Annotated in this window: 57 protein-coding genes and 1 pseudogene (2 of these 58 only partly in view); 29 read left to right on the forward strand and 29 right to left on the reverse strand. The window is 70.2% G+C overall.

Translation table 11 applies throughout. The annotated features are described in order from the left end of the window. The 4 genes in view from NJE57_RS12385 to NJE57_RS12400 are tightly spaced (at most 51 nt apart) and all read right to left on the reverse strand, a layout consistent with a single transcriptional unit that may run on beyond the window. Positions 1-720, reverse strand: partial view of a PD-(D/E)XK nuclease family protein gene (locus NJE57_RS12385; RefSeq protein WP_319028740.1) — the start only. The gene continues 2,313 nt to the left of window position 1, outside the view; the window shows 720 of its 3,033 coding nt (coding positions 1-720); the start codon lies at positions 718-720; the stop codon falls past the left edge of the window. A 35-nt stretch (positions 721-755) separates the two neighbouring features. Continuing rightward, complete coding sequence (locus NJE57_RS12390; RefSeq protein ID WP_319028741.1) at positions 756-1,349, reverse strand: helix-turn-helix domain-containing protein; 594 nt, start codon at positions 1,347-1,349, stop codon at positions 756-758. A 51-nt stretch (positions 1,350-1,400) separates the two neighbouring features. Then, complete coding sequence (locus NJE57_RS12395; protein WP_319028742.1) at positions 1,401-2,213, reverse strand: Fic family protein; 813 nt, start codon at positions 2,211-2,213, stop codon at positions 1,401-1,403. Next, positions 2,210-3,121 (reverse strand): putative nucleotidyltransferase substrate binding domain-containing protein, encoded by a 912-nt coding sequence (locus NJE57_RS12400; RefSeq protein ID WP_319028743.1) that lies wholly within the window; start codon positions 3,119-3,121, stop codon positions 2,210-2,212. Before NJE57_RS12400 ends, NJE57_RS12395 begins: the two co-directional genes overlap by 4 nt. Before the next feature lie 184 nt (positions 3,122-3,305). On the opposite strand from NJE57_RS12400, the gene NJE57_RS12405 reads away from it, so the two are divergent. The 6 genes from NJE57_RS12405 to NJE57_RS12430 all read left to right on the forward strand — a co-directional run bounded on the left by NJE57_RS12405 (position 3,306) and on the right by NJE57_RS12430 (position 11,045). Then, positions 3,306-4,844 (forward strand): amino acid permease, encoded by a 1,539-nt coding sequence (locus NJE57_RS12405; protein ID WP_319028744.1) that lies wholly within the window; start codon positions 3,306-3,308, stop codon positions 4,842-4,844. A gap of 6 nt (positions 4,845-4,850) precedes the next feature. Beyond that, a complete protein-coding gene (locus NJE57_RS12410) occupies positions 4,851-5,783 on the forward strand; it encodes an urea amidolyase associated protein UAAP1 (RefSeq protein ID WP_319028745.1) in 933 nt (310 codons plus the stop codon). A 12-nt stretch (positions 5,784-5,795) separates the two neighbouring features. Next, on the forward strand, positions 5,796-6,509 hold the full coding sequence (locus tag NJE57_RS12415; protein WP_319028746.1) for an urea amidolyase associated protein UAAP2: 714 nt from the start codon (positions 5,796-5,798) through the stop codon (positions 6,507-6,509). Between the two features lie 60 nt (positions 6,510-6,569). Continuing rightward, a complete protein-coding gene (locus tag NJE57_RS12420) occupies positions 6,570-8,552 on the forward strand; it encodes a 5-oxoprolinase/urea amidolyase family protein (RefSeq protein ID WP_319028747.1) in 1,983 nt (660 codons plus the stop codon). Further along, on the forward strand, positions 8,549-10,306 hold the full coding sequence (gene atzF / locus NJE57_RS12425) for an allophanate hydrolase (RefSeq protein WP_319028748.1): 1,758 nt from the start codon (positions 8,549-8,551) through the stop codon (positions 10,304-10,306). The genes NJE57_RS12420 and atzF overlap by 4 nt, the downstream gene beginning before the upstream one ends. 103 nt (positions 10,307-10,409) lie before the next feature. After that, a complete protein-coding gene (locus NJE57_RS12430) occupies positions 10,410-11,045 on the forward strand; it encodes a hypothetical protein (protein WP_319028749.1) in 636 nt (211 codons plus the stop codon). Positions 11,046-11,063: 18 nt separating this feature from the next. Here the strand turns inward: NJE57_RS12430 and NJE57_RS12435 are convergent, their stop codons facing one another. Then, positions 11,064-11,651 (reverse strand): HD domain-containing protein, encoded by a 588-nt coding sequence (locus NJE57_RS12435; RefSeq protein ID WP_319028750.1) that lies wholly within the window; start codon positions 11,649-11,651, stop codon positions 11,064-11,066. A gap of 251 nt (positions 11,652-11,902) precedes the next feature. Between NJE57_RS12435 and NJE57_RS12440 the strand changes: the two genes are divergently transcribed. Beyond that, the gene (locus NJE57_RS12440) at positions 11,903-12,211 is read left to right on the forward strand and encodes a hypothetical protein (RefSeq protein ID WP_319028751.1); all 309 of its coding nucleotides are present in this window, start codon (positions 11,903-11,905) and stop codon (positions 12,209-12,211) included. A 38-nt stretch (positions 12,212-12,249) separates the two neighbouring features. On the opposite strand, the gene NJE57_RS12445 is transcribed toward NJE57_RS12440, so the two are convergent. From NJE57_RS12445 to NJE57_RS12460, 4 genes are all read right to left on the reverse strand, one after another. Further along, positions 12,250-13,308, reverse strand: coding sequence for an NAD(P)-dependent alcohol dehydrogenase (locus tag NJE57_RS12445; protein ID WP_319028752.1), 1,059 nt, complete (start codon positions 13,306-13,308; stop codon positions 12,250-12,252). 207 nt (positions 13,309-13,515) lie between these two features. Further along, a complete protein-coding gene (locus NJE57_RS12450) occupies positions 13,516-14,781 on the reverse strand; it encodes an ice-binding family protein (RefSeq protein WP_319028753.1) in 1,266 nt (421 codons plus the stop codon). A 615-nt stretch (positions 14,782-15,396) separates the two neighbouring features. Next, positions 15,397-16,170, reverse strand: coding sequence for an SDR family NAD(P)-dependent oxidoreductase (locus NJE57_RS12455; protein WP_319028754.1), 774 nt, complete (start codon positions 16,168-16,170; stop codon positions 15,397-15,399). Next, positions 16,167-17,675, reverse strand: a complete 1,509-nt coding sequence (locus NJE57_RS12460) for an NAD(P)/FAD-dependent oxidoreductase (protein WP_319028755.1) — start codon at positions 17,673-17,675, stop codon at positions 16,167-16,169. The genes NJE57_RS12455 and NJE57_RS12460 overlap by 4 nt, the downstream gene beginning before the upstream one ends. A gap of 90 nt (positions 17,676-17,765) precedes the next feature. Here NJE57_RS12460 and NJE57_RS12465 point away from each other — a divergent pair, with 90 nt between their 5' ends. From NJE57_RS12465 to NJE57_RS12480, 4 genes are all read left to right on the forward strand, one after another. Beyond that, on the forward strand, positions 17,766-18,812 hold the full coding sequence (locus NJE57_RS12465; RefSeq protein ID WP_319028756.1) for an AraC family transcriptional regulator: 1,047 nt from the start codon (positions 17,766-17,768) through the stop codon (positions 18,810-18,812). 62 nt (positions 18,813-18,874) lie between these two features. Further along, positions 18,875-20,491, forward strand: a complete 1,617-nt coding sequence (locus NJE57_RS12470; RefSeq protein WP_319028757.1) for an AMP-binding protein — start codon at positions 18,875-18,877, stop codon at positions 20,489-20,491. Positions 20,492-20,519: 28 nt separating this feature from the next. After that, a complete protein-coding gene (locus NJE57_RS12475; protein ID WP_319028758.1) occupies positions 20,520-21,515 on the forward strand; it encodes an LLM class flavin-dependent oxidoreductase in 996 nt (331 codons plus the stop codon). Positions 21,516-21,554: 39 nt separating this feature from the next. Continuing rightward, positions 21,555-21,935 carry a hypothetical protein gene (locus NJE57_RS12480; RefSeq protein WP_319028759.1) on the forward strand — a complete coding sequence of 127 codons (381 nt, stop codon included), beginning with the start codon at positions 21,555-21,557 and terminating at the stop codon, positions 21,933-21,935. 48 nt (positions 21,936-21,983) lie between these two features. Here the strand turns inward: NJE57_RS12480 and add are convergent, their stop codons facing one another. Continuing rightward, positions 21,984-23,003 (reverse strand): adenosine deaminase, encoded by a 1,020-nt coding sequence (gene add, locus NJE57_RS12485; protein WP_319028760.1) that lies wholly within the window; start codon positions 23,001-23,003, stop codon positions 21,984-21,986. Continuing rightward, a complete protein-coding gene (locus NJE57_RS12490; protein ID WP_319028761.1) occupies positions 23,000-24,469 on the reverse strand; it encodes an alanine/glycine:cation symporter family protein in 1,470 nt (489 codons plus the stop codon). Before NJE57_RS12490 ends, add begins: the two co-directional genes overlap by 4 nt. A gap of 55 nt (positions 24,470-24,524) precedes the next feature. Here NJE57_RS12490 and NJE57_RS12495 point away from each other — a divergent pair, with 55 nt between their 5' ends. Beyond that, positions 24,525-25,415, forward strand: a complete 891-nt coding sequence (locus NJE57_RS12495; protein ID WP_319028762.1) for a patatin family protein — start codon at positions 24,525-24,527, stop codon at positions 25,413-25,415. A gap of 100 nt (positions 25,416-25,515) precedes the next feature. On the opposite strand, the gene NJE57_RS12500 is transcribed toward NJE57_RS12495, so the two are convergent. Continuing rightward, entirely contained in the window at positions 25,516-25,668 is a 153-nt protein-coding gene (locus NJE57_RS12500) for a hypothetical protein (RefSeq protein ID WP_319028763.1), read from the reverse strand. Positions 25,669-25,931: 263 nt separating this feature from the next. Between NJE57_RS12500 and NJE57_RS12505 the strand changes: the two genes are divergently transcribed. From NJE57_RS12505 to NJE57_RS12515, 3 genes are read left to right on the forward strand one after another with little or no spacing between them, the layout of a single operon-like run. Next, positions 25,932-27,626, forward strand: a complete 1,695-nt coding sequence (locus NJE57_RS12505) for a nitrite/sulfite reductase (protein ID WP_319028764.1) — start codon at positions 25,932-25,934, stop codon at positions 27,624-27,626. Continuing rightward, positions 27,623-28,405, forward strand: a complete 783-nt coding sequence (locus NJE57_RS12510; protein ID WP_319028765.1) for a phosphoadenylyl-sulfate reductase — start codon at positions 27,623-27,625, stop codon at positions 28,403-28,405. The genes NJE57_RS12505 and NJE57_RS12510 overlap by 4 nt, the downstream gene beginning before the upstream one ends. Further along, positions 28,402-29,286 (forward strand): NAD(P)-dependent oxidoreductase, encoded by an 885-nt coding sequence (locus tag NJE57_RS12515; protein WP_319028766.1) that lies wholly within the window; start codon positions 28,402-28,404, stop codon positions 29,284-29,286. The genes NJE57_RS12510 and NJE57_RS12515 overlap by 4 nt, the downstream gene beginning before the upstream one ends. 4 nt (positions 29,287-29,290) lie before the next feature. On the opposite strand, the gene NJE57_RS12520 is transcribed toward NJE57_RS12515, so the two are convergent. Further along, positions 29,291-30,109: a lysophospholipid acyltransferase family protein gene (locus tag NJE57_RS12520; RefSeq protein ID WP_319028767.1), complete on the reverse strand. Its 819-nt coding sequence runs from the start codon at positions 30,107-30,109 to the stop codon at positions 29,291-29,293. 58 nt (positions 30,110-30,167) lie between these two features. On the opposite strand from NJE57_RS12520, the gene NJE57_RS12525 reads away from it, so the two are divergent. Both NJE57_RS12525 and NJE57_RS12530 read left to right on the forward strand, forming a co-directional pair. Next, positions 30,168-30,896, forward strand: a complete 729-nt coding sequence (locus NJE57_RS12525; RefSeq protein ID WP_319028768.1) for a sirohydrochlorin chelatase — start codon at positions 30,168-30,170, stop codon at positions 30,894-30,896. Between the two features lie 134 nt (positions 30,897-31,030). Continuing rightward, positions 31,031-31,369: an Lsr2 family protein gene (locus NJE57_RS12530; protein WP_319028769.1), complete on the forward strand. Its 339-nt coding sequence runs from the start codon at positions 31,031-31,033 to the stop codon at positions 31,367-31,369. Between the two features lie 306 nt (positions 31,370-31,675). Here NJE57_RS12530 and NJE57_RS12535 read toward each other — a convergent pair whose 3' ends face one another. Beyond that, the gene (locus tag NJE57_RS12535) at positions 31,676-32,365 is read right to left on the reverse strand and encodes an enoyl-CoA hydratase/isomerase family protein (RefSeq protein WP_319028770.1); all 690 of its coding nucleotides are present in this window, start codon (positions 32,363-32,365) and stop codon (positions 31,676-31,678) included. A 179-nt stretch (positions 32,366-32,544) separates the two neighbouring features. Between NJE57_RS12535 and NJE57_RS12540 the strand changes: the two genes are divergently transcribed. Genes NJE57_RS12540 through NJE57_RS12550 form a run of 3 tightly spaced genes read left to right on the forward strand, consistent with a single transcriptional unit; the run spans position 32,545 to position 34,917 of the window. Beyond that, positions 32,545-33,225 carry a TetR-like C-terminal domain-containing protein gene (locus tag NJE57_RS12540; RefSeq protein WP_319028771.1) on the forward strand — a complete coding sequence of 227 codons (681 nt, stop codon included), beginning with the start codon at positions 32,545-32,547 and terminating at the stop codon, positions 33,223-33,225. 4 nt (positions 33,226-33,229) lie between these two features. Further along, complete coding sequence (locus tag NJE57_RS12545; protein ID WP_319028772.1) at positions 33,230-34,096, forward strand: acyl-CoA thioesterase domain-containing protein; 867 nt, start codon at positions 33,230-33,232, stop codon at positions 34,094-34,096. Continuing rightward, the gene (locus NJE57_RS12550; protein WP_319028773.1) at positions 34,093-34,917 is read left to right on the forward strand and encodes a maleylpyruvate isomerase family mycothiol-dependent enzyme; all 825 of its coding nucleotides are present in this window, start codon (positions 34,093-34,095) and stop codon (positions 34,915-34,917) included. The genes NJE57_RS12545 and NJE57_RS12550 overlap by 4 nt, the downstream gene beginning before the upstream one ends. Positions 34,918-34,966: 49 nt before the next feature. On the opposite strand, the gene NJE57_RS12555 is transcribed toward NJE57_RS12550, so the two are convergent. The 4 genes from NJE57_RS12555 to eno are packed head-to-tail and all read right to left on the reverse strand — an operon-like array spanning position 34,967 to position 37,618. Continuing rightward, complete coding sequence (locus tag NJE57_RS12555) at positions 34,967-35,338, reverse strand: CrcB family protein (protein ID WP_319028774.1); 372 nt, start codon at positions 35,336-35,338, stop codon at positions 34,967-34,969. Then, positions 35,335-35,820, reverse strand: a complete 486-nt coding sequence (locus NJE57_RS12560; protein WP_319028775.1) for a CrcB family protein — start codon at positions 35,818-35,820, stop codon at positions 35,335-35,337. The genes NJE57_RS12555 and NJE57_RS12560 overlap by 4 nt, the downstream gene beginning before the upstream one ends. Beyond that, positions 35,817-36,344 (reverse strand): universal stress protein, encoded by a 528-nt coding sequence (locus NJE57_RS12565; protein WP_319028776.1) that lies wholly within the window; start codon positions 36,342-36,344, stop codon positions 35,817-35,819. Before NJE57_RS12565 ends, NJE57_RS12560 begins: the two co-directional genes overlap by 4 nt. Then, positions 36,341-37,618: a phosphopyruvate hydratase gene (gene eno, locus NJE57_RS12570; RefSeq protein ID WP_319028777.1), complete on the reverse strand. Its 1,278-nt coding sequence runs from the start codon at positions 37,616-37,618 to the stop codon at positions 36,341-36,343. Before eno ends, NJE57_RS12565 begins: the two co-directional genes overlap by 4 nt. Positions 37,619-38,069: 451 nt before the next feature. Between eno and thpR the strand changes: the two genes are divergently transcribed. Then, entirely contained in the window at positions 38,070-38,687 is a 618-nt protein-coding gene (thpR, locus tag NJE57_RS12575) for an RNA 2',3'-cyclic phosphodiesterase (protein WP_319028779.1), read from the forward strand. A gap of 9 nt (positions 38,688-38,696) precedes the next feature. Here the strand turns inward: thpR and NJE57_RS12580 are convergent, their stop codons facing one another. Beyond that, entirely contained in the window at positions 38,697-39,434 is a 738-nt protein-coding gene (locus NJE57_RS12580; protein WP_319028780.1) for a hypothetical protein, read from the reverse strand. A 281-nt stretch (positions 39,435-39,715) separates the two neighbouring features. On the opposite strand from NJE57_RS12580, the gene NJE57_RS12585 reads away from it, so the two are divergent. Beyond that, the gene (locus tag NJE57_RS12585; protein WP_319028781.1) at positions 39,716-40,345 is read left to right on the forward strand and encodes a nucleosidase; all 630 of its coding nucleotides are present in this window, start codon (positions 39,716-39,718) and stop codon (positions 40,343-40,345) included. Between the two features lie 187 nt (positions 40,346-40,532). Here NJE57_RS12585 and NJE57_RS12590 read toward each other — a convergent pair whose 3' ends face one another. After that, on the reverse strand, positions 40,533-41,006 hold the full coding sequence (locus tag NJE57_RS12590; RefSeq protein ID WP_319028782.1) for a molybdenum cofactor biosynthesis protein MoaE: 474 nt from the start codon (positions 41,004-41,006) through the stop codon (positions 40,533-40,535). A gap of 46 nt (positions 41,007-41,052) precedes the next feature. Then, positions 41,053-42,084, reverse strand: a complete 1,032-nt coding sequence (gene moaCB / locus NJE57_RS12595; protein WP_319028783.1) for a bifunctional molybdenum cofactor biosynthesis protein MoaC/MoaB — start codon at positions 42,082-42,084, stop codon at positions 41,053-41,055. Positions 42,085-42,181: 97 nt separating this feature from the next. On the opposite strand from moaCB, the pseudogene NJE57_RS12600 reads away from it, so the two are divergent. Beyond that, a pseudogene (locus NJE57_RS12600) lies at positions 42,182-43,266 on the forward strand (NADH:flavin oxidoreductase/NADH oxidase). Positions 43,267-43,343: 77 nt separating this feature from the next. Here the strand turns inward: NJE57_RS12600 and NJE57_RS12605 are convergent. Then, positions 43,344-45,632, reverse strand: a complete 2,289-nt coding sequence (locus tag NJE57_RS12605) for a fatty acid desaturase (protein ID WP_319028784.1) — start codon at positions 45,630-45,632, stop codon at positions 43,344-43,346. Positions 45,633-45,734: 102 nt separating this feature from the next. On the opposite strand from NJE57_RS12605, the gene NJE57_RS12610 reads away from it, so the two are divergent. The 4 genes from NJE57_RS12610 to NJE57_RS12625 all read left to right on the forward strand — a co-directional run bounded on the left by NJE57_RS12610 (position 45,735) and on the right by NJE57_RS12625 (position 48,356). After that, complete coding sequence (locus NJE57_RS12610) at positions 45,735-46,838, forward strand: AraC family transcriptional regulator ligand-binding domain-containing protein (RefSeq protein ID WP_319028785.1); 1,104 nt, start codon at positions 45,735-45,737, stop codon at positions 46,836-46,838. 14 nt (positions 46,839-46,852) lie between these two features. Beyond that, positions 46,853-47,455, forward strand: a complete 603-nt coding sequence (locus tag NJE57_RS12615; protein WP_319028786.1) for a class I SAM-dependent methyltransferase — start codon at positions 46,853-46,855, stop codon at positions 47,453-47,455. Beyond that, a complete protein-coding gene (locus NJE57_RS12620) occupies positions 47,452-48,120 on the forward strand; it encodes a TenA family protein (RefSeq protein ID WP_319028787.1) in 669 nt (222 codons plus the stop codon). The genes NJE57_RS12615 and NJE57_RS12620 overlap by 4 nt, the downstream gene beginning before the upstream one ends. 80 nt (positions 48,121-48,200) lie before the next feature. Next, on the forward strand, positions 48,201-48,356 hold the full coding sequence (locus tag NJE57_RS12625; protein WP_319028788.1) for a DUF6131 family protein: 156 nt from the start codon (positions 48,201-48,203) through the stop codon (positions 48,354-48,356). A 190-nt stretch (positions 48,357-48,546) separates the two neighbouring features. Here the strand turns inward: NJE57_RS12625 and NJE57_RS12630 are convergent, their stop codons facing one another. The 3 genes from NJE57_RS12630 to NJE57_RS12640 all read right to left on the reverse strand — a co-directional run bounded on the left by NJE57_RS12630 (position 48,547) and on the right by NJE57_RS12640 (position 50,211). Then, positions 48,547-48,900: a hypothetical protein gene (locus NJE57_RS12630; RefSeq protein ID WP_319028789.1), complete on the reverse strand. Its 354-nt coding sequence runs from the start codon at positions 48,898-48,900 to the stop codon at positions 48,547-48,549. A gap of 97 nt (positions 48,901-48,997) precedes the next feature. Continuing rightward, positions 48,998-49,945, reverse strand: coding sequence for an NAD-dependent epimerase/dehydratase family protein (locus NJE57_RS12635; protein WP_319028790.1), 948 nt, complete (start codon positions 49,943-49,945; stop codon positions 48,998-49,000). Continuing rightward, a complete protein-coding gene (locus NJE57_RS12640) occupies positions 49,942-50,211 on the reverse strand; it encodes a hypothetical protein (RefSeq protein ID WP_319028791.1) in 270 nt (89 codons plus the stop codon). Before NJE57_RS12640 ends, NJE57_RS12635 begins: the two co-directional genes overlap by 4 nt. Before the next feature lie 71 nt (positions 50,212-50,282). Here NJE57_RS12640 and NJE57_RS12645 point away from each other — a divergent pair, with 71 nt between their 5' ends. Further along, positions 50,283-50,840 (forward strand): TetR/AcrR family transcriptional regulator, encoded by a 558-nt coding sequence (locus tag NJE57_RS12645; RefSeq protein WP_319028792.1) that lies wholly within the window; start codon positions 50,283-50,285, stop codon positions 50,838-50,840. Positions 50,841-51,065: 225 nt separating this feature from the next. On the opposite strand, the gene NJE57_RS12650 is transcribed toward NJE57_RS12645, so the two are convergent. The 4 genes from NJE57_RS12650 to NJE57_RS12665 all read right to left on the reverse strand — a co-directional run bounded on the left by NJE57_RS12650 (position 51,066) and on the right by NJE57_RS12665 (position 54,551). Then, positions 51,066-52,253 carry an epoxide hydrolase gene (locus NJE57_RS12650; RefSeq protein WP_319028793.1) on the reverse strand — a complete coding sequence of 396 codons (1,188 nt, stop codon included), beginning with the start codon at positions 52,251-52,253 and terminating at the stop codon, positions 51,066-51,068. Between the two features lie 75 nt (positions 52,254-52,328). Then, a complete protein-coding gene (locus tag NJE57_RS12655) occupies positions 52,329-52,847 on the reverse strand; it encodes an AraC family transcriptional regulator (protein WP_319028794.1) in 519 nt (172 codons plus the stop codon). A gap of 164 nt (positions 52,848-53,011) precedes the next feature. Next, a complete protein-coding gene (locus tag NJE57_RS12660) occupies positions 53,012-53,860 on the reverse strand; it encodes an alpha/beta hydrolase (RefSeq protein WP_319028795.1) in 849 nt (282 codons plus the stop codon). Continuing rightward, positions 53,847-54,551, reverse strand: coding sequence for a TetR/AcrR family transcriptional regulator (locus NJE57_RS12665; protein ID WP_319028796.1), 705 nt, complete (start codon positions 54,549-54,551; stop codon positions 53,847-53,849). The genes NJE57_RS12660 and NJE57_RS12665 overlap by 14 nt, the downstream gene beginning before the upstream one ends. Before the next feature lie 233 nt (positions 54,552-54,784). On the opposite strand from NJE57_RS12665, the gene NJE57_RS12670 reads away from it, so the two are divergent. Next, positions 54,785-55,370, forward strand: the start of a protein-coding gene (locus NJE57_RS12670) for a GMC oxidoreductase (protein WP_319028797.1). It continues 1,025 nt past the right edge of the window; the window shows 586 of its 1,611 coding nt (coding positions 1-586); the start codon lies at positions 54,785-54,787; the stop codon falls past the right edge of the window.

The raw sequence follows: 55,370 nt of genomic DNA on the forward strand, positions 1-55,370 counted from the left end.
CACGTGGGTCGCCGTGACGGCGCCCGGGCCGTCCGGTTCCATCGCCGACGCCAGGTGGTCGGAGCCCGTTCCGGGGACCGGCGGGATCCCCCGCGCGTCCAGGGTCTCGCCCAGTCGTCGCTCGGCCATGGTTCCCCGCAGTGGCGCCGCACGGACGATGTGCCCGAGGTCGTCCAGTCGCGTGAGCGCGGCGTCCACCGCCTCCGCCTGGGTGTAGTAGGCGCCGCCGGTGATCGAGTGTGCCTGCCCCGCCAACCTCAGGACCTCCTCGTGTAGCGGGGTCACCGGACGGACCGAGTCGGGCGCGACCGTCCCCAACCGCAGGCAGGCCTGGGCCACCGCCTGCCCGGTCACCGGCTCGGAGGCGACCTCGCGGAGCCTCCCGGGGTCGGCGTCGAGGGCCTTCTCCACCGCGGCCTCCAGGAGGGGGAACGGCAGGGCCGCGCGGGGTGCAAGTGCCGGGCCCGCGGCCTCGGAGATCACCTGGGCGGCCGTCCGCACGGCGACGTTGACCGCGCCGCCGGACAGCGCCAACGCCCGCACGAGGTCTCTCGCCGCGCCGAACGACGCCACGATGACTGTGATGCGACCGAGGGGATCCCGCCCGCGGAGTCGACGGATCTCGGCGACGACCGGGGACCCGAGCCGGCCGCGGTCAGCGGGGGCGGCGGCGGGGCGGAGGTCGAGGTCGAGGTCGAGTGAGGCCTGGGATCCGGTCACAGCGTCATCGTGCCCCACCGGTACGACAGGGGGTCTCAATCGATGTCCACGACGCGGGTCGCGGCCCCGGCCCATCGCGCGGCGTCGATGACCACTCCCGGGTGGTCCTGCCGGTGCGGGATCACCGACTCGACGACCCGGAACGGCAGGTCCAGGGACGGCTCGTCCGGGTCGAGGTCGGGACGACAGCGGGCGACGAGCCGCCGGTAGATCCCCCTCAGTTCGGAGCGGGCGGCCCGGAACCCCTCGAAGTCCTCCCCGGCCACCTCCGGCAGCACGTACAGCATGCCGACGTTCCACCTGGAGGCCAGCAGGCCCTCGACGTCGATCGTCGCCAGGGTCAGCAGGACCTCCCGGGGGTCCCGGCTCCCGTCGTCCAGTCGGCGCGCCTGCTCGAGGGCCGGACCGACCGTCGAGTCCAGGAGGGAGACGAGGATCGCGGACTTGGTCCGGAAGTGCGTGTAGAGCGAGGCCTGACGGATCCCCACCGCGTCGGCGATGGCCCGCGTGGAGGTGGCCGTGTACCCGCGGGTGGTGAACAACTCCGCCGCGGCGTCGAGGATCTCGTCCGCCGGAGTGGCCCCGGGTCGTCTACGGTCCACGAGGCGGGGTCGTCCGGGTGCGGACACGGGTCTCCCTTCCGGCGGCGGCCCCGGGGCCGCCGTTCGTGACTGGCCGCCTCACTCGTCGTGCGTGGCGGCGGACCGGTCCATCGTGACACGGAGGAACTCGAACCGGTGCGCCGTGGGATCGACGTTTCGGCGAGGGGGCACCGGCATGGAGGAGACGGCGGCCTGTACCCACGACTCGCGATCGGTCCGGGTGAAGTCGAGATCCACTCCGTGGGCGCGCGCGGCGAGGAGTGCGGCGACGCCGGCGGCGCGGCCGTTCCCTTCGCGGAAAGGGTGCACGTAGTTGAACCGCGCATACCAGTTGGCCAGGGCGATGGCCACGGTCGTCGCCCTGGTGGCGGTATCGGATGCCGAGGCCAGGGCATCGTCGACGAGGTCCGCGGGGTTCTCGAGTGGAGCGGCCATCATGGCGACGCGAGCTGCGGGCGCGAACGCGGAGCCCTGTTTGGTGAGTCCGACGATCCGGGGCAGGCCGGCCCAGGCGTACACGTCGCCGAACAGTGAGGCGTGCACACCCGAGACCGTCGTCGGTGCGTGGGCCGGGTCCCGGAGCAGCCGCGCCCCTCCGGCCACGACCAGGAGGGCCTCCGCCCGCTCGAGGGCCCGCTCCGAGGTGATGCCGAGGGAGTTCTCCAGGACCCGTGTCCCACGGATCAGGTAGGGCGCGCGGCGGGACAGAATTCCGGGACGGGGTCGCCGCGTGGCCTCCGGCGGTAGCGCCTCCAGGACGTGGAGGCGGATCAGTCGACCGGTGGCGCCCCGGTCGATGAGATCGAGTACCTCGTCGTCGTCACCATCCGGCTCCCACCCCTCCAGCGCCGAGACGGCGAGCATCGCCCTGGTGGCGGGGTGGCGTGTCACCCCGGCTCCCGGAGCTCACCGGACGAGCGCAGGTAGTCGAGGGTGCGCTGTGCGCCGGCGATCTCCCGCGCGGCGGACCGGAGTCCGGCACGCTCGGCCGTGGTGAGAACCGACAGCGGGATCCGGTCTGTTCCGGGGCCGTCGGGGTCGTGGGATCCGGCCCGGAGTCGGACCTCCCACCGCAGGCGGGCGGTGACGCGGGCGGCCGCGCGAAGGGACTCCCACCGGTCGGCCGGCAGGACCCGGGGATCGGCGGCGAGCTCCAGTCGCGACTCGGTGGCGGTGGCGGTCACCCCGACGCGCAGGGCGGCCCACCGGGCGAGTTTGACGACCGGGGTGAGTACCGACGCCTTGAGGTCGACGACCGGGTCCGAGCGGAGGGTTCGGGTGAGACGCGAGGGCACGGAGGCCCGGGTCGAGAGCGCGTCCGCGAGGATGTCGGCGAGTACGCCCGGGTGGGCGCGCACCGCGTGGACGGCGAGGCGGGGCAGGAGTTCCGGGTCACCGTGGTCGTCGGTGAGAGGTCGGGCGTCGGCGAGCAGCCCCAGGTGCACCACCCCCAGGTCCCGGGCGGGGTCGCCGGCCCAGTCGTCGGCGGCGGACGACCATCCGGCACGGGTCCGGACCAGCCGGGGATCGGCGGCCGAGGCGGCGGAGGTCTCGGCGAACCACGGTGCGGGGGAGAGGTCGGTGGAGGCGACGGCGCGGCGCACCACCCGGCCGTCCGGGTCGTCGACGACGGCGACCGATTCCAGGTCGCTCCCGGGGACGGCCTCTCCGCGGCCCACCGAACCGGTCACCCACACCGCGGGCGCCACCTCGGGGCCCAGTCGCACGGCCAGCTCGCCGCGCACCCCGTCCGACCACGCGCGTGCGCGCTCGTCTCGGGGATCACGGGAGGGTGCCATGACGGTATTCGACCACGCGATCAGGCCACCCGGGAGCGGCGGCCAGCGGCGTGCGGGCCTGTTAATCGGATCGAAACACGGTGCAACCCGCAGGTCACACGCTCTAGGAAAACTATCGACAGACAGGAAATGACCCAACTGCACCCCGGGTCCACCGACCCCCACCCCGAGAGGAGTGCCGGATATGAGCGACCCCTCCGGTCTCACCACCCCGGTCCCCGAACGTCGGGGTGATCACGACGATCTCGCCGACCTCGGCTACGAACAACAACTCCACCGCAGCCTCGGCACGTTCGCCTCGTTCGCCGCCGGGTTCTCCTTCGTCTCCATCCTCACGACCATCTTCCAGCTGTTCGGGCTCGGATACGGGTTCGGGGGCCCGGCGTTCTTCTGGACGTGGCCGATCGTGTTCGCCGGCCAGTTCCTGGTGGCGTTGTGCTTCGCCGAACTCGCGGCCCGCTACCCGATCTCGGGAGCGATCTACCAGTGGTCCCGGCGGATGGGAGGGGAGATCGTCGGGTGGTTCGGGGGCTGGTTCATGATCCTCGCCCAGATCGTCACCGCCGCGGCGGCGGCGATCGCCCTGCAGGTCGTCCTGCCGAGCATCTGGTCCGGTTTCCAGATCATCGGCGACGACCCGGCGCTGACCTCGCCCTCCGGTTCGACGAACGCCGTACTGCTCGGATCGGTACTGCTCGTCATCACCACGGTGATCAACTCCATCGGCGTCCGGTGGATGGCCTACGTCAACAACATCGGCGTGACCTGCGAGATCGTCGGCGTCATCGCCGTGGTCCTCGCATTGTTCACCCACGCGGTCCGCGGACCGCAGGTCGTCTTCGACACCGCCGGCATGGGCGATCAACCCGGGTACATCTGGGCCTGGGTCGTCTCAGGACTGATGGCGGCCTACGTCATGGTGGGGTTCGGCTCGGCGGGCGAACTCGCCGAGGAGACCGTCAATCCGCGACGCATCGCGCCCCGGACCATCCGGATGGCACTGACCGTCTCCGCCATCGGCGGCGGCCTGATGATCCTGGGTGCGCTCATGGCCGCGCCCAGCCTCACCGACGGTCGACTGGCGACCGAGGGCCTGCCGTACGTGCTCAACTCGGTGCTCGGCAACTTCTGGGGCAAGGTGCTCCTGGCCGACGTCGTCGTCGCGATCTTCATCTGCACCCTCGCCATCCAGACCGCGGCCACCCGGCTCATGTTCTCCATGGCCCGCGACGGCAGGCTCCCGTTCTCGGCCGCGCTCTCCCGCGTCCACCCGCGGACCGGGACCCCGATCGCGCCGTCCGTACTGATCGGCCTGGCCTGCATGGCCATCCTGCTGGTCAACGTGGGCAACTCCGCGATCTTCGCCACCCTCGCCTCGGTGTGCATCATCCTCATCTACCTCGCCTACCTCTGCGTCACCGGACCGCTGCTCGTGCGTCGGCTCAAGGGGTGGCCGAACGGCCCCCGGATCACCGACGCCGAGGGCAGGCCCCTGTTCTCGCTCGGCCGCTGGGGAATCCCCGTCAACGTCCTCGCGGTGGCGTACGGCCTGCTCATGACCATCAACCTCGCCTGGCCGCGGGCGGAGATCTTCGACCCCTCCGGCGAGACGCCGTGGCTCCGGTGGGCCGGCGTCCTGACCGTCCTCGCCGTGGTGGGCTTCGGCATCCTGTGCTTCCCCCGCGGCAAGACCCACCCCAAGCCCGTCAAGATCGGAGCGTGACCTGAGATGACCAGCACCACCGAACCCGGCGCCACCACCGAACCCGGCGCCACCACCGAACCCGGCACCACCACCGAACCCGGCACCACCACCAGCACGTCCACCACCACCGATGCCCGCGAGCACGCCCGTGCCCAGGCCGGAACGATCACCGACGCGATGCCGGTCGTCCCCGCGACGGACTGGCCCCACCCTCCGGAGGACGTCCCGGTCGACCGCCTGACGTGGGCGGAGTCGATTCCCGGCGGCCGGTACACCGCGGTCACCCTGGCCCGGGGCACCCGGATCCGTCTCACCGACCGGGACGGTACGGCGAGCGCCTCCCTCATGATGTGGCGCGCGGACTCCCCCTGGGAGCGGCTCAACACCGCCGACACGGTGAAGGTCCCGTGGCAGGCCTACCTCGGAACCGGCCATCCGCTGCTGTCGGACCAGGGTCGGGTGCTCGCGACGATCGTCGCGGACACCTCCGGTCACCACGACGCGCTGTGCGGAGCCTCGACCCTGGCCGGGAACATCGCCCGGTACGGGGCCGGAGCGCCGGAATCCGGCTCACCGGCCGGGCGCGAGTTGTTGCTGCTCGCCGGGCTCAAGAACGGGTTGGGGGAACGGGATCTGCCCCACACCGTCTCGTTCTTCCACGGCGTCCGGGTCAGCGACGACGGGGCGCTCGTCTCCACCGGTAACGCCGGCGCGGGGGCGACCGTCGACCTGATCGTGCACCTTCCCGTCGTGCTCGCCGTCGCGGTCGCGGACCATCCGCTGGATCCCTCGCCGGAGTATCACGCCGGGACGGTGGAGCTCCTGGCGTGGAGCGCCCCGCAGGACCTGGACGCCCTCACCGAGGGCGCCCTCCCCGGTGTCGGAGGCGACCTCGAATACGAACGCGCCGTCGCCAACTCCGAGGCCGCCTACCGCGCCCTCACCCCGATCGACTGAGGAGAACGTCCCATGACACGCTCGACCGTCACCGCCGATCCCCGGACCGGCGCCGCCGCAGACCTTCCCCCCGCAGACCTTCCCGCCGCAGACCTCCCCGCCGCAGACCTGGCGCTCGGGGGCGGGGACGTGGTCGCCGACGAGACCGTGGCCGCCAGAGCGTCCTGGTCCCGGGTCCTGCACGCGGGCCAGACCCTGACCATCGTGGACCTCGAGGGCAACCAGGCCGTCGACACCCTGTTCTACGACGCGCACGACCCCACCCGCCGCTACAGCGGCCCCTCGACCGTCGCCGCGCAGGGATCGATCTTCCTGACCACGGGAAGCGTCCTGCGAGACGACTCCGGCGAGCCCCTCGTGACCATCACCGCCGACGAGGTGGGCAACCACGACACCCTCGGCGGCGCGTGCTCGCAGGAGTCCAACACCCTGCGGTACGGCCACCACACCAGGCATCAGCACGCCTGCGTGGAGAACTTCCTCCGGGAGGGCGCACGGCACGGGCTGGGCAAGCGGGACCTGGTCCCCAACGTCAACTTCTTCATGAACGTGCCCGTGGACGCCGACGGCACCCTCGGGATCGTCGACGGGCTCTCCGCGCCCGGCAAACGGCTGGCGCTGCGGGCCGACCGCGACGTGATCGTGCTGGTCTCCAACTGCCCGCAGATCAACAACCCGTGCAACGGTTTCGACCCGACGCCGGTGCGGATGATCGTCACCGACTGAGCCCGGCGTCCACCCCCGCGCACCCGCCACCCGCGCACCGCCACCACAGGAGAAGCCGCCATGACCCGTCTCGAGATCCTCAACCCGGGACTCATCACCACCGTCCAGGACTGGCCCGGCCGCATCGGGTACTGGGGCGTGGGTGTCCCGCCCTCCGGGGCGATGGACGACTGCTCGCTGCGGTTGGTCAACACCGCCGTGGGCAACCCGGAGGGCGCGGCCGGCCTGGAGTGCACGCGCGGGGGCCTGACGATCCGGCCGGACTCCCCGGTGACGGTGTGTGTGGGCGGCGCGCACGTGCGCCCCACCGTGGACGGTCGCCAGGTGGCCCAGTGGAAGCCGGTTCAGCTCGCCGCCGGATCCGTGCTCGACGTCCCGGTGATCGACGGTCCCGGCATGCGCGTCTACGTGGCGATCGGGGGCGGGATCGAGGTGGAGCAGTATCTCGGGTCGTCGTCGACCTTCACCCTGGGGCGGTTCGGGGGGCACGAGGGACGCAACCTGGCGGCGGGGGACTCGCTCGCCGTCGGTGAGCCCGGGCCGGGCGTGCCCCGCAGGATCCTCGCCGAGGAGGTCCCGGCCATCGGGCACCACTGGCACCTCGCCGTGGCCGAGGGGCCGCACGGCGCCCCGGAGTTCCTCACCCGCGCCGGAATGGACGAGCTGTACGCGTCCGACTACACCGTGCACTTCAACTCGGACCGCACCGGCGTGCGCCTGGAGGGGCCGCGACCGAAGTGGGCCAGGCCCGACGGCGGGGAGGCCGGCCTGCACCCGTCCAACCTGCACGACAACGCCTACTCGGTGGGGGCCCTGGACTTCACCGGGGACACTCCGATCCTGCTCGGCCCGGACGGCCCGAGCCTGGGGGGTTTCGTCTGCCCCGTCACGGTGGTCAGCGGCGACCGGTGGAAGCTGGGGCAGCTCGCCCCCGGGGACACCGTGCGGTTCGTCCGCGTCCGGGTGGACGCCGCGCCCGCCCGTGTCGGCGCCGGCGGGGCGCGGGGGGCCGGCCGCCCGTACGTGCTCGGCGACGGCGGCGACCGTGACGACGGCGTGCTGGCCCGCGGGCACACCGCCGACGGCGTGACCGAGGTGACCTACCGCCGCGGTGGGGACGACAACGTCCTGGTCGAGTACGGGCGCATGGAACTCGACCTCGAACTACGTGCCCGCGCGCACGCCCTCTACCTGCACCTGCAGGCGAACCCCGTCCCCGGTCAGCAGGACCTCACGCCCGGGATCCGGTCGCTACAGGTCAAGATCACGCCCGGCCTGAGCACCGTGGCCTCCACCCTGGACGCCCTGCGTGAGGCCGAGACCGCGATGCCCGCCGCCGAGTCCCTGGTGGTGCCGAGCAGGCGCGTCCGGCTGCCGCTGAGCTGGGACGACCCTGCCACCAAGGAGGCCATCGAGCGGTACATGTACGGAGTGCGCGACGACGCCCCGTGGTGCCCGTGGAATATCGAGTTCATCCGCCGGATGAACGGCCTGGAGACCGCCGACGACGTCTACCGCACCGTCTTCGACGCCGAGTACATGGTGCTGGGACTCGGTGACGTCTACCTGGGGGCCCCGGTGGCCACGCCCCTGGACCCGCGGCACCGCCTGGTGACGACGAAGTACAACCCCGCCCGGACGTGGACCGCCGAGAACTCGGTCGGGATCGGCGGCGCCTACCTGTGCATCTACGGGATGGAGGGACCGGGCGGCTACCAGTTCGTGGGGCGCACCACCCAGGTGTGGAACCACCGGCACCCCGAACCGGCGCCGGGCTTCGACGCCGAGCACCCGTGGCTGCTGCGACACTTCGACCGGATCTCCTGGTATCCCGTCTCCTCCGACGAACTAGCCGACCTCAGGGCCGACACCGCCGCCGGCCGGGGACTCGTCGACATCACCGACGACACGTTCTCCCTGGCCGAGCACAACGCGTTCTGCGAGGGGGAAGCCGAGTCGATCGCCTCCGCCAGACGTCGTATGGAGCACGCCCGCGCCGAGGAGTTCGCGCGCTGGGCCGCCAGTGGGGAGCTGAGCGCATGAGCCGCACCGCAACGGGCCCCGACGTGCGGGACACCGCCGAAGCGCTGGTCGACGACGTGTTGGCCCGGCTGGCGGCCGTGGACCGCCCCGAGGTGTTCCTCCACCTGCGCAGCCGCGAGGAGGTGATCGCGGACATGACGGCCTCCCTCGCCGCCGGGGGCCCGCTCGCCGGGAAGATGCTCGCCGTCAAGAACAACGTCGACGTGGCGGGGGTGGCCACGACCGCCGCGTGCCCGGGGTTCGCGTACCCGCCCGATCAGGACGCCGTGGCCGTCGCACGCCTGCGCGCGGCCGGAGCGGTGGTGCTGGGGGCGACGAACCTCGACCAGTTCGCCACCGGGCTCGTCGGCACCCGCAGCCCCTACGGCGCGGTGCGTGCCGCTCACCGCCCGGCCCACATCTCGGGTGGCTCCAGCTCAGGATCCGCAGTGGCGGTGGCACTGGGGATCTGCGACCTGGCCATCGGCACCGACACCGCCGGCTCGGGCCGGATACCCGCCGCGCTCAACGGGATCGTGGGGATCAAACCCACGCTCGGCGTCGTCTCCACCGAGGGGGTCGTCCCGGCCTGCGCGAGCTACGACTGCGTCACGATGTTCGCCCGCGACGTCCACACCGCGGCACGTGCGACAGCGGTGATGGCCGGCGGTGAGGGCACCCGGGCCTGGCCCACGGACACCCCTCTGGAGGCGGGGCCGGCGGCGACGCTGGCCGTCCCCCGCGAGCTGGTGGCGATGGCCCCGAGCTGGGCCGAGGCGTTCACCGACGCGGTCGACCGGGCCCGCGCGCTCGGGTACCGGGTGGTGGAGATCGACCTCGACCCGTTCCTCGCCGCGGCCAGACTGCTCTACGACGGCGCCCTGGTGGCCGAGCGCTACGAGGCGGTCGGTGAATTCCTCGACTCGACCCGGGACCCGGACGCCGGTGTCGATCCGATCGTCGACGGCATCATCGCCCCTGCTCGTGACATCGCGGCCGTGGACCTGCTGCGGGACCGGCGGAAGGTCGAGGCGCTGCGGCGGGAGGCGATCGCCGAGCTCGACCGGCTGGGCGCGACCGCGCTGCTCGTGCCCACCGCGCCGTTCCACCCGACGATCGCCGAGGTGGCCGCCGACCCGATCGCCCTCAACAGCCGGATGGGGACCTATACGAACTTCTGCAACCTCTTCGACATGTGCGCCGTGGCCGTGCCGACGGGCGAGGTCGACGAGGGCGACCGCGGTACCTCGGCGTTCGGGGTCACCGTGGTGGGGCGGCCGTTCCACGACGGGCCGGTGGCCGGCATCGCGGCCGACCTCGCGGTCTACCCGGCGGCCGGCCCCAGAGGGCGGGGGGACTCCGCGACGGGACCCCTCGTGCCGTGGCCGCTGCGCGCGGGAGCGCCGGCGGTCGACCTGGTGGTGTTCGGTGCCCACCGGAGAGGGGGTCCGCTCGAGCATCAACTCACCGCTCGCGGCGCGACCTGGCGTGGGCCGGTGCGCTCCAGCGCGGACTATCGGATGTACCGCCTGGACACCGAGCCACCCAAGCCCGGGGTGCTGCGTCACCCGGACGGTGCCGAGCTGCTCGGTGAGAGGTGGACGATCTCCCCGGCGGCGCTCGGCAGCTTCCTCGACGAGCTCCCCAGACCGATGCAGCTCGGCCGGGTGACCCTCGCGGACGGGACGGAGTCGGTCGGCTTCGGTTGCGAGCCCACCGCCGTCACACCGGGCGCCGACGACCTCACCGACCTCGGGGAGTGGCCGCTCGGGTGAGGACCGCCGCTGACCCGAGTACGCGTGGGCGGTGTCCCCGCGGCGGATACCCTGGGTGTCAGGTCCGCACCCGTCGCGACCTCGAGCAGTGAGGTGAGCGCCCGTGAGTCAGCTCGTGTCGTTCTACGAGACCGCGCCCGTGACCGACAAGCGCGGCCTGCTCACCGACGTGATCCAGCGCCCCATGCAGGTCCGGTCCGGGTACGACGTGGTCGAGGGCGAGGTCGTCCCGCGGGTCGTCTACGTGCAGGCGCCGATCGAGGGCCGTCCGCTGCTCGTGCCGTTCGGGCAGTACGACGCCTGGAGCCTGCGCCAGCGGTTCGAGGAGGCGCTGCGGGTGATGAACACCCTGGGGGCGTGTGAGATCGAGTGCGCGACCTACAGCGCCCGCCGCAACGCCGTCGCCGCCCGGGTGGGGGTGGGGCCGATGGCCGGGTGGGGCAAGGTGACCCGCACCCAGAGCACGGATTTCGACTACTCGTTCTCCGGCACGGGGGCGGCTCCCCGTGACCCCGGGCCGATCCGGTGGACCAACATCCCCGGCCTCGACGCCGCCAAGCAGTCGGTGCTCCTCAACGGTGGGCGCCGGGTGGAGATCACCATCGAGAGCGAATCCGAGTTCGCGGCCGATTCCGACCTGGCCCGGCGTCTGAAGTCCTCGGGCCTGGTGCTGGGTCTGGAAGGGCGGACACAGGCCAAGACCCTGTTGCGAATCAAGGCCGAGTTCCAGCCGGTCTGACGGCGTCGCCCGGCCATGTCACCGGGGCGCGAGGGCAGCGACGTCCTCGACCGCCCGGCGGAGCTCGCGCGAGGCCGCGCAGTCACCGAGACGTTCCTCGACGGTGCCGGCGATGGCCCCGTAGAACCACAACTTCTCCTCCGGCCCGGCGTTGAAGATCCCCCACATGTCGTCGCCCAGTCGCTCGTGGGCGGCGGCCATCGATCGCAGGTTGTGGATCTTGTCCGCCGCCGAGAGGAGCAGGCACTCCGGCGAGTCCTCGGCCAGACGCGCGAGGTAGCCCTCCTTGCGCACCCGCCACGGCGGGGTCTCCTCGCCGGCGGTCTTCTCCTCGGAGACACCGCGGACGAGCCCGGTCACGCGTTCGCCGAACTCGGCTGCCATGTCGTCCGCCGAGTACACGGACGGGGGGACGTCCTCGAGCACGTCGTGGAGCAGGGCGGCTACCGGCACATCCGCATCCTCGGTGAAGTCGGAGACGATCAGCGCCACCGCCACGGGGTGCGAGATGTAGGGCGTCGGATCGTCCTTGCGGGTCTGACCGGCGTGACAGCGGGCGGCGACCGCGAGTGCGCGGTCGATGGTGGGGGTCCAGGTGAGGGCCATGGTGCACTCCTGTGAGGGAGGAGTCCCGGCGCCGGGCGACGTCGCCGGGTCGTGGGAGGAAGGGCCCGGCCGGTGGTCGAGCGTCCCGGTAGTCCTGTCCTCCCACGCCCCGAGTAGACAGCACGGGTACGACACGACGGCCATTCCACGGCCCTGTTCCGGGGCCGGTGGAACCGGTCGGCGTGGTGGGGCCGTCGTACCCCATGACGGCCTCCGTGAGGTCGATGAGGCGACGACGACGAGGTGAGCAGATGCCCGACGGGACGATCAGAGCGGACGCGGACAAGATCGCCGCTGCGGTCTCGGTGTTCCGCGAGGCCGGAGCCCGCGCCTCGGAGGTGACGTTCCCGCACGTCGCTCAGGGCGTGGCGGTCGCGCTTCCCGGGGGCTCGGCGATCGCGTCCGCACTGGACCGGGCCTGTGGCGCTGCTGCGGTGTGCGCCTCGCGCGGTGCGGGCCGACTCGCCGGGCTGGCGGACTTCGCGGCCGAGGCCCACCGGTTCCTGGAGGCGTCGGACGAGGATTTCGCCGGCTTGCTCGCGCAGGTGGCGCCCGGGTGAGCAACGCGGTGAGTCAGGCCGTGAGTCGCACCGGTGAGTCAGAACGTCTTGGCGTCGATCACGAACCGGTAGCGCACGTCTGAACGGACGACGCGGTCGTAGGCCTCGTTGATCTTGTCCGCCGAGATGAGTTCGATCTCGGCGGTGATCCCGTGCTCGGCGCAGAAGTCGAGCATCTCCTGGGTCTCGGGGATGCCGCCGATCATGGACCCGGTCAGGATCTTGCGCCCGGCGGCGACGGACCCGGCCCGCACCGACATCGGCTCGGTCGGGATCCCGATGTTGACCAGCGCCCCGCGCGGCTTGAGCGTGGCGAGGAACCGGTCCAGCGGGAGGTTCGCGGACACCGTGTTGAGGATGACGTCGAAGGTGCCGCGGAGTTCACGCAGCTTCGCCTTGCCCTCGTCGCCGGCGGTCGCGTAGTGCTCGACGGCGCCGTACCGCAGTGAATCGTCCCGCTTGGAGGTGGTCTGCGACAGGACCGTCACCTCGGCGCCCATCGCCACCGCGAGCTTCACACCGACGTGCCCGAGCCCGCCCATGCCGATCACCGCGACAGAAGTGCCCGGGCCGACGTTCCACTGCCGCAGTGGAGAGAACATGGTGATCCCCGCGCACAGCAGCGGCGCCGCCGCGGCCGGGTCGAGCCCGTCCGGGACGGACACCACCATGGGCTCCTCGACCACGATGTGGGTCGAGTACCCGCCCTGGGTGACGGGCCCCTCCGGATGGTCCTCGGGCAGCGGTGAGCCGTAGGTCGCGACGGCCCCGCGCTCGCATTCCTGCTCCTGGCCCGCGGTGCAGGACGAGCACTCGTGGCAGGCTCCCACTAGGCACCCGACGCCCACGCGATCGCCGACCGCGTGCCGGGAGACCTCGGAACCGACTTCCCGGACGATGCCGACGATCTCGTGCCCGGGTGCCACGGGGTAGGCGGTCTGACCCCACTCGCCGCGCACGTGGTGGATGTCGGAATGACAGATGCCGGCGTACTCGATCTCGATGAGCACATCGGCCGGTCCGGTATCCCGACGTCGGATCGTGGTCTTCTCCAGAGGCGCGTCCGGTGCGGTGGCGGCTACGGCGGCGACGTCCATGTGATCTCCCGTGGTTCTGTTCGAGTGCAGTGTGATCGAGTGCAGTGTGAGCGTGCGTGGTTCAACAGGCTCTCGCCACAGTAGAGAAAGACGGCGACCTGCCGCCGGAGCGCGCTCGACGACCCAGGCGTGTACCCGGACGACGTGGCGGAACCGGGGGTCGAATCTGCCGACCCCCGGTTCCGCTCGCCGTGTGCCCGTGTCAGATCAACGGATGAAGGGCAACGGAGGCAGCCTGACGCCGGAGGGCAGGGGCAGCTCGAAGTCGCCCATCGAACCGGTCATGAGGACGGCGGTCCCGGCGGTGCCGGCGGCCACCGGATTGGTGACATCGCCCATGGCACCGGGCTCGCCGCCGCGGCCGTTGGGAGACTCGGGGCCCGGAGCCATCGGCGCGGGGGCGACGGGTAGCACCGGTGCCGGTCCCGGCATGGCCGACCCTGCCAGCGGCGGGAAGCCCGGAAGTTCGGGCAGCGGGAAGCCGAGATCTCCGAGGGACTGTCCGATCATCGGCCCGACTATCGGCGCCGCCGCGACCGAGCCTCCGAGCAGGATGGCCGGGATCAGGAGCGGGAAGAGGGGAATGCCGGACGAGCTGCCGGGGACGCTCGTCGGGGGAGTCGTCGGCACAGAGGTCGGAGGCACGGTGGTCGTCGGCGCAGTGGTCGTCGGCACCGAGGTCGTCGGCTCGGTCGGCTCCGTGGTCGTCGGAGTCGTCGAGTCATCGGGGTCGGTCGTCTCGGTGGTGGTGGGAGTCGTCGAGTCGTCGGGGTCAGTCGTCGGCGTGACCGGAGTCGTCGTCGGGACCGTCGGGGTACCGCAGGGCTCGATATTGATCGTGTTGTTGTCCAACGTGACCGCTCCCGCAGTCTGGGCGAGTAGGCGGCCCTGCACTGTGGCCCCGGTGTTGGCAGAGATATCCAGCGTTGTCATAACGGTGCCGACGAAGCTGGTGCCCGTACCCAGGGTCGCGGAGCTACCCACCTGCCAGAACACGTTGCACGGGTTGGCTCCGTTGATCAATTCGACCCTGCTGTTCGACCCGGTGACCAGGGTCGTCCCCGCCTGGAAGATGAAGATTCCGTCCGAACTGCCTCCCCCGTCCAGGGTCACGGTCCCGGTCAGATTCATAGAGGAAGTCGCGTTGTAGACACCACTCGTCAGGGGATTCTCGAGGTTTCCGATCTGGGAGTAGTTCGCCGGGTCGGTGGGCGGCTGGCTCGCCGCCTCGTTGTACGCGATGGTCAGGTCGGATTGCGCCTGGAGGGCGGCCGCGTTGGCGGCGTTCGTCGCCCCGTTGACCGTTGCCTCGTCCATACCGGTGATGGCGGTCCCCGGAGACACGCCGATGTCTCCGTTGATTGTGGAGGGGCCGGTGTTGGAGATCGCCGCCCCCGCGAGGATCGCGTATGACTGTGCGGTTCCGAGCCCGACCGAGGACTGGGCCGAGGCGACGGTGCCGAGCATCGTCATCGCGGTGACAGTAGTCAGTGCGACGCCCGCCACCAGCCAACGTCGCAGAGAGCGTGAGTGTGTAGGTGCGTGCACCGATATCATGTTTTCCCACTTACGTGTGGTCGTGCTGAGGGGTGTAGCGAGGGTTCTCGCGAGGGGTGGTGCCGAGGGTCGTGCAGGAGGGATCTTCAACGTTGCAAGCGTGGAGGGGCGCTCGAGCAGAATTCCTTATCCCCAGTATGCATTAAGAAAGAGGAATTGCAACGAAGCCACTGATTCTCAAAATCGGTCGAACCTGCGTAATTTCTCTTCCTTGGCAGTGTGTAGGAGTAGCTGAAAACCAAGAATTGATGCGTGATTCGACTACTCGAACAGCAGTGACCAGCACTTTTCTGACTTGTCGCCCGGAGGGTCCGCTGAAAAAAGTGCGGAGTTAATCCACCGCACTACGCGCTGAAAACTATTTCTCCGATGGCGGCGAGGCGGAAACATCAAACCCTTATGTGAGCGACATTCCAGGGCTGCCACGCCATGCATATGAAGAAGCTGTTATGTATCCACGTGGGCAAAACCCAGCGCGAGTGACTGAGAAATCACTGTCCCGCCTGTGGGCGGGTCGGTGTCGACCGTCGCTCAGCTCCGACGGTCGACCACCCGGCCGATGAGGCGGGTCCCGGCCAGGTAGGGAACCCGGCTGAATCGTTTGGAATACCACGTGAAGGTGCTCAGCGCGTCCGGGGTGATGACGAGTCGCCGAGCATTGATCCCACGGATCGACCGGGCGGCCACCTTCTCCGACGTCAGCGGCGTCTTGGCGAGCAGTGTCCGCGCCGCTTGATCGGCCTGCGGGTCGTCGCCGGAGAGCGAGTCGGCGAGGCCGGACCTGAAGAACAGCGGGCAGATGACGGACGTGGAGATCCCGCGGGGCCGCAGCTCCGCGTCGAGGGTTTCCGCCAGCGCGACCGCCGCGGCCTTGGTCGCGTTGTAGGCGCCCATGTGCGGCGCGTGCACCAGACCTGCGGCGGAGGCGGTGATGACCACCCGGCCGCCGCGCCCGAGCTTCGGGACCATCGCCTTGCACCCGCGGACCACGCCGAGCAGGTTGATGTCCACGATGCGCTTCCACGTCTCCATCGAGGTGGAGTCCAGCCGGCCGCCGACCGCGATGCCGGCGTTGTTGATGAGGATGTCGAGGGGGTCGACGACCCGCACGGCGGCGGCCCAGTCGTCGTCGTCGGTCACGTCGAGCTTCAGGTAGCTCCAGTGGCCGGTGAGGCCACTCACGGTGGGTGGGGTCTCCGCGTGGACGTCGGTGAGGATGACCTCGTCCCCGGCCGCGAGGTACTCGCGGGCGAGGGCGAGTCCCAGCCCCGACGCGGCGCCGGTGATGAGGATGCGACGGCTCATCGGACGGCCCCCAGCCTGATCTTGTCGCCGAAGGCCATGTCCCGGCGTTGGTCGCCGAAGGTCAATTCCGGCAGCTCCGTGAGGTAGTTCTGTACGTACGTCCATGGACGGTCGGTGCCCTGCCGGGGGAAGCGGTGTGCGCCCCGCCGGACGTAACCGGCATCGAGGTCCAACAGCGGTCGATTCCCCGGGGTCTCGGGCGGAATCGGCGCATAGATCCGCTCCCCGCTCTTCTCCCCGGCGCGCCAGAGTTTGACCATGTACCGCGACACCATGTCCGCGCGCAGGGTCCAGGAGGCGTTGACGTAGCCCACGGTGAAGCTGAAGTTGGGCACGCCGGCGAGCATCATGCCGCGGTAGGTGGTCTGGTCGCCGGGGGCCAGCTCCCGGCCGTCGATGCTCAGGGTGCCACCGCCGAACGCCTCGAGCTCCAGCCCGGTGGCGGTGACGATGACGTCGGCCTCGAGCTCGGCGCCCGATTCCAGCCGGATGCCGCGGTCGGTGAAGGTGTCGATGTGCCCGGTCACCACACGCGCATTGCGCTGCAGCGCCCGGAAGATGTCACCGTCAGGCGCCTTGCACACCCGCTGGTCCCAGGGCTTGTAGGTCGGTGTGAAGTGCTCGGCGATCTGGTCACTGGAGATGTAGCGGCGCTGCATGGCGCGCAACCCCTGCTTGAAGGCCCAGGGGAGACGTTGCGCGATCAGGAACTGGACCATGTCGCGGGCACCGTGGGTGAACCGGGCGGCCCGGTACGCCGGCGACGACGGGAGGACGCTCTTCCACACCGCGCTGATGATGTCCTTCTCCGGGAGCGGGGCGACATAGCTCGGGGTGCGCTGGAGCATCGTGACGTCGGCACCGAGGTGTTCCAGTGCCGGGACGAGTGTGACGGCGGTGGCACCGGACCCGATCACGATGAACCTGCGTCCCGCGTACTGGACGTCCTCCGGCCAGAGCTGGGGATGGATGATCTCGCCGGTGAACTCCTCCTCGCCGGGGAAGTCGGGCCGGAAGCCCTCCGAGTGGGAGTAGTAGCCGGAGCCGAAGTGGACGCGGCGGGTCCATACCGTGCGCTCGGTGGAGGCCCCGTTCTCGGTCCGGACGCTCGTGACCTGCCACAGGCCCTTCTCGCTGCGCCAGTCCGCGTTACTGATCCACGAACCCAGATGCAGGCGCTCCAGTGCCCCGCAGTCGCGCGCCGTGTCCCGGATGTACTCCTTGATCTCGTCGCCCTGTCCGAGGGTCGACTCGTGGGGCCAGGGGCGGAACGGGAAGCCGAATGTGGCCATGTCCGAGTCCGAGCGGATTCCCGGATACCGGAAGGTGTGCCAGGTGCCGCCCAGGTCGTCATGGGCGTCGTGGATCTCCCACGACCAGCGGGGGAACGCGTTGCGGACGTGGTGGGCCAGGTCGATACCCGAGATGCCGGCGCCGACGATCAGTAGATCCAGCGGGTTCTCGAGGGTGCCGGCCGGAGGGCGGCGGTCAGCAGAGGCTGTCATATGGGCGACGATAGTCCCGATCCCGGCCGAAAAATTGCCGGATCGCGCCAAGAGGTTGCTCTATCGCGCCATCTAGCGAAGGGTTCTGGTGTGGCTTACGTACGTTCGGCAGGTCTGCGAGGTGTCAGGGCGGTGATCGACGCGCTCGGAGGCGACGCTGACGAACTGGCACTGCGCTGTGGCCTGCCGGATGGTGCGCTCGACAGCGACGAGATCCTGGTGCAGGATCTCGCGATCGGTTTACTCCTCGAGACGACGGCCGTCGAGTTGCGCTGCCCCGATTTCGGTCTGCGGGTGGCGCTGCGGCAGGACCTGGGGCTGCTCGGCCCCGTGGCCGCGGCCATCCGGCATGCTCCCACCACCACCCGGGCGTTGGAGATGACCTCCAAGTACCTGTTCTTCCACGCCCGCTCACTCGAGATCACGGTCGTCCCTGATCCGGAGGACGACCCCGGTGTGCTGGGGGTGCGGTTCGGCTACCGTGACGACGCGGCCGCGCTGCCGCCCCAGGCTGTCGACATGGTCCTGCTCTTCCTCCACCGGTCCATGTTCACCCTCCTCGGAGGAGACTACGGACTGTTGTCGGTCGAGCTCCCGAATCCTCTGAGCACCGACCCGGGTCGCTACCGGGCGCTCTTCGGAGCTCCGGCGAGGCCGCTCGCGTCGGCGGCGATGTTGCGCGTGCCCGCCGTGCTCCTCGGCCGGGAGATCACGGGCGGTGACCTGATGGCCCATGAGCTCGCGTTGAGCTATCTGGAGCAGCACGGTCCCTCGCGGGACCAGACCTACGCCGAGAGGACCAGGGCCCTGCTCCTGCGGTCCCTCGACACCGGGACCTCGACGCTCGCCGGGGTCGCCGAACTCCTTTCGGTGTCCCCGCGCACGCTGCAGAGACAGCTGACCGCCGAGAACACGACCTTCTCCTCGATCCGGGACGAGGTGCGTCGCGACGTGGCCGCCCGACTGCTGGCCACCACAGAGATCCCCCTCTATCAGATCGCCTCGGCCCTGGCCCTGGACGATGTGACGACGTTCAGTCAGTACGCCCGCCGCTGGTGGGGGATCACTGCACGGGAATTCAGGTCCGATCGGAAGGGCTCAGCGGTCGCGGGGCGGCCGCCTCTCGAACTTTCCTGACGAGTGTCAGCCTGTCTGGTTATGATCCAGATCACACCACCCCTGCGTCCCCGAGGACCACCATGGCCGACACCGTTCGCGAACAACTCCGCCGTCACGCCGACTCCGACTCGCCGGCGATCCGCTACGACGACCTCACCGTGACCTGGCGCGAGTACGTCTCCGCCGCCGAGCGGCGCGCCGGAGCCCTCGAGGCGATGCTCGACGACTCGCTGCCGCGGCACGTGGGGACGCTCCTGGAGAACACCCCGGAGATGCTCTACGCGCTCGCCGCCGGCGCCTTCGGCGGCTTCGTCGTGGCAGGCATCAATGCCACCCGGCGAGGAGAGGGGCTGGCCCGTGACATCCGTCGCGCGGACTGCCAGGTCCTGCTCACCGACTCGCAACTCGCGCCGCTACTCGACGGGCTGGACCTGGGCGATGTCAGTGTCATCGACACGGACTCTGACGAGTGGGCGGCCACGGTCGCAGAGTCGGAGCCGCCGGCCGATCCTCCGGCGGTCGATGCCGGCGACCCGTTCATGCTCATCTTCACCTCCGGGACCTCCGGGGATCCCAAGGCCGTGCAGGTCGGCAACTTCACGGTCACCATGTCGGGCGAGGCGCTCGCGCCGTCCTTCGAGCTCACTGCCGATGACGTGCTGTACCTGTCCATGCCGCTCTTCCACTCCAACGCCATCATGAGTGGCTTCTCGCCCGCGATCGCCGTGGGCGCCACCATGGTGCTCGCCCGCCGCTTCAGTGCGACCCGCTTCGGCGACGACATCCGCAGGTACGGGGTCACGTACATGAACTACGTCGGTAAACCGCTCGCGTACATACTCGACACCCCGGCTCGCCCGGACGACGCCGAAACCACACTTCGGGCGGCCTTCGGGAACGAGGCCGCGGCCAAGGACATCCCCGCGTTCGCCGAGCGGTTCGGCTGCACCGTGCGGGACGCCTACGGCTCCACGGAACTCGCGATCATCATCGTCCGGACCGAGAACTCGCCACTCGAGTCCATCGGCGAACCGTTCCCGGGGGTCGCGGTGTACGACCCGGTGACGGTGACCGAGTGTCCCCGCGCGATATTCGACGACACCGGAGCGGTGGCCAATCTCGACGAGTGCGTGGGCGAGCTGGTCAACACCGAGGGTGCCGGCTTCTTCGCCGGCTACTACAACAACGAGCAAGCCACATCCGATCGCATGCGGGACGGAATGTACTGGTCCGGCGACCTGGCCTACCGCGACGCGGACGGAAACGTGTACATGGCCGGTCGCAGCGGGGACTGGCTGCGGGTCGACGGGGAGAACATGGCGGCCGGCATCGTCGAGGAGATCCTCCTCCGGCATCCCGCGGTCTCCCGGGTGGCGGTCTACGGACTGCCCGACCCTCGGGGCGTCGGCGACCAGCTCGCCGCGGCCGTGGTGGTCCGGCACGACAGCGAACTCGACCCCGCAGGTCTCGAGGAGTTCCTGGCCTCCCAGCCCGATCTCTCTCCCAAGGCGTGGCCGCGCTGGGTCCGGGTCTCCGAGGCGCTCCCCACCACCGCGACCAACAAGATCCTCAAGCGCGAGCTGATCAAGGACGGCGTGGGCGGCGCCCGTGGCGGCGACGACACCTGGTGGGAGCGGGACGAACGGGGCACGGCGTATTCGGTCCTGGCCGACTCCCGCGCCGGCACGGCCGTCTGATGGCGCGCTGTCTCATGGCGCGCGTCTGATGGCCTACGTCGTCACACGGTTCGACTTCCGGGCGCCCGGGGCGGACGCAGCCGAGCGGAGGGATCGCTACCGGGCGGCGCTCGAGATGGCACGGTACGCCGAGGAGACGGGTCAGGACGCCGTCAACCTCTCCGAACACCACGGTTCCGAGGACGGATATCTCCCGTCGCCGCTCATCGCGGCATCTGCTGTCGCTGCGGTGACCGAGCGGATCCAGATCGCGGTGTGGGCGCTGGTCGCACCGCTGTACGACCCGGTCCGGCTCGCCGAGGACATCGCGGTGCTCGACCACGTGGCGTCGGGGCGGGTGAGCTTCACGTTCGGGCTCGGATACCGACCGGTCGAGTACGCGATGCACTCCCGGGAGTGGCGGGGGCGCGGGATGCGGTTCGAGCGGCAACTGGAGGCGATGCTCTCGGCGTGGGCGGGGGAGCCGGTCGGCGAGGATCCGGCGGACGGTTCGAGTCGGGCATCCGTGACCCCGAGGCCGTTCTCCGATCCGTACCCGTTGGTCTTCCTCGGTGGCGGGGGAGCGGCCGCCAGGCGGGCCGGGCGCCTGGGGATGCACTTCCAGCCGCAGCTCGACGATCCGACGCTCACCGAGCTGTATCGCGCCGAGTGTCGCGCGCACGGGCACGAACCGGGCCTCGTCGTGGCCCCGGTCCCCGGCCCCGCCGCGGTGTTCTGCGCGTGGGACCCCGACGAGTTCTGGGACCGGTACGGCCGGTATCTCCTCGCCGACGCGGAGGCCTATCGTGCCTGGCAGATGGGGCCCGGCCGCAGCTCCTTCGTCCACTCCGACGCCCGATCGGTCGAGCAGTTGCGCGCGGAGGGCGTGTACGTGGTGGCGACCCCTGAGGAACTGGTCCGCCGGGTCCGTGCCGGGGAACTGGGCCTGATCGCCGGCCACCCACTGTGCGGTGGGATGCCGGTGGAGGCCGGGTGGGAGTCGCTGCGGCTTCTCGGGGAGCGGGTGCTACCGCAGATCCGGTGAGGTGCTCGCTACGGCGCGGGGGACCGTAGTCTCGGGCGAATGGGAAACGACACCGCAGAAGTAGTCCGGTACTGGTCCATGCCCGCCGCGCTGGGGGCGATGGGCGCGCTGCACTTCGTGGCGCCCCGTCCGTTCGACGGGCTGATCCCGCCGGAGCTGCCCGGCAGTGCCCGCGCGTGGACCTACGGCTCCGGAGTCGCGGAGATGGCCGTCGCGGGTCTGCTGGCGGTGCCGCGGACCCGGGCCCTCGGTGGAGCGGTGGCTGTGGCGCTGTTCGTGGGCGTCCTGCCGGGGAACCTGCAGATGGTGCGGGCCTGGCGCCGCAAGCCCGTGTGGCCGTACCAGGCGATCGCGTGGGGCCGCCTGCCGTTGCAGGTGCCGATGATCCTCGCCGCGGACAGGATCCGCCGAGGCGCCTGAGCGCGGGGGTTCAGCAGACTCGCGGGGGTTCACCCGAGTCGCTGGGGTTCAGCCGGGTACGGACCGTGCCCAGGCGTCGATCCCCGCCAGGGCGTCGCGCTTGAGTTCGGCGGGCGCGAACGAGGACTCGACCGACGTCCGTGCGACGTCGGCCAAACGCGTGTGGGTGATCCCCATGCGTTCGTGGGCCAACACGTACTCGTCCACCACGTCGACGCCGAAGAGCAGGGGGTCGTCGGCGCCGATCGAGCAGCGGACCCCGGCGTCGAGCAGGGTGGGCAGAGGATGCTCCTCGAGCGAGGGGTACACGCCCAGGATCACATTCGAGCTCGGGCAGACGTCCAGACAGGTACCGCGCTCGGCGAGTAGCCCGACGACACGTGGGTCCTCGATGGCCCGGACGCCGTGCTGGATGCGGTCGGCGCCCAGGTCGAGCGCGGACCGCACCTCCTCCGGCCCGGCCAGCTCGCCGGCGTGCGGAACCACCCCGAGACCGGCGTCGCGGGCGATCGCGAACGCCTCGGCCGCGTCGGCCACGGGATTGCCCCGCTCGTCGGCCACGAGACCCACGGCCACCACCCCGCGGTCGGCGAACCGGGCCGCCAGGCGGGCCGCCTCGATCGCGTGCCCGTGGCCGGCCCCCCGGTCGATGCTCACGATCGCACCCGTCCACACCCCGTGGCGTCGACCGGCGTCGGCGGCGGCGCGGGTGATGAACTCCAGGGCGTCCCCGGCCGTGCCGAAGGCGGCGGCCTTCTCCGGGATGGAGGCGAACTCCAGCGCCACGACTCCCTGGGCCGCGGAATCGGCCACCACCTCGTCGAGCAGCCGCTCGACCCGCTCAGGAGTGCGCAGCAGCGAGATGAGTAGGCCGTAGGCGTCGAGGAAACGGGTGAAGTCGGGGAACTCGACGAGCGGTGGGACCTCCGCTCCGTCCTCGGCGCACCACTGTCGCAGTGTCTCCTCGCGCATCGCCGCCTCGAGGTGCACGTGCAGGTGCGCCTTGGGCAGGGCGGCGAATCGTCGGTGAATCGCCGTCCCCCCGGTCGCGGGGTGCTGCGGCGTCACGCCTCGGGTTCGACGTCACGGGCCTCGTCGGCCACGTGCTGGTGGGTCATCGGGTCGGAGCCGTCCCACGAGGAGACGTTCCGCGCCTGGGGCAGGTCGTCGCGGTGGAACACCGGGTTGTGGCCCTGGGCCCGCTGCTGCAGGTAGTGCCGCAGCAGCGCCACCGCGAGTCCGCCGAGCGGGATGATCGCGATGAGGTTGATGGTGGCCATGACGCCCATGAACAGGTCGGCGAGGTTCCAGATGAGATCGACCGAACCCAGGCTGCCGCCGAGGACGGCGAGTATGACCAGCACGCGGAATGTCCGCAGCGCGGCGGGATTTCCGCGCAGGAAGGTGATGTTGGCCTCGCCGTAGTACGAGTTGCCCAGGATCGAGGAGAACGCGAGGAAGAAGATCACCACCATGAGGAAGGGCACGCCCCAGTCGCCGACCGAGGCGGCCAGCGAGTCCTGGGTGAGCGTGATGCCCTCGCGCTCGCCACCGAAGTCCGGATTGGCCAGCAGGATGATGAACGCCGTGGCCGAACACACGATGAGGGTGTCGAAGTAGACGCCGAGTGCCTGGACCAGGCCCTGCTTGACGGGGTGGGAGACCGACGCGGTGGCCGCGGCGTTGGGAACCGAGCCCATGCCGGCCTCGTTGGAGAACAATCCGCGGCGCATGCCCTGCATGATGGCCGCGCCGACGGCGGCGCCCGCGACCTCGCGCAGGCCGAGCGCGTGCCCCACGATGAGGGAGATCATCCCCGGGACCTCGGAGATGTTGAGGGCGACGACGACGAGGGCGACGAGGATGTACGCCACAGCCATCACCGGGACCAGGATCTCCGTGACCGCGGAGAGCCGCCGGATGCCGCCGAAGATGACGACGCCCACGACGAGGGCGAGCACGATCCCGATGACCAGGCCGGGGCCGAAGCCCTCGAGCGAGAACTGGTTGCGCACGGACTGCGCGATGGAGTTCGCCTGGACCGCGTTGAAGACGAATCCGTAGGTGACGGTGATGATGACGGCGAACGCGACGGCCAGCGGCTTCCAGCCCAGCCCGTCGCGGATGTAGTAGGCGGGGCCACCGACGTAGGAGTCCTTGCCCCTGACCTTGTACAGCTGCGCGAGGGTGGACTCGACGAACGCGGTGGCGCCACCGATGATCGCCAGCAGCCACATCCAGAACACCGCGCCCGGCCCGCCGACCGTGATCGCGATCGCGACGCCCGCGACGTTGCCGGTGCCCACGCGGGACGCGGCGGAGATGGTGAAGGCGCGGAAGGCGGAGATGCCCTTCTTGTCCTTCTCGATGTCCGATGGCTTCTCGAGAATGGCCCTGAACATCTCCGGGAACATCCGGATCTGGACGATCAGGGTGGTGACCGAGAAGTACAGGCCGGCGCCCACCAGGAGCGCGATCACCCCGTACCAGTAGACGTCGTTGATGGACACGATGAAGTCGGTGACGGCGCTCACCCCGGAGACGGTATCCGATCACCGTCGCCGAGGCGATGAGCCCTACCCTGGTGTCGTGACCGATCTGTCCCCCACTGCTCCGGATGTCGCCGTCCTGTTCGAGGGCGGGGGTATGCGGGCGGTGCACACGGCGGGGGTCGTGGAGACCCTGATCGATGCCGGCATCCACGCGGGGATGGCGGCGGGGATCTCGGCGGGCGCCTCTCACGTGGCCAACTACCTCTCCCGTGACGGGGTCCGGGCCCGGAAGAGCTTCGTGGAACTGGCCGCGGATCCCAACTTCGGGGACTGGCGAAGCTTCGCCCGCGGCAAGGGGCTGTTCAACGCGGAGTACATATACGAGCAGACCGGTCTACCGGATCAGGTGTTGCCGTATGACTTCGACACGTTCGCGGGCAGCGGTTCGGCCGCGAGGATCGGGACGTTCCGGTGTTCGGACGGCGCCACCGTGTTCTGGACAGAGGAGGACACCGCTGGCATGCCGGATCTCATGCGGATGGTCAGGTCGTCCTCGACCATGCCCGTGTGGATGCCGCCGGTGTTGATCGACGGCGAGTACTACGTGGACGGGGCCCTGGGCCATGACGGCGGGATCCCGCTCTCGGCGGCGCAGGAGGCCGGCTACGAGAAGTTGCTGGTGGTGCTGACCCAACCGGAGGGCTACCGGAAGATCCCGCCGCGGCGGCTGACGCCGTTCTACCGTTCGTACTTCCGGAGGTTCCCGGCGGTGGGGGAGGCGCTCCAGCACCGGTGGGCGCTCTACAACGAGACCCTCGACGAGATCGAGGCGCTGGAGGAGTCCGGCGACGCGCTGGTCTTCCGCCCGCACCGGGTGATGATCCGCAGCTACGAGCGCAGGGTGGATCGTCTCGCGGAGGCCTACGTCCTCGGGAGGGAACAGGCCCGCCGCGAGGTCGACACCTGGCTCGACTTCTGCGGGATGTGAGACCACCGGCACCCGAGCGCTGTCGCGAAGAGCGCCGTTGGGGTCTCCGTGAAATGCGAGACGCCCCGGTGGCGGACCACCGGGGCGTGCCGAGTCAGGCTCAGGAGCCGAAGAGCGCCGCGCCGCCGGCGAGGGTGCCGAGGACATAGGAGGGCAGGGCGAGGAAGCCGTCGATGGCCGCCGAGCCGGTGCCGGTGTCGGGGAGGAGTTCGGCGGAGCCGGAGGCGAGGTTGGCCCAGAATTCAGAGAACATGGTGTGTCCTTTCGTGTCGGGCACCCCACGGCGTGTGGGGCTACAAGCCCGAAGGTACGGCCGAGTCCGGTAGTGCGCTACCGCAGTGCAGCGGAGAGCGGGGCGTTAAGGGAAAATTGAGCCCGTCAGCACGCATGTCGGGCATTGGTGAAGAAACAACTATCCTCTCTCGGTCGCCGCCCTCGGGAGTCTCCGGACGTCGTGGGCGGGGTTAGGCCCCCCTTGTTAGACAGACTGGTCTGTTTTCACCTATTGTCGCCTCCATGACCGGTACTGACGCCCCCTCCCGCCCCGCCCGTCCCGCGCGCGCCCCCAAGCCGCAGGGCCAGTGGAAGGTCGACGGCAAGCTCACCCTCAACCACAATGAGGAGTTCAAGCTCACCGACGACGCGCTCAACGTGCGTCAGCGGATCCTCGACACCTATTCCAAGGAGGGTTTCGCCTCCATCCCGCCCGACGACCTGTCGGGTCGGATGCGCTGGTGGGGCCTCTACACCCAGCGAAAGCAGGGCCTGGACGGCACCCGGACCTCCAAGCTCGAGGCCGACGAGCTGCAGGACGAGTACTTCATGATGCGCGTGCGTACCGACGGCGGCGCGGTGACCACCGATCAGCTGCGCGTGCTCGCGGGCATCTCGACCGACTTCGCCCGCGGCACCGCGGACATCTCCGACCGGCAGAACATCCAGTACCACTGGATCGCCATCGAGGACGTGCCCGAGGTGTGGCAGCGGCTGGAGGATGTGGGGATCGACACCGTCGAGGCCTGCGGCGACTGCCCGCGCGTGATCCTCGGCAGCCCGGTGGCCGGCGTGGCCGAGTCGGAGATCCTCGACCCGACCCCGGTGATCGAGGAGATCAAGGCCAAGTACATCGGCACGCCGGAGTTCTCCAACCTGCCGCGCAAGTTCAAGTCCGCCATCACGGGCCACCCGAGCCTGGACGTGGTCCACGAGATCAACGACATCTCGCTGGTGGGCGTCGAGCACCCCGAGCTCGGCCCGGGATACGACCTCTGGGTGGGCGGCGGGCTGTCCACCAACCCGCAGCTGGCCACCCGCATCGGCGTGTTCGTCCGCGAGTCCGAGGCCGCCGAGGTCTGGGCCGGGGTGGTGGGCATCTTCCGCGACTACGGCTACCGCCGTATGCGCACCCGCGCCCGGCTCAAGTTCCTCATCAAGGACTGGGGCGCAGAGAAGTTCCGTCAGGTCCTCCAGGACGAGTACCTGGGCCGTGAGCTCCCGGACGGCCCCGCGCCGGAGCGGGGCGTGGGTTCGGGCGACCACGTCGGGATCTTCGAGCAGAAGGACGGCCGCTACTACGTGGGGGCCGCCCCCACCGTCGGCCGGGTGGGCGGCGAGAAGCTGGCGCAGGTCGCCGACCTCGCCGAGGCCGCGGGCTCGCACCGGGTCCGCTTCACCCCGCATCAGAAGCTCCTCGTGCTGGACGTCGAGCCGGCCAAGGTCGACGAGCTGGTCGAGGGACTGGCCGCGATCGGGCTGCACGCCCGCCCCAGCTCGTTCCGCCGCGCCACCATGGCGTGCACCGGCATCGAGTTCTGCAAGCTCGCCTTTGTCGACACCAAGGACACCGCCACCGCGCTGATCGGCGAGCTGGAGCAGCGCTTCGCCGATGACGCGCCGCTGCGCACGCCGCTGTCGATCCACCTCAACGGCTGCCCCAACAGCTGTGCGCGCATCCAGACCGCCGACATCGGGCTCAAGGGTCAGTTGCTGGACGGCGACACCCCGGGGTTCCAGGTCCACCTCGGTGGCGGCCTGGCCTCGGAGGACCAGGAGAACGGCGGGCTCGGCCGCACGGTCCGCGGGCTCCGCGTGCCCTCCGCCGAGCTGCCCGACTACGTGGAGCGCGTGATCCGCAAGTACACGGAGACCGGTGAGAACGGCGAGACCTTCGCCGAGTGGGCGCACCGGGTGGACGAGGAGGTGCTCGTATGACCGCTGTAGCTCTGGATCTGCTGCCCCGCAGCACGGTCCTGACCCCCGGCCCCGGCCGGCGGCGGACCACAGAGGAACTCAAGGCGATCGCCGACGACGCGGCCCACCGCTTCGACGACCGCGGCCTCTACGGCCGTCACGGTGAGATCGACCCCGCCGAGGTCCTGGCCTGGGCGGGCGAGACCTTCGGGGACGCACTGGCCGTGGCCTGCTCCATGGCCAACACCGTGGTGCCGGAGATGACCGCGCAGTACGCGCCGGGCGTCGACGTGCTCTTCCTCGACACCGGCTACCACTTCTCGGAGACCGTCGGGGTCCGGGACGCGCTCGCCTCCACGCCCGGTCTGAACGTGGTGGACGTGCGCAGCCCCGCGAGCCGTGAGGAGCACGAAGCCGCGCTCGGGCCGCGGCCGTTCGAGACGAACCCCGAGCTGTGCTGCCGCCTGCGCAAGGTGGAGCCGCTGGACGCCGCCCTGTCCGGGTACGAGGCGTGGATCACCGGTCTGCGCCGCGTGGACACCGACCATCGTGCCGGTGCGGCGATCGTGGAGTGGGACGAGAAGCACTCGATGATCAAGATCAACCCGCTCGTGGCCTGGACCCTGGAACGTGTCCACGCCTACGCGGAGGAGCACGGCTGCCTGCTCAATCCGTTGCTCGACGACGGCTTCCCGTCGATAGGCTGTGAGCCGTGCACCCACCGCGTCGAAGCCGGAGCGGATCCGCGCTCGGGTCGCTGGGCCGGTTCCTCAAAGACCGAGTGCGGCATCCACCTGTGACCATCGCGTTCGCCGACCCCGCCCCCGCGGTCGAGCGGCCGGCGGCACCCGCGTTGGACGGTCTGCCCCTGACGGTGGGATTGTCCGCTCGCGAGGTGCTGCTGGTGGGCGCGGGCCCCGTCTCGGTCCGCCGTGCCCAGACCTTCCTCGAGGCCGGCGCCCTCGTCCGGGTCGTGGCCCCTCGCGTGGACCCGGCGATGGCGGCCCTCGCGGCGCGGGAGGGTGACCACCTCGTCGTCGTCGACCGGCACTTCCGTCCCGCCGACCTGGACACCCCCTGGATGGTGCACGTCGCCACCGGCGATCCGGCGGTCGACGCCGAGGTGGCCTCGCTGTGCGAGCAGCGGCGGATCTGGTGCGTGACCGCCGGCGACGCCGCGCTCGGCTCGGCCCGGGTCCCCGCACGCACCGCGGTCGCGACGCCGGCCGGATTCGTCCGGATCGCCGTGGACTCCGCGGACCCGCGCCGGTCTGTCCGGGTCGGGCGTCACGTGGCGCGGTCCCTGGCCACCGCGCCGGCCGGACTGCGCGCGCGGCGCCGCCCCGAGGCGGGCTGGGTGGTCCTGGTCGGCGGGAGCGGCGACGGTGACCTGCTCACCGTCCGTGCCCGGCGCCTCGTCCACGCCGCGGACGTGCTGGTGGTGGACGGCGCGGCCGATCCGGGCCTCCTGGCGGAGATCGACGACGACGTCGAGGTGATCGAGGTCGGAGCAGCTCTGCCCGCCGATCGGGTGGCCGGACTGCTGGCCGCCCGCTCCGCCGCCGGTCACGGGGTGGTGCGGATCGCCGCGGCCGACTCGCTGGCGGACCGGGCGCGGGAGCTCGAGGCCGCCGGGGTGACGTTCGAGATCGTCCCCGGGGTGATCGACGGAGGAGCCTGAGCCGCTAGCGCCAGGCCTCGGTGAGAGCGTCGTCGATGCCGTCCCGCACCACGCCGCGCACCTCGTCGACGGTCGGCGCGGGCCCGGGGCCCTCCCACAGTGCGAGCGGGCCCGCGGCCACCACCGGGTGGCGTGGCGGCGTCCGGACGTGCTCCCGGCCCCGGTAGACGAGCCCGATCGGCAGGACCGCCACCGCCCCTGCCGCCTCGCGGACCCCGCGGACCATCTGACCCACCCCCTTCTTGACCGAGTCCAGCCGCAGCGTGCGCAGATCGTCCGCCGAGGAGTTGGTGCCCTCCACGAACGTCAGGACCACCCCGCCCGAGGTCAGCCGGTCCACGCACAGCCCGATGAGCCGGGCCGCCGCCGCGTCGTGCACCTCTCGCGCCGTGCCCACGTAGTTCTTGGCCCGGAACACCGGCACCGTGCCCGTGTACTCGAACACCGGCCGCAGCGGCCCGCGGAAGAGCGGGTCCTTGGTCAGGCCGGTGCCGGCGGCGAGGAAGCGGACCCGCTTGTCGTACACGGCCGAGGCCAACACGAACGGGTCGTGTGTGGACGGATGGTTGGCGGCCACGATGACCCCCACCCCGGCGTTGTGCAGCCGGTGCAGCTCGGTCACGGTCTCGGGCGGGATCCGCAGCCGTGGCCCGTACAGTGCGCCGACGACGGCCAACAGGGGGTGGGTGAAACCGTCCCGTCGCCGGCCGGGGCCGTAGTAGTCGTACACGGCCTCGTAGTTGTCCACGGTCACCTCGGGCCGCGCCCGACGCCGCGGGGAGGGGGAGCGGGACCGCCCGCTGCGTCCGACTGTGGCGTCCATCACCCCAGTCTCGTCGAGGGATCCGAGCGTCGCATCCGGAATCCGGCATGCTCGGGGGATGACGACGAGCGCGCACACCACCGACCCGAGCCGGGAGCGGCCCCGACTGCTGCTGGTGGCACACGGGACCCGCTCGTCGACGGGGCGCCGGGAACTCGGCCGGGTCCTGGTGGAGACCCGCAAGAGGCTCGACGGGGTGGACTGCCGGTTGGCCTGGGTCGACGTCCAGTCGCCGGGGCCGGAACGCATCCTCGCCGACGCCGCCCCCACGGTCGTGGTCCCGGCATTTCTCGCGCGCGGCTTCCACGTGACCCACGACGTCGGCGACGCGTGCGGTGGTGCCCCCGGGCCGGTGGCACTGTCGACCCACCTCGGGGGCCATCCTGAGCTGGTGCGTGCACTGGTGCAGCGGCTCGCCGAGGCCGGCGCCGTGGGGGCGTTCGGCGCCGACGCGGTGGTCCTGGGGGCGGCGGGAAGCCGGGACGAGTCCTCGCGGGCCGAGACGCGCGCCATGGCCTCGGCCCTGGGCCGGGTGCTGGGCGTGCCGGTGGCCGCCGGTTTCGCCTCCGCGGCGAGCCCCACCGTCGCGGAGGCGGTCGCAGGCTTCAGGGAACAGGGTCACCGGCGGGTGGCGGTCGCGACGCACCTGCTGGCCCCCGGGTTCTTCGCCGACAAACTCGCCGCGGCCGGCGCGGACCTGACGTCCCCGCCCCTCGGGGCGCACCCGGAGATCGTCGAGTTGATCGTCCGCCTGTATGCCGAGAATTCTCCTGTAATGGTCTCCTGACCGGCCCGTGAAGAGTCGAATCAGTGGCGCTTAATACACTAACCGGAATGCGCGACGAATGTGATCAGGCATAAGTTGCGAATACTGGTGCATAATGTCGGACAGTAGAAGACGCACCTAGCTAGGGAGAATCAATGGCGCAGCAATTCCAGGTGAGGTACATCGACGACATCGACGGAACGGAACTGGGCGATGAGGCCAATTCCATCTCGTTCGCCTTTGATGGCAAGGAATACTCCATCGATCTGAGCGACGAGAATGCAGAGGCGTTCCGCGAGGTCATGGCCCCGTACATCGACGCCGGTCACCGCGTGACCGGCGGCAAGGGCAAGTCCCCGCGAAAGGCCGCGGCCAAGACCGCCTCGGGCGATACCAAGGCCATTCGTGAATGGGCACGCAACAACAACTTCGATGTCTCCGATCGTGGGCGCATCCCGGCCGACGTGATGGAGGCCTACGCGGCCGCCAACTGAACGACGGTGTGAGGGCCCGCATCCCGGGGAGACGGGGTGCGGGCCCTCGGTCTATTCGCAGGCCCCTCGGTGGGTGGTCATGCCCCCGAGTGTGGCGCCCCAGCCCCCGCCGTCGCCCGATTGGCGGACACCCTCCCCCAGTTGGCGGACACCCCCCGGCAGTTTGGCGGACGGAATTCATCACTAGAGGCATCGAACTCGCGAGAATTGTCCGCCGAATGCCGTTATCGTGTCCGCCAACTGGGGAGGGGTGTCCGCCAACTGGGGGAGGGGTCTGCGAACCGGGTGTCGGTTGATCCCGGGCGTTCAGAGCCGCGTGATCGGCTCGTCGAGGTGCGGGAGGATGCCGGCGACGAGGCCGGTGCGGATGCCCGCGTAGTTCGCGCCCCGCAGCGGGGCCAGCTCCGCCGCCACGGCCACCGCACGGTCGAGTACCGCGTCCGCCTCGGCCGACTCGTGGACGATCCCGGCCGCGATCGCCTCGGCCGCGGGGTAGCGCTTCGAGGTGAGCATGGCCGTGCTCGCGACGGGATGGGCGAGGCGGGTGCTGATGAGGGCGTTCATCCCCGGGGGGAACGGCATGCCGAGCTGCGCCTCGGGCAGATTCCAGAAACCGCGGTCGGCCCGCATGACGCGGTGGTCGTGGGACAGCGCGAACATGGCCCCGGCCCCGAAGGCGTGCCCGTTGACCGCGGCCACCGTCGGCAGCTCCAGACGGAGGATGCGCGCGAACACCCGCTGGACCCGCGAGACGTACGAGGGCAGGCCGGCGGGATCGGAGGCGACCACGCTCAGATCGAGACCGTTGGAATAGAACTTCCCCGCTCCGGTCGTGACGAGGGCGGCCGGGCCCTCGGACGACTCGACCTCGCCCAGGGCGGTATCGAGGGAGTCCAGGAACTCGGGGGCGAAGGCGTTGTCCGGGGCGTCGGCCGGGTCCTCCGGCTCGCTGAAGCGCAGGACGAAGACGGAGTCGTGACGATGCAGAGTGGGCATGGCCCCAGCGTATGTCCTCGAGAACACCGTCATGGCAGGTGGGACACCGTTGTCACGGCGTCCGACGCATTCCGGCGGGCGCGGGCCGTCCCGCGTGATGCCGGTGGGATCACGGCGTTCCGGTGGACACGCCACAGCGCTGTCACGCGATGATCACATCGTCGTCGTACCCTGCCGGGGTGACCCGATCTCCCTCCCGCGCCGCCACCGGCGCCCCGCCCCACGCCCAGTACGACGAGGCCCTGCGGTCGGGGATCCTCCGGGAGGCCACACGCAGGCTCCGGGACTCGGCCCCGGAGAAGCTCGGCTTGCGGCCGTTGGCCGCGTCCCAGGGCACCTCCACCACGGCCATCTACACGATGTTCGGAGGCAAGACCGGACTGCTGGCCGCCGTCGCGGACGAGGCGGACCGCATGCTCGCCGAGGCGCTGCGGGAGGCGCTGCGCCACGACAGCGTGGAGACCGACATGCGGTCCCTATGCCGCGCCTACCGCGGGTGGGCGCTGGACAACCAGGGGCTCTACGCGCTGGTGGTGTCCGAGCCGGTCCGCTCCCCCCGCGTCGATGCGGACCGGGCCGACGCCGACCGCCGCGACCCACAGCGCCGCGACCCACAGTGGCGGGAGCCGTTGCTGGAGATCGTCGACGCGCTGGTGGACGAGGGGATCTTCCGGGCCGCCGACGTGCACGAGGCGGCCACCGCGATCTGGGCCTCGCTGCACGGTGTCGTGTCGCTGGAGCTCAGCGTGTGGCGGGACTCGCCGAGCGCCGAGCAGTACTTCGAGACGCAGCTCGCGGCCGTGCTGCGCTCCTGGTCCGCCGGTGGAGCCCGCAGGACCCCGGCCGGAATGGTGGGTTGAGACGATGAGCGAGCGTTCCTTCTTCACCCTCGACGAGTCCGGGGCGTACATCCCCACCAGGTACGCGCGCAGCGCCTGGTCGGACACCATGGTCAACGGTCCCGCCGTGGTGGTGGCCGCTGCCCGCGCCCTCGAGTCCGAGCACGGGGCGTCAGGCTTCCAGCCCTCCCGGCTCACCGTGGATCTCTTCGCCCCCGTCCGCACCGCACCGCTCGTGGCGGTGACGGAGGAGGTCCGCAGTGGCAACCGCATCCGGGTGGCGGACGTGCGGCTGCTCCAGGAGGAGAAGGTGGTCGCGCGCGCCACCCTCGTGCAGCTGCGCCGTGGAGAGCAACCGCCCGGGCAGGTGTGGCGGTCGAACCGGGTGGTCGAGGCGCCCGCCGACGCGGACCCCGACGAGGCCCGGCCCGGGACCAACGTGTTCTTCGGCAGTGGCGAGGAGCAGCAGTCGTGGAGTCGCGACATGGGAGCGCACCAGAACGACCAGCGCAAGAAGTTCTGGCATCACCCGCTCGACGTGGTCGAGGGTGAGGACGCGACCCCGTTCCAGCGGGCCGCGATCCTGGCCGAGTCCACCAGCCTCATGGCGCACTGGGGCGACGCCGGGATCGGCTTCATCAACGCCGACCTCACCCTGGCCCTGGCCCGTCTGCCCCGGTCGGGCGACCTCGGGATCGAGGCGGACGAACACCTCAGCGACGCCGGTGTGGCGGTGGGGACCGCGTCACTGTTCGACCGCGACGGCGTGTTCGGCACCGGCACGGTGGTGGCGGTGTCCAACGCGGGACGGCAGATCGACTTCACCCGGCGCCGGGCGGGCAGCGGGGACAGCGGAGCCATCGGCTCGAACGAGGCGGCGACGCGCGTATGAGCGCCAGGCTGACGCGGGAGCGGATGCTCGACGCGCTGGAGGCCCAGGCCGGTCTGGTGCGGTTCGCCCTCGCCGGGGGCGGTGACCCGGCGGTCGTCGATCTGGCCGCCCCGGTGGCCTCCTGCCCTGACTGGTCGGTGCACGACCTCGTCGCCCACCTCGGGGCCGTCAACTGGTGGGGTGGACAGACCGTGCGGAGTCCCGACCCCGACGCGCGCGCGGGCGGCAGGCGCGAGGTGCAGGACTCGGCCCCGCCGGTTGCGGCCGGCGCGGCCGCTCTCGCCGACTGGTACGCGGCCATCGCCGGGGAGATGATCGAGACCTTCACGGAGGCCGATCCCGACACCGCCGTCTGGGCCTTCACCGCTCCCGGCCGTCCCGACTTCTGGCTGCGGAGGCAGCTCCACGAGACCGCGGTCCACCGCTGGGACCTCGAGCACGCCCTGGGCGGTCCCGCCGACACCACACCACTGCCCGAGGACGTGGCAGCGGACACCCTCGACGAGTTCTGCACCGCGGTGCACCCGCGGACGGCCCCCACGAGACCCCCGCTCCCGGTGACGATCCGCCTCCACGCCGTCCTCCATGCTCCCGAGGGTCTGGCGACGGGCGCCGAGCCGGTGGGGGCGACCGCCCTCGGTTCCGACCTCGAGTGGCTGCTTCCCGGCGCGGACGGCGCCACGGAGGTCGAGGTGACAGGCTCCGCGGAGACCCTCGCGTTGCTGCTGTGGGGCCGGGTCGGTGCCGACGAAACGGGGCTGGAGATCTCGGGCGACCGCGCCGGTCTCGACGCGGCCCTGGAGGCCGGGCTCTCGGTGTGAGGTTCCCCGGCGCGGTGGCGTTGGTCGCGCTCGTGGGAACAGCGGGCGATCACATGATGTACGCGGCAAGAGCGAGCCCGGCGGCTACTGCTGCGACGACGAGTACTCCTGTGCCCAGGGCGTTGAGTACGGCCTTGCGATAGTCCCCGCCCTGGACCAGGCGCACGGTTTCCACCATGGCGGTGGAGAAGGTGGTGTAGCCGGCGCAGAAGCCGATGGTGGCTGCCTCAAGTCCTCGGCCGCCGACGGCCCCGGCGGCAGCCGCCCCGGTGAGGAAGCCCATCAGTAGTGATCCGGTGATGTTGATGGTGACGGTGCCGATGGGAAACGTGCTGGACCAGCGAGTTCTGATCAGGCCGTCTACCACGAATCGGGTGGCGGCCCCGAACCCGCCGAAAATGGCGATGAGTGCGACGGTCACTGGCGGTCCTTCCCAGGCCGGGTGGGGTCGGAGATGAAACTCTGGTCGGGATCAACGGGTAGACGGCGGGTGCGCCATCGATGATGTCGGCTGGCCACTATGACGCCGAGCAGACAGGTGAGGAAACCGCCGATGAGCGAGATCGCGAAATAGCCGATCGCCTGGCCGCCTTCACCGGAGAAGAGAAGCCTCTCCACCTCGAGGGCGAAGGTGGAGAAGGTGGTGAATCCACCCAGGACGCCGGTGCCGAGCCCGAGTCGGATCATCCGCCGCGGAGGGGTTTCGTCGCCGGCCCGGACGAGGGTCTCCAGTAGCAGTCCGAGTAGGAACGCCCCCACGAGGTTCTCGGTCAGGGTCGCTATCGGCCAGCCGTGATTGGCGGGCGTCGTGGTGGTCATCGCCCATCGTGCCAGGGTTCCGGTGGCTCCGCCGAGAGCGACGAGGGCGATCATCCCAGGGTGCAGATGGAGTGAGCGGCTCATGGACGCTCCCCGCTCTGCCCATCGTCAGGGCGGGGGATCAGGATGACGGGTCGGTGCTGATGGTGGGCCAGGCGCACAGCGACGGACCCGTCGATCTTCTCCGCCGCCCAGTGACCGAACCCGGGTTCGCGGGTACCTATTGCGATCGCGACGGCGTCGAGTTCCTCGGCGGTCTCCTGCAGCGCGCGTGCCGGGGTCCCGTCGGTGTAGTGGGACCGCCACGATACGGGGCTGGTCGCGAGCGCCGTCTCGAGCTGGGCGACGAGGATCTCGTCTCCGGTGGGGCGGTTCGGGTCGTCCACGCCGTCGGGATCCATCGGGACGGTGTCGACGGATCCGTCCCCGTTGCGTCTGATGATGATGTTTGCCGGGTCGGTCCACACGCACACCAGGCTGGTGTGCATCCGGTCGGCCAGTGCTGCGGCAGCTCGAACGACATGGGGGTCCTGGCCGGGTACCGCTCCGAAGACGAGGAACGATCCGGTGGGTACTCCGTGCCAGGGGCGATCCGGGACGCGGCTCACCGCTCGGCCCTTGTCGACCCGTACGGCAGTTCAGGGTGGTTGGCAGCGATCTGGAGGAGACGATTGTACTTGGCGACGCGTTCGCCGCGAGCCGGGGCGCCGGACTTGAGCTGTCCGCACCCTGTAGCAACCGTCAGGTCGGCGATGAAACTGTCCTCTGTCTCTCCGGAGCGGTGGGAAACCATCTGGGTGTAGTCACCGTCCTGGCAGATTCGCATCGCTTCCAAGGTCTCGGAGACGGTACCGATCTGGTTGAGTTTGATCAGCGCCGAGTTGCCTACTCCGCGACTGATCGCTTCGGTAATGATCGTCGGGTTGGTGACGAAGATGTCATCGCCCATCAGCTGCACCCGCTCCCCGAGTCGCCCGGTCAGGTCCGTCCAGCCGTCCCAGTCGCCTTCGGCGAGACCGTCCTCGATAGACCACACCGGAAAATCGGTGACGATCTGCGAGTACCGTTCGATCATCTCCGCACTGGACAGGCTTTCCCCGGCCACCCGGTAGGTGCCGTCGCGGTAGAACTCGCTAGCCGCCGGGTCCAGGGCTATGGCCACCTCGTCGCGGCCCGGGGTGTAGCCGGCGGCCTCGATTGCGCGCACCAGCAGGGTCAACACGTCCTCCGGCCGGTCGATCTGTGGCGCGAACCCGCCCTCGTCGCCCAGGCCGGTAGCGTGCCCGGCCTCCTGGAGGAGTCCGCGCAGCGCGGCATAGACCCCCGCGCCGGCCCGAACCGCCTCCGGGAAGGATGGTGCGCCGATCGGGGCAATCATGAACTCTTGGAAGTCCAGGTTGTTGGCCGCGTGCGCACCGCCGTTGAGGACGTTGAAGTGAGGTACCGGAAGCCGCGGCGACACCCCGGCCGGTCGCAGCGAGGCGAACAGCTCTCCGGGACCGGCCACCGCCCGGGCCACCGCCATCGAGATCCCGACGATCGCATTGGCCCCGAGTCGAGCCTTGTTGTCCGTGCCGTCGGCGGTGGTCATCGCCGCATCCAGCTCTGCCAGCGAGGACCACCGCCTCGAGCAGGCCAGGTCCCGCAACTCCCCGCCGACGTGACCCACCGCCCGTCGGACCCCCTTGCCTCCGAAGCGCTCCGGGTCACCGTCGCGCAGCTCAACCGCTTCCCTCGAGCCTGTGGAAGCTCCTGAAGGGACACCAGCCCAGCCAGTGGCGCCCGAGCCGAGCTGGACGTCCACGCGCAGAGTCGGGTTGCCCCGAGAATCCAAGATCTCGAGGGCTTGCAGGTCCTTGATGGAGAAATCGACGCTCATCATTGCCACTTTCTATCCGTGGGCGTCCAGTGGCGCCCAGCGCGGAGAGGCCCAGCCGAGATGGTCGGAGAGGTGGCTGTCGAGCAGAATCACGGCAGCAACCAGCCTCAAGACTGAAACCAGGGACCGTTGACGGCATCAATGCCGTAGTTGAAGGCGAGCCCCACCGCCGTGATGACCACCATCGTATCCTCTTCGCCGCGCGGCGCCAGCCTGACTCGGGACGCAACGACATGGAGCTCCCCCGGAACAGGAGCGTGACGACCAACCCCACCGCACGACTTCCAGCCGATCAGATCTCAGACCACGATGAACCGCTTCAGATCTCGTGCACGGGGCTTGTGGATAGGGGCGGGGTGGGCCAGCGTGAAGTGAGTACGTCGCGAGGTGAGTAAGTGCCGAGCCGATTGTTGTGCAGGCCGCGCCGTGTGATGCCGAGTGGAGGGGTTCGCGTATGGGTCATCGGATGTTCGTCGCGGTCATGCCGCCGGAGGAGGTGCGCGAGGAACTCGAGCGGTTCCTCGAACCCCGGCCGGGTCTGACGTGGACCGACCCGTCGCAGTGGCACCTCACGCTGACCTTCTGTCCGTCCGTCGACGAGTGGCGCATCGAGGACCTGGTCGACAGGCTCGGGGCGCTCGCCCGCAGGCACGATCCGTTCCGGCTGCGGCTGTCCGGCGCGGGGGCGTTCCCCTCGGTCGAGCGGGCCAAGGTGCTGTGGGCGGGGGTGGATCAGCAGTCCGAGGGCGAGAGTGGGGCACGACAACCGCTGCACGCCCTCGCCGCGGGAGCCCGGTCGGCCGCGAACGCCTCCGGCTGCGGTCCCGACGGAGCACGGTTCCGCCCTCATCTCACGCTCGCGCGGCTCGGCGGCCGGGACGACGCCACCGCGTGGCTGAGGGTTCTCGACACGTTCACCAGCAGCACCTGGACGGTTGGCGAGATCGCGTTGGTCGACTCCTTCCTCGGCGAGGGCCCTCGCGGCCGGGCCCGGCACGAGGTGGTGGAGCGGCTACCGCTCGGCCAGCCGGACCCGCGCTGGTGGGCACCATCGGAGGGACACGGCCGGTGACCTGGCGGGTCACAGACCCGCGCACTGGCCCTGTCGCTCGCCGCTGACCTGGTTGTCGCCGCCGATCGGGGATCGGGTGTTGTCCTGGCATTCGAGGTCGCCGCCGATCGTGTTGCCCTCGACGCGTTGGGTGCCGGAGTTCTGTTCCGATTCCAGGTCGCCGCCGATCCGGACGTTCTCGACGAGCGACTCACCGCCGCGCTCCAGTTCGATCGAGCCCGTCACCTCGCCACCCGAGACCAGGACAAAGGCGTGGCCCTCGGCGTCGATGTCCCCGGTGGCCCGGATGTCGCGGGCCTCGAGGCGGCCGCCGACGTGGACGTCGATATCGCCGGCGACGGTCAGATCGGACAGCACACACGTCTGCCCGTCGCGGACCTGCACCGTGCCGGCGATGGTCTGGTCGGCGATGGCCCGGCCGGAGAGCTCGGTGGCGCAGTTCGAGCGGTCGAATCCGGCAGCCGCGGCGCGCTCGTCCTGCACCGTGTCCTCGGGTTGCCCCTCCCGGGGCAGCTCGAAGGTCTCGACCGGAGGGGTCACGGTGGCCACGATCGTCGGCTCGGCACCGGTGCCCTCGGCGCCGGTCTGCTCGTCCTCGGATCCTGTGCACCCGGCGGCCGCGAGCATGGCCACCACCGGGAAGGTCAGCATCACGCGGCGGGTTGCTGCACGGTGGGCGGCGGGACCCCGCGGCGGGTCCTCCGGGGACGCGGCCCGGAGAGCGGTTGTGGGAGACGGCGCGGGCATCGTCGATCACCTCTGGGCTCGGATCGGATCGGCTCGGGGAGGGTTCGGTGGGCATCTGCTCTCACCGTAGGCGCGGCTCGGGGCCGGGACGGGAAAACCCGGACGACGCGCTCCGACTCCCGGGCGCGGCCCCCTCGCTCGCCCATACGCTCCCGGGGATGCACTCGCGCCTGCACCGCGGCTCACGCGCGAGTGCATCCCCGGGAGCGGGAATTCAGCGGGTGCGCAGGCGCGGGAGCGGATGTCGGGGGGTGCCGTACGCGGTGACTACCGTGGACCCCGTGGAACTCCTCGGAACCGTCGATTCGGCACACCCCCTCGTCGTGGTGGCTCTGGAACAGGAGGCCCGTCACTTCGTCACGGACTTCCCCGTCCTGGTCACCGGCGTCGGCAAGGTGCGGGCGGCACTGGCCGTCGCGCACGCACTCGGCGGTGGGGTCAGGCCGCGCGAGCTCGTCAACGTGGGGACCGCCGGCGGATTACACGAGGGCATGGGGGGCACGCACGAGATCGCGGCGGTGTTCCAGCACGACTTCGACAACCTCGGACTCCACGCGGTCACCGGCCGCCACGACGGGCCGCCGCTGACCCTCTCGGCCGCCCGTGCGGTAAGGCCGGAGCCGTCGCACGCGCTGCTGACTGAACCCGGCGGGAGCGCCGCGCCGGTGCTGGCCTCGGGTGACCGCTTCGTGGCCGGCGGTCCGCTGCGTGACCACCTGGCGTCGATCGCGGACCTGGTGGACATGGAGGGGTACGCGGTGGCCGCGGCGGGGGCGGCGCTGGGCGTGCCGACCCGGCTGGTCAAGCACGTCTCCGACCCGGCCGACGACTCCGCTGGCACCACGTGGGTCGAGGGAGTGGACGCGTGCGCGCGGGTGCTGGCCGACTGGGTCGGCACGCGCCTGGGCTGAGCGGACACGAGCGGCGGACACGAGCGGGGCGCGAGCGATTCGCACTCTTCCCGGACTTGGTTGTCTCCACCGCGCTGATTTCACCCGTTCTCCGTGCTGAGCACGACCAAGTCGGGGCGTACCACCCGCGGTCGACCGGGTCCTTCTGGCGACCGGGTCCTGCTGACGCCCGGGCTCCGTGGCGTGCTCAGCAGTCGCCGACGCCCACCCATTCCGACAGTCCGTCGGAGAAGCGCTGCCGCTTCCAGATGGGTACCCCGTGCTTGAGGCGCTCGATCAGATCCGAACAGGCGGCAAAGGCCTCGGCGCGGTGCGGAGCCACGGCAACAGCGACCACCGCGACCTCGCCCACCGGCAGCTCCCCCACCCGGTGGACGGCCCCCACGCGGACACTGCGCCGGGGGTCGAGTCGTCCGCCCCCCTCGAGTTCCGGCGAGGTGTGCTCGGCCGCGATCTGATCGCAGAGTCGCGCCAGCACGTCCTGCGCGGTGGGGTGGGCCGAGTACTCGATGTGCTGCACGTCGCGGCCCCCGTCGTGGTCGCGCACCACCCCGGAGAACGTGACCATCGCGCCGTCCGCGGTGCTCCAGACGGCGTCCTCGACCTCGCGGGGGTCGATCACTCGGTCGGTGATCCGGGCGAGCGGAGTGAGTTCGGTCATGGGGGAGGGTCCTCTCGCGGGGATCGGGCGGTGGGCGGGTGCGCGATCAGTGGCCGCCGCCGTGGGCGTGGACGTCGAGCAGGTGCTCGAGCAGCTCGTCGAGTACGGCGAGCCCGTCGCGGACCCCGCCCGCGGAGCCCGGCAGGTTCGCCACCAGCGTACGTCCGGCGAAGCCCACCAGGCCGCGGCTCATGGCGGCGGTGGGGGTCGCGGCCAGTCCCCGCGCGCGCATCGCCTCGGCGACCCCGGGCAACTCGAGCTCCAGGTGCGGCGCGGTGGCCTCGGGGGTGCGATCGTCGGGGGAGACGCCGGTGCCGCCGGTGGTCAGCAGCACCGCCGGCGACCGGCGGGCCTGCTCGGTCAGGGCCACAGAGATGTCCGCGTCGGCCACGACGTGCACCTCGACGGGGGAGAAACCGCGTTCTGAGAGCCAGGACTCGATGGCGGGGCCGGTGGTATCGGCGCGGTCACCGCGCGCGGCGGCGGTGGAGGAGACGACGACGACGCCACTTCGGCCGGCATCGAGTGCCGCGGGCCCGGTGTGCGGACGGGCGTTGTCGTCGTCGGACTCCCTGGTCCAGTCCCCGCGCTTGCCGCCGGTCTTGGCGGCGAGGCGGACACCGTCCATCGTGGCGAGGGGATCGACGGCCTTGACCATGTCGTGCAGCGTCAGCCCGGCTATGGAGACGGCGGTGAGCGCCTCCATCTCCACCCCCGTGCGGCCGGTCGTCCTGGCGGTGGCCTCCACCCGGATCTCGCCGGCCGCCTCGTCGAGGTCGAAGTGCACCTTGACCGAGTTCAACGGGATCTGGTGGCACAGCGGGATCAGCTCGGAGGTCTTCTTGGCGGCGCCGATACCGGCGAGCCGGGCGGTGGCCAGCACGTCGGCCTTTCCCAGGTCATCGCCAGCGACCTTGCGGACCACGTCCGGGCGGGTCCGGAAGACACCCTCGGCGGTCGCGGTGCGGGTGGTGACGGCCTTGTCGCCCACGTCGACCATCCGGACCCGGCCCCCGTCGTCGAGGTGGGTCAGCTGCGGCTCTGGTGAGGGGCTCTGCCCGGCCTGCGCGTCTGTCATGGTGCCCACGCTAGTCGGCCATCGCGGGTGAGTGAGCGCCCGTCCGGGGGTGGTCCCCGGCGAACCGGGCCCGGGCGGCGGGGGTTTAATCGGTGCAATGCCGCTCCTCTTCGACCCGATCCGCATCCGCGACCTCGAGATCCGCAACCGCGCCTGGCTCTCGCCGATGTGCCAGTACTCGTGCGACGCTCGGGACGGCGTCCCCACCCCGTGGCATCTCGTGCACCTGGGGGCGCGGGCCCAGGGCGGGTTCGGCCTCATCGTCGCGGAGGCGTCCGCCGTGGTGCCGGAGGGCCGCATCAGCCCACAGGACGCCGGGCTGTGGAACGACGCCCAGCGTGACGCATGGGCTCCCATCGTCGACTTCGTGCACTCGCAGGGGCGGCGATCGGCATCCAGCTGGCACACGCCGGCCGCAAGGCGTCTACCTACCGGGCGTTCCCGGGAGAGCCCACCGGTTCGCTGCCCGTGGAGGACGGCGGGTGGAGCACTGTCGCGCCGTCGGCGATCCCGTTCGGCGACATGGCGACTCCGGTGGCGTTGGACCCCGAGGGGATCCGCGGCGTGGTGGCCGCGTTCGGTGACGCCGCCCGCCGCGCCGACCAGGCCGGATTCGACGTCGTGGAGATCCACGCCGCCCACGGCTATCTCCTCCACGAGTTCCTCTCGCCGCTGTCCAACGAGCGGACCGACGAGTACGGCGGGTCGCGGGAGAACCGTTCGCGGCTGCTGCTGGAGACCTGTGACGAGGTCCGGCGGGTCTGGCCCGGGGGTAAGCCGCTGTTCGTCCGCATCTCGGCGACGGACTGGGTGAGCGGCGGCTGGACCCCGGAGGACTCGCGGTGGTTGGCCAGCAGGCTCGCGGAGCACGGTGTGGATCTGGTCGACGTCTCGTCGGCCGCCAACACCCCCACGATCCCGCCGGTACCGCTCGAACAGGGCTACCAGGTGCCGCTGACCGAGGAGGTCCGGGCGTCCGGCGTCGTGTTGGCCGGCGCGGTGGGGCTCATCAGTGACCCGGAGTACGCCGAGCAACTGCTGGTCGACGAGCGTGCCGACGTCGTGTTCCTCGGTCGCGCCGCGTTGCGTGAGCCCGCCTGGCCCCAGCGCGCGGCCGCCGAACTCGGGCTGGACTGGCGCGATGCCCCGTACCCGCCGCAGTACACCCGGGGGAAGTGGTGACGACGGGGTAGAGGCACGGTGCCTTTCAGAGACCGGGTGCCGTTGAGAGACCGGGTGCCGTTTAGAGACCGGGTCGTCTAGAGGTCCAGCTCGATGTCCGAGCTGGCCGTGCTGGTACAGACGGTGATGCGCTCCTGCAGTGGGCCGTCACCCTCTGCACGGGTCGTGCCGCTGAGCTTGCCGGTCACACACGCCTTGCACAGGCCACGCTCGCATCCGGTGGGGACCGCGATTCCGGCGCGACCCGCAGCCTCGAGCAACGTGGTGGCGCCGTCGATCTCGACGGCTGTGCCGGTGCGGTGGAAGCGCACCGTATAGCGGCTGCCGTCGTCGGCGGGCCGGTCGAGCTCGGGGGCGGTGAACGCTTCCGCGTGGAAACGCTCGGACGGTTGGCCGAGGTCGCGCAGCCAGCCGCGGGCCAGGTCGATGAGCGCGGCCGGTGCGCACACGTAGGTCTCGCGCTGGGCGGCGTCCGGGACCAGCCGCTGTAGCAATTCCGGGCTGAGCCGGCCGGTGCCTACGTCCGCGCGGTCGGCCGGGGTGCTGGTGTACAGGTGCAGGGTGATACCCGAGTTCCGTGCGAGCTCGCGGAGTTCGGCCTCGTAGATCACCGAGCGGTCGTCCCGGTTGAGGTAGATCAGGGTGGCGTCGGCGCCGGTCCCGGCGTCGCGGGCGATCTTGCGCAGCAGGCTGATGATCGGCGTGATGCCCACTCCGCCGGCAATGTGCAGCGACGGCGTCTCCGGCGTCGGGATCGCGAAGTCGCCCGACGACTGCGGCGTCCCGACCAGTGTCACGTACGCCCCGGCGCGGAGTTCGTCGCCCAGTTGGTTGGAGACCCGGCCGCCGTCGACGCGCTTGACGCACAGCTCCATGTCGTTCTCGGCGAGAGCGTGCGAGTCCGCACTGTCACGGACGAGGCTGTACTGGCGGACCAACTCCTCGCCGTCGACCGCGACCCGCACGGACACGTACGCGCCGGCGTCCCAGTGGACTTCCTCCCACCCACGTGGCCGCGCCAGACGCACCGAGAGGGCCTGCCCGTCCGCGACCGGCGTAGCGGACAGGACCTTGACCGGAACGTTGTAGAACCTCGGCTTGTCCAGGTACGGCGATTCGGGCAGGGCCCGGTAGGACAACCCGTACGTCAGGCGACGCACCAGCGAGGCCGGGTTGCGCAGCAGGTCCGTCGGTCGCCCGAACTCCCGCTCGCCGAACGGCACCGACAGGCCCGTGAGCGTCTTGGCGATGAGCGGGACGGTCTCCAGCAACGGGGTCTCGTGGTACGGCAGCCCGAACTCGGCCGCGAGGGCGCGCACCTCCGGCGCCACCTTCCGCTGCATGGACGGCGGCAGGTCGGGGAAGAGGTGGTGCTCGACGTGAGTGTCCAGGCCGCCGTAGAAGATCCGCAGGTCGGGGCGGCCCTCGAACGGGACCTCCTCCTCGAGGATCCGGGTCAGGGCCTCGTCCATCTTCGGACTGGGCAGGAAATTGCGGGTCGCGCGGATCTGCCGCTCGTAGTACTGGTCGGCGGTCTCGTCGGGGCCGGGGTCGGTGAACAGCTCCAACTCGCCCGCGTGGTGCTCGATGAGCACCAGGAACAACACGGACATGTACCCGGTGACGCCGCCGAGGTAGTTGGCGACCAGCGTCGGCAGCGGCTTCCACCCGGAGCGCAGCGGCTCGTCCACGAATCGGCGACGCGCGTCCCGGCGGGCGATCCTGGTGGGGGAGGACAGGGTGTACGAACTGAAGAACCGGCGGCCCTCGACCTTGCGAGCGATGTTGGCCAGGAAGAACGGCGCGGCGATCGGGGCCATGACGGCCAGCGCGGAGATGAACGCCACCTGGCCGAGGTGGTGGCCGTACCAGTCCTGGCCGGCGCTGCCCCGGAAGACGCTGTAACCGAGGTCGTGGTCCTTGCCGACGATGTTGGTGTTGGGGTGGTGGCCCGCGTGGTGCATCGTCTTCCAGTGGTCCACATCGACGTTGAAGTCCCAGTCGTACCGGTCGGAGTGGTACTCACCGTTGCCCGGCAGATGGTCGTAGCTGCCGTGGACGATGTTGTGGCCCAGCTCGGAGAACTGCATGAGCCGGTACATCATCTCCAGCGCGGTGGCCCTGCGGATGGCGCGCGGGCCCCCTTCGCGCAGCAGCTCACGGCGGCGCGCGTCGATCGCCTGCCCGTAGGCGGTGACCTTGCGGATGTGGTCGAGATCCTCCTGGCCCACCTCGGCCTTGGCCCGGGCGTAGAGCTCCTGGATCGCGTCGGCCAGCCCGGTCGGTCCTGCCGATCCGCGCCCGGCGTCTCCCGGCCGGGATCCCTGGGAGCCCGTACCGGTGTTGATGTCGCTGGCGAGAGTCATGACTGTGACGGTAGACACTCTCGGGGGCCGGCGACAGGGCGTGAGCGGTCGGGGATTTGGCATTTTCGGTCAGGGGGAGTCCCGCGTTGATAGGTTCGGGCGATGACCTCGTCGTCGGGCCCGGTGTCCCCCGTGTGGGCGGTGCCGCGCGGCACCGAGGGGATCCGCATCATGGTGGACGGCGGCGTCGATCACGGGATGACGACGAGGGAGTGCCTGGCCGGCACCGGGCTCGACCCCCGGGATCTCGACGACGAGACCGCGCAGATCTGGGCGCATCAGGAGTTCGTGGTGATCCGCAACATCCTGGGCAGGCTCGGTGACCGGCCGGGTCTGGGGGCCGGGATCGGCGCCCATTCGACCATCGGGCGGACCGGCATCTTCGGCTTCATGATGCTGGCGGGGCCGACCATCCGGACAGCGCTCGACCGGGCCATCCCGTATCTCGCGCTCTCGCCCACGCACCTGCGGTTCTCGCTCGAGGAGGAGGAGGAGGCGGAGGACGACACCGCAGACGCAGAGGCCCACAGCGCCGCCCCGGTGCTCGCCGACCCCGTGATCGCCGCTTCTGTGATCGCCGCGGACGACGAGATCCCGGCGGACGTGCGGACGTTCGTGGTCGAACGGGACCTGGCCGGGTTCGCGGTCGCGTTCCGCGGTGCCCAGATCGACGTGGGAGTCACCTCGCTCGAGACGACTCTCGGGCCCGAGAGCGCCGTGATCCTAGGCAGGACGTGGGGTCTGGCCCCCGAAGAGGTGCGGCCCCACGCCGAGCGCAACCGCCTGATCATCACCCGCGGGCGACTCGACGAGAGACTGCCGCAGGGCGACGAGAACACGGCGAAGCTGTTCGAGCGTCAGTGTCGTGAGCTGCTCGACAGTCGGTTGGCTCGCGTGGGCGTGGCGGGTCAGGTTCGGAGCCGACTGCAGCACGAGCGCGAGAGCTGGCCGTCGATGGCGGAGGTGGCCGGTGAGCTGCACGTCGACGTCCGCACCCTGCGCCGCCGCCTGGCCGAGGAGGGGGCGTCCTTCCGGCGGGTGCTCGACGAGGTACGGCATCATCGGGCGCTGGAGCTGCTGGCCCAGGATGTGTCGGTGACGGCGATCGCGGGCGAGCTCGGATATTCCGAGACCGCCACCTTCACCCGGAGCTTCACCCGCTGGGAGGGCGTCCCGCCGAGTCGCCGGCGGGGGCGGTCGCAGTGACCGGGGAGGTGAGAGTGGCGTACTCGCGCCGTGCACAGGAGTACATCGACCACCTCGGCTCCCTCGCGTCGGTCCACCCCTCCGACCTCGAACTCGTGACGCGGTGGGCGGACCAGCTCGGCGGGCAGGTGATCGATGCCGGGTGCGGCCCCGGACACTGGACCGGTCATCTCGCCGCCCGGGGTGTCGACGTGCGGGGAGTCGACCGCGTTCCGGAGTTCGTGGATCATGCCCGGCGCGCTCATCCCGGGTGTCGCTTCGACGTCGGCGACCTCGACGCACTCACCGGCCCGCCCGGCGGGGCCGCCGGAATCCTCGCCTGGTACTCGCTCATCCACCATGAGCCCACCACCGTCCGGCGCACGCTCGCGCGATTCGCCCGCGTCCTGCGCCCCGGCGGTGGTCTGCTGCTCGGCTTCTTCCACGGCGCGGAGGTGGAGCGGTTCGATCACGCTGTGACCGATGCCTACCGATGGCCGATCGAGGCGCTGGCCGGCGAAGTCGGAATGGCAGACTTCGAGGTGATCGAGACCTACACGCGGACCGGGCCGGGGGCCAGACCACACGGAGCGATCGTCGCCCGCCTGATGTCCGCCCACACCAGGAGGCGCGAGTGACCCTGTTCGAGACCCTCAAGGAGCGCTGCCGCCCCGAGTGGGAGGCGTACACGCGACACGAGTTCGTGGAGGAGCTCGGGCAGGGAACGCTGCCGCTGCCGGTGTTCCGCGACTATCTGGTCCAGGACTTCCACTTTCTGGTGCAGTTCGCCCGCGCCAACGCGTTGGCCGCGTTCAAGAGCCGCACCCTCGCCGACATCACCGCCGCCCACGAGGCGACAGGTGCGATCCTCGCCGAGACCCGGCTGCACCTGAGGTTGACCGAGCGCTGGGGCATCCCGCGCGCCGAGCTCGAGGCCGCCGCCGAGAAACAGGCCACGGTGGCCTATACCCGCTACGTGCTGGACTGCGGGATGGCCGGCGATCTTCTGGATCTGCACGTGGCCCTGGCGCCGTGCTCGATCGGTTATGCCGAGATCGGGGCCCGGCTGCAGCCCCGGCTCGCCGAGCGTGGAGGCCAGGGCGGTCATCCCTACGGCGAGTGGATCGCCGAGTACTCGGGCGAGGAGTTCGCCGCCGCCTCCCGTGCCGCAGTCGCCCAGCTCGACGGGCTGTCCGAGGGCGGTCTCGCCGAGCGCAGGATGGCCGAACTCGCCGAGGTTTTCCGCACGGCCACCCGCCTGGAGGCCGATTTCTGGCAGCAGGCCCTCGACAGCGCGGACTGACGTCGGTCATCGGTCGTGGCCCGGACCCGACCTATGTACGCTCAGCTCACCCTCAACCCCCTTATTGAAAGGACGAGAACATGATCATCCTTGGCGCGATTCTGCTGATCCTCGGATTCCTCCTGGACATCCCGATTCTCTGGACGATCGGTCTGGTGCTCCTGGTGATCGGCATCATTCTTGCTGTGCTCGGCGCAGCCGGCCGTGCGGTCGGTGGGCGCAAGCACTGGTTCTGACCACCGGGCCCGCTTTCCCTCTGAGTCCGGGCCCGTCTACACGAGCGTTCCGCACATCGCCCGAGTGGTGATGCGCGGAACGCTTTTGTCGTTGACGGTCGACAGAGGCGCGGAATGCCTCCGTTCGGTATCTACCGAGTGCGGCCGACGCCACGGCGCTCGAAAGCCCGAGTCCCTGGCCCGGTCCGAATCACGTCACCGGCGCGGGATCTCGACGAGAGTCCTGCCGTGTCCGGAGGACGGTGTGCGCGGCGATTAACGCCGCGGCGAGCAGCGTGTTGCCGGCTGCGATGAGTACTGCGTTGGTCCAGCCCTCAGTGATGTCGGCTCCGGTGTTGGTCGCGATCACGGCGAACAGCGTGATTCCGCACGCGGCGCCGAGATAGCGGGCCGTGCTGTTGGCACCGCTGGCCAGGGCCGCGTGGTCGGGTGGCACGCTGGCCACCGCCTCGCGTCCCAGGATGGCGGTGAGGCGGCGGCCGCCGAGCTCCGGGCGTTGCCGCCAGGCCTCACCGCAATTGTGGCTTTCGACCGGCGGACCCATGCACCGTGATCGGAACCCGTGGCGTCCACGGTGAGTGGTCGCACCGCCGTACTCGCCGCCAGCGTCACGGCGTTGAGTCGGATCGTTTCCGACGACGTCACCGTGAAGCCTCCTGCCAGTGCAACCGCAGTCCGCCCGCGAGCTCCAACTCGTTCGTGCGCATAGCGTCCGCCATCGTCACGGGGCCACGCAACCCGAGTGTGACGAGGCGCTCCGCCGCGAGCGCGGCGAGCCGGCCGGTCGCGTCGGACTGCCCGGTGCCGGTGGCGGCGAGCACCCGTCCAGAGCCTCGGTGGATCGCACTCACGCTCCATGCGAGGCCGCCGAAGTGAGGTGCGCTGCGCAGCAGCGGAGCGAGCGCGGGCAGCACGCCCACGAGGCCGAGCGCGGCGGTCGCCGAGCGGCTGTCCATCGCGAGCCAACTGCGTACGTCGACACCCGAGGGGCGCCCGATGAGCAGATCATCGGGGAAGTCCGCCCGCAAGTGAGTGCGCGGCTTCGCACCGGGCAGCGGTAGCTGTCGGCGCGTACGGAAATTCACGACCGGATTGGTCTCCGGCGCCGCGTGCAGCGTGGCGCCCGCCAGCCGGACAGTCCAGTCCAAGGCCGCAGCGCCGTGCGCCTCACCCGCCCCGAGCACCACGGCCAGGTCGATCTCGTCTCCGGGCGCAGGGTTCAGTGCCCGGATCAACACGGTGCTCAGGCCCGGCGCAATCCCCGCCCCGAGTAGGGTGGCGCCGCCGGCCGGCACTCCTTCCGCCAGTCGCTCAAGGTGTGCGGCGGTGGCCGAGACGTCTACGAGTGGCGTGGAGCCGACCGCGGCCTGCACGCTGGCGAGCTCCAAGCCGCTCGCGTCGAGCACGACATCCACACGCCGTGCCTCCTCAGCGAGTCGTGTCAGTCCCGCCGAGGTCCTCGCATCGATTCTCACGCCGTCGTCGAGCGCTCGCCGTCCCGCACCGATCACTTCGTGCCCCTGACCGCGCAGTGCGGCTGAGGCGGCGGCTCCGACGGCGCCCCGCGCGCCGAGCACGAGCGCCCTCATCGCCGGACCGTGTTTATGCTGCGCCGAGCGGCACGGTTCTCGCCGACGGCCCGGCGCGTCCTCTGGGCCGCCCTCGCCAGCAACGGGACGAACCAGAACACCGCTAGCGGTACGACGACGGTGATGACGAGGGCGGTGCGCAACGGGTTGGGCCAACCGACGGTCAGCGGCGCGACGAGTGCCGAGACGGCAAGCACCAGCGGCAAGATCGCGGTCCAGGTGACTAGGGCCTGCAGAGATCGGGGCAGGGGGTTCATAAGGTTCATAGAAACTCCAAATGATTGGTTGGAGATCGACAGTAGCAGGAGCAACCGAACAGTTGGATTATCATCTGTGCATGGCATGGGACACAGAGGCGACGCGACGCAAGCTCCTCGAGGCTGCTACCGGGCAGTTCGCCGCTCTGGGCCTGGCGGGCTCGCGCGTCGACGCGATCGCCCGTGCGGCCGGTGTCAACAAGGAGCGCATCTACCAGTACTTCGGCGACAAGGCCGGGCTCTTCGGCGCGGTGCTCGCCGCCGAGGTCGAGCGCCTGCTCAGCGGCATCGTCATCGTGGGGGAGGGAGCGGATGCCCTCGGCCGTCTCGCCGGCGATCTCCACGACCGCGCCGCGCAGGATCCGCAGCTCGCCCGCCTGCTGGCCTGGGAGGGCCTCGAACTCGACGAGCCGGTATCGGCCGAGGCGCGCGCTTCCGGCTGCGCCTCGATGGTCGGGGAACTCAACAGGGCGCTGCCCGACCGTGACCGGGAGTACTCCGCTGAGCTACTGCTGAGTCTCGTCGCCATCACCACGGCGGACGGCTGCCTTCCACACCTCGCCAGGCTCATCTCGCCGGCTTCGACCCGCGAGTCCCGCCGGGTCGCGATCGTCGCGCAGGCCCGCACTCTCGCCTGATGGGCGGCGTCGGCTTACGGAACCGCATCACGACCCTGATCTCGTGGGGGGTGCACATCGACGATCGCCGATGACACCGACCTCGATGACCATTCCGACCAGGGCGGTTGTGATGGTGGCGGCGTAGGCGAAGGAGCCATTGAGTGCCGTTCAGCTCGCCCATCGCGACCGACAGAACGGTTGTGACAACGAAGGACTCGCCGCCCGAAAGATCACAACGACGCTCTATGGGCCGAAGGCCGAGGCTGCCTGCAGGAGGTCGTGAGCGACGGCCCCCGGCCGCTCTGTCGCCGCGAAGTGTCCGCCTCGCTCGTGTGTGTTCCACTGCACGACGTCGTAGAAGCGACTCGCCAGCGACTCCGGCGGCACTCCGATGTCCCGAGGGAAGATCGAGAACGCGGCCCGGGGTTTCTCGCCATCAGCGGCAGGGCCCGCGTGCTGGTCGTTTTCGGCGGCCGCGTCGGTGGTGGCCTGTGCCCAGTTGCCGGCAGCGTCCTCCGGGTCCCAGTCCGAGTCGTCTAGGTTCGAGTCGTCCCACTCGGTGTGGTCGTCGGCATATAGCCGGAGACCTGACCACGCGGTTCCCGTGAGCCAGGTGAGCGCTGTGAGTCCTACGACGTCTTCGGGGTCGACCTCATCGCTGAGCGCATCGAACTTGTCTGCGATCCACGCCAGGAGCCCGACGGGTGAGTCGGTGAGGCCGTAGGCCAGGGTGAGCGGTTCGACGGTCTGCACCGTGAAGTAGGCGGCCTTCTCCATCCACGCGTCCGACGCCTCGTAGAAGGTGCGTTCTTCGGCATCGAGCGAACCCCGGTCCACCGTGAACTGCTTGGGGAAGGGGATATCTGTGAGGTGGAGGCCGGCTACCTCGTCGGGGTGGGAACCGGCGAGTTCGTCCGCGATGATGCCGCCGAAGTCGCCGCCGTGCAGCACATATCGGGTGAGCCCCAACTCAGCCAGTGCGGAGTGGACCCGCTCCGCAGCAGTCGCCGCGGTCAGCGGTTCGGTGGGCTGCCCCGAGAACGCGAAACCGGGCAGGGACGGCACGACGACGTCGTGGCCGGCCTTCGCGAGTAGAGGGATCAGCTTCCGGTAGCGCAAGAAGGCGTCGGGCCATCCGTGCAGCAGGACGATGGGAAGGCCAGTCGGTTGCTCTGCCCGCGCGCGCACCAGGTGCAGAGGAAAGTCACCGTCGTCGTGGATCAGGTGCTCGAACTGATCGAGTGACCCGGCGAATCCGCTCCACCGGAAAGTCTCGCGCCAGTAGGTGACGAGTTCTCGTACGCGGTCAACGGCGATGCCGTGGCCGTCGAGGCCGGCCGGGACATTGGGCCAGAGTGTGATTTCCAGGCGCTCATCGAGTAAGGCCAGGCGTGCGGGATCGACGCGAATGCGGAACGGGGTGAGGGACACGGTGAACTCCTTTGGTGTGTCCCCAGTTTCTCCACACGGCCCCACCCCGGTCTTGAACGATGTGGCCACCCGGACTCACCGCCCGGACAGAATCTCCCGCGGTGTGCGGCCGGCCAGGGCTCGCAGTGAGCGGGTGAGGTGCGCCTGATCGCTGTATCCCACCAGCTCCACGACGTCACTGATCCCGATCCCTTCGCTGAGCAGTCTGAACGCCGCTCGGGCTCGTTCGATGCCCGCGATCTGTTGACGATTGAGCCCGGTGACTCCACGCACCTGTCGGCGTAGCGTCCGGCCACCCTGGTGTCCTCTCCCGGAAAGCGCGAGTGCCACTATCGGGTCCGTCGACAGCACGCCGTCCGCGACCAGCTCGTCGATGAGATCCCCGAGGTGGTGTTGGAGCGGGATCGCGTAGTTTCGCTCTCCGAGCCGAAAGCCTACGGAGTTCGACGGAAGGACCTGCACCAGCTCGAATGAGACTTTCGAGAGCATGCGCAGGAACACGTGTGCGTGCAGCTCCACGCCCCAGGCTCGATCGCCGGCCCTCATCTCGAAGCGCTGCGGGTGAGAAGCCGGACCGATCAGTTCGACCCTCACGCCTTCTGTCGTCGAGCTGAATCCGAGCCCCCAGAACTCCGTGGCCGGTTGGGTCCACCACCCACCCGTCGTTGCTTCGACCGACCAGGCGCACCGGACCTCAGTCTGAGGTAGCTCCCACTCCCGATACATGCCTCGATCCTCGTCGAGCCACACGGTGGCCATCAGGCTGACGGGAGGCCGGAGAGGAATGTGAGGAGCCGGGCGTTGAAATCTCCAGGATTGTCCTGGTTGGCGTTGTGACGTGCGTGGGGGATGACGTGGTACTCGAGCTTGGGTAGGTCCTGTTCCAGAATTGCGGGGATGTCCCGAACTATGTTGCCGGCTCTGTCGTGGTCCCCGTGGGTCCAGAGAATCGCCAATTCGGGAGGCAGGGCGGGGAAGCCGGCGGTGGACACGGCGGTGTTGACCGCATGCCAGATGCGCAGGAACTCGTGTTTCCCGAGAGAGTTCAGGCACTCGGCCATGTAGGCCCGGGCGTCCGATTGTCGTGCGGTGCTCGTGGACGTGAGTCGGGTGAGATGTGTCCAGGGCCAGAGCCGGAAGGCCGTGATGCTGGCGCGAAGGCCGATCGAATCCACTCGGGAGACAGGAATGCTGATGAGAGTGCTGCCTACCACCACCAGGGCCAGGCATCGTTCAGGAGCGCGAGTGACGGCGTGTTGTGCGACGTAGGCGCCCAGGGATTGGCCCAGGTAGACGGCGCGTTCGATGCTGCGATCGTCCAGAATTGCGAGGTAGTCGCTGACATAATCGTCGATAGTCGGTGTGGAGAGCATCGGCCGCGATTGACCGTGGCCCCGTCCGTCGATCGTCAGGACGCGGAACCCGGCCCGGAGCAGAGGCTCCACTTGTGCGTTGAACATCCGGTGATCTGCTGTGGCGCCGTGATGCATGATCACAGTAGTGGCGGTGGTAGGCCCTGCGTCCCAACCATGAATCTCGCATCCAGGGCGGGTGACGAGGAAGGGACGTAGCGCCGGGTGAGTGATGGTGTAGTCAGTCTCGGGCACCGGGATTCTCTTCTCTGAGTTCGTCGAGCAGTTCGGAATATGCTTCGTGAATCCCGGGGTCGGCGGGGTTGTCGCGCTCCAACGCTCGTATGAGATCTGCCATCGTGTTGAGGCTCGACTTGAGATCGTCGGCAGTAAGGGGACCAAGCGTCCGAGCTGCGGTGAGAAGACCGATGGTGTAGCTCGACATCGTCAGTGCCAGGCCGTCGAGGTCGATACCGGGAGCCAAGCGGCCCGCTTCCGAGAGCTTCTTCAGATAGTCACGGAGGCCGTAGTGCCGCCTCTTGTAGCGCTCCTGGTGCAAGGATGCGACGACGTCTCCGAGTACGCCGTCGGGGTCCAGGAATGCTGCGGTGTAGAACGGGTCCGCCAACAGGACCTCAGAGCCCACCAGGTACACGTCGGAGAGCCGTGTCGGATCGTGCTCTCCTCGGGACAGCCGTTCGGCAACCTCGTGGGCCATCGTCTTGGTGCCGTGGCGAAGTAGCTCCTCGACGAGTGTCGACTTGCTCTCGAACTCCAGGTACAACGCTCCAGTACTGATCCCGACGCGTCGAGCGAGCGTGGTCATGGTCATTGCTTTGAAACCGCCGCTCAACAACAGATCCCGGGCCTCGTCGAGGATCCGGCGGCGACGGTCTGTGATTGTTGGTCGCGGCATTCGACGCTCTCCTCGGACCGTAGTGAACATCGAGTCTTTGCGTTCACTATGTCACGAGGGGCTGGCCGTGCGCGATCGGCGATGTCGCATGGTTCCGCAATGTCGCCGGATTCGGTCTCACTTGTGCCATCGGGCCCCGGCGCGTCCGAGGAATGTCGGAAGCCAGCACGCCATCTCCTGCACCTTGACAGGTTGGCGAGAACTGTCTAGTTTCACCCGAGGTGAGTGGCGCTCGTCACTGCCGACGAGGATTCGAGGATCGAATGCAGTTGATTTCCCGCCGGGGTTTCCTGGGCTCGGTGGCCGCGGCCGGCCTCGCGGCGGCCGCGACCGCGCACACCGCGACGGCCCGGGCGGATGACGCTGCGAACTCCGCGTCTGCCACCGGACGGATTCCCCATGAGGTCGAGGAACACCGTGTCCTGGTGGTGGGCAGCGGGTTCGGCGGCGGCGTCTCCGCCCTGCGACTGGCCCAGGCAGGGGTACCCGTCGTGGTACTCGAACGTGGAAGGCGTTGGCCGGCCGGTCCGAACTCCGATACCTTCCCGAGTGCGACCTCCCCCGATGAGCGCGCGCTCTGGTTCGGCGGCGCCGCAGAGGTGTTCGGTCGTCCCGTCGAGCTCCCTCGTTACACCGGCCTGCTCGAGGCGTCGGTGGGCCACAATATGACGGCGGTCCTGCCCACGGGAGTGGGCGGCGGATCATTGATCTATCAGGGCATGGCCCTTCAGCCCACCGAAGAGCTCTTCTACGACTGGTTTCCCGGCGCGATCGACTGGCGCGAGATGGACCACGAGTACTACCCGCGTGTCGCCCGGATGCTCCGGCTCGCCGAGGCGCCGGACGTAC

It is taken from the genome of Dietzia sp. PP-33 (assembly GCF_033790845.1).
Taxonomy (GTDB): domain Bacteria; phylum Actinomycetota; class Actinomycetes; order Mycobacteriales; family Mycobacteriaceae; genus Dietzia.

Coding starts and splice junctions, on each gene's coding strand:
- NJE57_RS12505 (WP_319028764.1), top strand. CDS start 25,932: ATGACCGGTACTGACGCCCCCTCCCGCCCCGCCCGTCCCGCGCGCGCC.
- NJE57_RS12510 (WP_319028765.1), top strand. CDS start 27,623: ATGACCGCTGTAGCTCTGGATCTGCTGCCCCGCAGCACGGTCCTGACC.
- NJE57_RS12550 (WP_319028773.1), top strand. CDS start 34,093: ATGAGCGCCAGGCTGACGCGGGAGCGGATGCTCGACGCGCTGGAGGCC.
- NJE57_RS12605 (WP_319028784.1), bottom strand. CDS start 45,632: ATGACTCTCGCCAGCGACATCAACACCGGTACGGGCTCCCAGGGATCC.
- NJE57_RS12440 (WP_319028751.1), top strand. CDS start 11,903: ATGCCCGACGGGACGATCAGAGCGGACGCGGACAAGATCGCCGCTGCG.
- moaCB (WP_319028783.1), bottom strand. CDS start 42,084: ATGACAGACGCGCAGGCCGGGCAGAGCCCCTCACCAGAGCCGCAGCTG.
- NJE57_RS12640 (WP_319028791.1), bottom strand. CDS start 50,211: ATGAACCTTATGAACCCCCTGCCCCGATCTCTGCAGGCCCTAGTCACC.
- NJE57_RS12455 (WP_319028754.1), bottom strand. CDS start 16,170: ATGAGCCGTCGCATCCTCATCACCGGCGCCGCGTCGGGGCTGGGACTC.
- NJE57_RS12410 (WP_319028745.1), top strand. CDS start 4,851: ATGACCAGCACCACCGAACCCGGCGCCACCACCGAACCCGGCGCCACC.
- NJE57_RS12580 (WP_319028780.1), bottom strand. CDS start 39,434: ATGCCCGCGCCGTCTCCCACAACCGCTCTCCGGGCCGCGTCCCCGGAG.
- NJE57_RS12560 (WP_319028775.1), bottom strand. CDS start 35,820: ATGAGCCGCTCACTCCATCTGCACCCTGGGATGATCGCCCTCGTCGCT.
- NJE57_RS12665 (WP_319028796.1), bottom strand. CDS start 54,551: ATGTTCACTACGGTCCGAGGAGAGCGTCGAATGCCGCGACCAACAATC.
- NJE57_RS12470 (WP_319028757.1), top strand. CDS start 18,875: ATGGCCGACACCGTTCGCGAACAACTCCGCCGTCACGCCGACTCCGAC.
- NJE57_RS12545 (WP_319028772.1), top strand. CDS start 33,230: ATGAGCGAGCGTTCCTTCTTCACCCTCGACGAGTCCGGGGCGTACATC.
- atzF (WP_319028748.1), top strand. CDS start 8,549: ATGAGCCGCACCGCAACGGGCCCCGACGTGCGGGACACCGCCGAAGCG.
- NJE57_RS12630 (WP_319028789.1), bottom strand. CDS start 48,900: ATGGGTCCGCCGGTCGAAAGCCACAATTGCGGTGAGGCCTGGCGGCAA.
- NJE57_RS12420 (WP_319028747.1), top strand. CDS start 6,570: ATGACCCGTCTCGAGATCCTCAACCCGGGACTCATCACCACCGTCCAG.
- NJE57_RS12445 (WP_319028752.1), bottom strand. CDS start 13,308: ATGGACGTCGCCGCCGTAGCCGCCACCGCACCGGACGCGCCTCTGGAG.
- NJE57_RS12520 (WP_319028767.1), bottom strand. CDS start 30,109: ATGGACGCCACAGTCGGACGCAGCGGGCGGTCCCGCTCCCCCTCCCCG.
- NJE57_RS12625 (WP_319028788.1), top strand. CDS start 48,201: ATGATCATCCTTGGCGCGATTCTGCTGATCCTCGGATTCCTCCTGGAC.
- NJE57_RS12525 (WP_319028768.1), top strand. CDS start 30,168: ATGACGACGAGCGCGCACACCACCGACCCGAGCCGGGAGCGGCCCCGA.
- NJE57_RS12475 (WP_319028758.1), top strand. CDS start 20,520: ATGGCCTACGTCGTCACACGGTTCGACTTCCGGGCGCCCGGGGCGGAC.
- NJE57_RS12400 (WP_319028743.1), bottom strand. CDS start 3,121: ATGGCACCCTCCCGTGATCCCCGAGACGAGCGCGCACGCGCGTGGTCG.
- NJE57_RS12500 (WP_319028763.1), bottom strand. CDS start 25,668: ATGTTCTCTGAATTCTGGGCCAACCTCGCCTCCGGCTCCGCCGAACTC.
- NJE57_RS12450 (WP_319028753.1), bottom strand. CDS start 14,781: ATGACGATGCTCGGCACCGTCGCCTCGGCCCAGTCCTCGGTCGGGCTC.
- NJE57_RS12405 (WP_319028744.1), top strand. CDS start 3,306: ATGAGCGACCCCTCCGGTCTCACCACCCCGGTCCCCGAACGTCGGGGT.
- NJE57_RS12590 (WP_319028782.1), bottom strand. CDS start 41,006: ATGACCGAACTCACTCCGCTCGCCCGGATCACCGACCGAGTGATCGAC.
- NJE57_RS12415 (WP_319028746.1), top strand. CDS start 5,796: ATGACACGCTCGACCGTCACCGCCGATCCCCGGACCGGCGCCGCCGCA.
- NJE57_RS12635 (WP_319028790.1), bottom strand. CDS start 49,945: ATGAGGGCGCTCGTGCTCGGCGCGCGGGGCGCCGTCGGAGCCGCCGCC.
- NJE57_RS12435 (WP_319028750.1), bottom strand. CDS start 11,651: ATGGCCCTCACCTGGACCCCCACCATCGACCGCGCACTCGCGGTCGCC.
- NJE57_RS12460 (WP_319028755.1), bottom strand. CDS start 17,675: ATGACAGCCTCTGCTGACCGCCGCCCTCCGGCCGGCACCCTCGAGAAC.
- NJE57_RS12480 (WP_319028759.1), top strand. CDS start 21,555: ATGGGAAACGACACCGCAGAAGTAGTCCGGTACTGGTCCATGCCCGCC.
- eno (WP_319028777.1), bottom strand. CDS start 37,618: ATGATGAGCGTCGATTTCTCCATCAAGGACCTGCAAGCCCTCGAGATC.
- thpR (WP_319028779.1), top strand. CDS start 38,070: ATGGGTCATCGGATGTTCGTCGCGGTCATGCCGCCGGAGGAGGTGCGC.
- NJE57_RS12610 (WP_319028785.1), top strand. CDS start 45,735: ATGACCTCGTCGTCGGGCCCGGTGTCCCCCGTGTGGGCGGTGCCGCGC.
- NJE57_RS12535 (WP_319028770.1), bottom strand. CDS start 32,365: ATGCCCACTCTGCATCGTCACGACTCCGTCTTCGTCCTGCGCTTCAGC.
- NJE57_RS12530 (WP_319028769.1), top strand. CDS start 31,031: ATGGCGCAGCAATTCCAGGTGAGGTACATCGACGACATCGACGGAACG.
- NJE57_RS12645 (WP_319028792.1), top strand. CDS start 50,283: ATGGCATGGGACACAGAGGCGACGCGACGCAAGCTCCTCGAGGCTGCT.